This is a genomic window from Nocardia sp. NPDC055050, assembly GCF_053608345.1.
On sequence record NZ_JBSGVG010000010.1, the window covers coordinates 111,226 to 168,490 of the forward strand.

54 protein-coding genes (2 of these 54 running past the window's edge) are annotated in these 57,265 nt (G+C 67.7%); 29 read left to right on the plus strand and 25 right to left on the minus strand.

All coding sequences use genetic code 11. The annotated features are described in order from the left end of the window. Positions 1–277, plus strand: partial view of an NADP-dependent oxidoreductase gene (locus ACWGCN_RS13090; protein WP_452457734.1) — the 3' end only. The gene continues 752 nt to the left of window position 1, outside the view; 277 of the gene's 1,029 nt are visible here — the last part of the coding sequence; its start codon lies off the left edge, out of view; it ends in the stop codon at positions 275–277. Positions 278–348: 71 nt separating this feature from the next. Here the strand turns inward: ACWGCN_RS13090 and ACWGCN_RS13095 are convergent, their stop codons facing one another. After that, complete coding sequence (locus ACWGCN_RS13095; protein WP_452457733.1) at positions 349–1,323, minus strand: dipeptidase; 975 nt, start codon at positions 1,321–1,323, stop codon at positions 349–351. Between the two features lie 139 nt (positions 1,324–1,462). On the opposite strand from ACWGCN_RS13095, the gene ACWGCN_RS13100 reads away from it, so the two are divergent. Continuing rightward, entirely contained in the window at positions 1,463–1,993 is a 531-nt protein-coding gene (locus tag ACWGCN_RS13100; protein WP_452457732.1) for an AMIN-like domain-containing (lipo)protein, read from the plus strand. A gap of 1 nt (position 1,994) precedes the next feature. Here ACWGCN_RS13100 and narI read toward each other — a convergent pair whose 3' ends face one another. Genes narI through ACWGCN_RS13125 form a run of 5 tightly spaced genes read right to left on the minus strand, consistent with a single transcriptional unit; the run spans position 1,995 to position 9,992 of the window. Continuing rightward, positions 1,995–2,726, minus strand: coding sequence for a respiratory nitrate reductase subunit gamma (gene narI, locus ACWGCN_RS13105; RefSeq protein WP_387445881.1), 732 nt, complete (start codon positions 2,724–2,726; stop codon positions 1,995–1,997). A 16-nt stretch (positions 2,727–2,742) separates the two neighbouring features. Further along, on the minus strand, positions 2,743–3,423 hold the full coding sequence (gene narJ / locus ACWGCN_RS13110; RefSeq protein WP_452457731.1) for a nitrate reductase molybdenum cofactor assembly chaperone: 681 nt from the start codon (positions 3,421–3,423) through the stop codon (positions 2,743–2,745). After that, positions 3,420–5,069 (minus strand): nitrate reductase subunit beta, encoded by a 1,650-nt coding sequence (gene narH, locus ACWGCN_RS13115; RefSeq protein WP_387445583.1) that lies wholly within the window; start codon positions 5,067–5,069, stop codon positions 3,420–3,422. The genes narJ and narH overlap by 4 nt, the downstream gene beginning before the upstream one ends. Continuing rightward, the gene (locus tag ACWGCN_RS13120) at positions 5,069–8,749 is read right to left on the minus strand and encodes a nitrate reductase subunit alpha (protein WP_452457730.1); all 3,681 of its coding nucleotides are present in this window, start codon (positions 8,747–8,749) and stop codon (positions 5,069–5,071) included. Before ACWGCN_RS13120 ends, narH begins: the two co-directional genes overlap by 1 nt. 28 nt (positions 8,750–8,777) lie before the next feature. Beyond that, a complete protein-coding gene (locus tag ACWGCN_RS13125) occupies positions 8,778–9,992 on the minus strand; it encodes an MFS transporter (RefSeq protein ID WP_387445579.1) in 1,215 nt (404 codons plus the stop codon). Between the two features lie 182 nt (positions 9,993–10,174). Here ACWGCN_RS13125 and ACWGCN_RS13130 point away from each other — a divergent pair, with 182 nt between their 5' ends. After that, positions 10,175–12,235: a prolyl oligopeptidase family serine peptidase gene (locus ACWGCN_RS13130; protein WP_387445577.1), complete on the plus strand. Its 2,061-nt coding sequence runs from the start codon at positions 10,175–10,177 to the stop codon at positions 12,233–12,235. Positions 12,236–12,238: 3 nt separating this feature from the next. On the opposite strand, the gene ACWGCN_RS13135 is transcribed toward ACWGCN_RS13130, so the two are convergent. The 3 genes from ACWGCN_RS13135 to ACWGCN_RS13145 all read right to left on the minus strand — a co-directional run bounded on the left by ACWGCN_RS13135 (position 12,239) and on the right by ACWGCN_RS13145 (position 14,734). Continuing rightward, entirely contained in the window at positions 12,239–13,108 is an 870-nt protein-coding gene (locus ACWGCN_RS13135) for an alpha/beta hydrolase family protein (RefSeq protein ID WP_452457729.1), read from the minus strand. Continuing rightward, entirely contained in the window at positions 13,108–13,740 is a 633-nt protein-coding gene (locus ACWGCN_RS13140; protein ID WP_378916482.1) for a TetR/AcrR family transcriptional regulator, read from the minus strand. The genes ACWGCN_RS13135 and ACWGCN_RS13140 overlap by 1 nt, the downstream gene beginning before the upstream one ends. A gap of 784 nt (positions 13,741–14,524) precedes the next feature. Then, a complete protein-coding gene (locus tag ACWGCN_RS13145) occupies positions 14,525–14,734 on the minus strand; it encodes a hypothetical protein (RefSeq protein ID WP_452457728.1) in 210 nt (69 codons plus the stop codon). A 180-nt stretch (positions 14,735–14,914) separates the two neighbouring features. On the opposite strand from ACWGCN_RS13145, the gene ACWGCN_RS13150 reads away from it, so the two are divergent. Continuing rightward, positions 14,915–15,367, plus strand: a complete 453-nt coding sequence (locus ACWGCN_RS13150; RefSeq protein WP_378655707.1) for an SRPBCC family protein — start codon at positions 14,915–14,917, stop codon at positions 15,365–15,367. A 50-nt stretch (positions 15,368–15,417) separates the two neighbouring features. Here ACWGCN_RS13150 and ACWGCN_RS13155 read toward each other — a convergent pair whose 3' ends face one another. Beyond that, on the minus strand, positions 15,418–15,867 hold the full coding sequence (locus tag ACWGCN_RS13155) for a MarR family winged helix-turn-helix transcriptional regulator (RefSeq protein ID WP_378633870.1): 450 nt from the start codon (positions 15,865–15,867) through the stop codon (positions 15,418–15,420). A 114-nt stretch (positions 15,868–15,981) separates the two neighbouring features. Here ACWGCN_RS13155 and ACWGCN_RS13160 point away from each other — a divergent pair, with 114 nt between their 5' ends. Next, a complete protein-coding gene (locus tag ACWGCN_RS13160) occupies positions 15,982–16,926 on the plus strand; it encodes an SMP-30/gluconolactonase/LRE family protein (RefSeq protein WP_452457727.1) in 945 nt (314 codons plus the stop codon). Here ACWGCN_RS13160 and ACWGCN_RS13165 read toward each other — a convergent pair. Then, a complete protein-coding gene (locus ACWGCN_RS13165; protein WP_387445571.1) occupies positions 16,913–17,689 on the minus strand; it encodes an alpha/beta fold hydrolase in 777 nt (258 codons plus the stop codon). The genes ACWGCN_RS13160 and ACWGCN_RS13165 overlap by 14 nt on opposite strands. Positions 17,690–17,730: 41 nt before the next feature. Between ACWGCN_RS13165 and ACWGCN_RS13170 the strand changes: the two genes are divergently transcribed. The 3 genes from ACWGCN_RS13170 (at position 17,731) to ACWGCN_RS13180 (ending at position 19,838) form a co-directional block, all read left to right on the plus strand. Further along, the gene (locus ACWGCN_RS13170) at positions 17,731–18,417 is read left to right on the plus strand and encodes a ZIP family metal transporter (protein WP_378991182.1); all 687 of its coding nucleotides are present in this window, start codon (positions 17,731–17,733) and stop codon (positions 18,415–18,417) included. Between the two features lie 106 nt (positions 18,418–18,523). Then, on the plus strand, positions 18,524–19,324 hold the full coding sequence (locus tag ACWGCN_RS13175) for a DUF6585 family protein (protein ID WP_378991184.1): 801 nt from the start codon (positions 18,524–18,526) through the stop codon (positions 19,322–19,324). A gap of 55 nt (positions 19,325–19,379) precedes the next feature. Further along, positions 19,380–19,838 carry a suppressor of fused domain protein gene (locus tag ACWGCN_RS13180; protein WP_452457751.1) on the plus strand — a complete coding sequence of 153 codons (459 nt, stop codon included), beginning with the start codon at positions 19,380–19,382 and terminating at the stop codon, positions 19,836–19,838. A 9-nt stretch (positions 19,839–19,847) separates the two neighbouring features. Here ACWGCN_RS13180 and ACWGCN_RS13185 read toward each other — a convergent pair whose 3' ends face one another. From ACWGCN_RS13185 to ACWGCN_RS13195, 3 genes are all read right to left on the minus strand, one after another. Further along, on the minus strand, positions 19,848–20,189 hold the full coding sequence (locus ACWGCN_RS13185; protein WP_379318224.1) for a hypothetical protein: 342 nt from the start codon (positions 20,187–20,189) through the stop codon (positions 19,848–19,850). 87 nt (positions 20,190–20,276) lie between these two features. Further along, the gene (groL, locus tag ACWGCN_RS13190; RefSeq protein ID WP_266294031.1) at positions 20,277–21,902 is read right to left on the minus strand and encodes a chaperonin GroEL; all 1,626 of its coding nucleotides are present in this window, start codon (positions 21,900–21,902) and stop codon (positions 20,277–20,279) included. Between the two features lie 242 nt (positions 21,903–22,144). Beyond that, positions 22,145–22,876: a Clp protease N-terminal domain-containing protein gene (locus ACWGCN_RS13195; RefSeq protein WP_379315686.1), complete on the minus strand. Its 732-nt coding sequence runs from the start codon at positions 22,874–22,876 to the stop codon at positions 22,145–22,147. A 72-nt stretch (positions 22,877–22,948) separates the two neighbouring features. On the opposite strand from ACWGCN_RS13195, the gene ACWGCN_RS13200 reads away from it, so the two are divergent. Beyond that, a complete protein-coding gene (locus ACWGCN_RS13200) occupies positions 22,949–24,199 on the plus strand; it encodes a hypothetical protein (protein WP_452457726.1) in 1,251 nt (416 codons plus the stop codon). 99 nt (positions 24,200–24,298) lie between these two features. Here ACWGCN_RS13200 and ACWGCN_RS13205 read toward each other — a convergent pair whose 3' ends face one another. From ACWGCN_RS13205 to ACWGCN_RS13225, 5 genes are all read right to left on the minus strand, one after another. After that, positions 24,299–25,381: an NAD(P)/FAD-dependent oxidoreductase gene (locus ACWGCN_RS13205; RefSeq protein WP_378991194.1), complete on the minus strand. Its 1,083-nt coding sequence runs from the start codon at positions 25,379–25,381 to the stop codon at positions 24,299–24,301. Between the two features lie 84 nt (positions 25,382–25,465). Continuing rightward, a complete protein-coding gene (locus ACWGCN_RS13210; RefSeq protein ID WP_452457725.1) occupies positions 25,466–26,383 on the minus strand; it encodes an RNA polymerase sigma-70 factor in 918 nt (305 codons plus the stop codon). 35 nt (positions 26,384–26,418) lie between these two features. After that, positions 26,419–27,300 (minus strand): CDP-alcohol phosphatidyltransferase family protein, encoded by an 882-nt coding sequence (locus ACWGCN_RS13215; protein WP_378633841.1) that lies wholly within the window; start codon positions 27,298–27,300, stop codon positions 26,419–26,421. Further along, positions 27,297–28,010, minus strand: a complete 714-nt coding sequence (locus ACWGCN_RS13220; RefSeq protein WP_364403759.1) for a phosphatidylserine decarboxylase — start codon at positions 28,008–28,010, stop codon at positions 27,297–27,299. Before ACWGCN_RS13220 ends, ACWGCN_RS13215 begins: the two co-directional genes overlap by 4 nt. Before the next feature lie 70 nt (positions 28,011–28,080). Continuing rightward, positions 28,081–28,353, minus strand: a complete 273-nt coding sequence (locus ACWGCN_RS13225) for a GlsB/YeaQ/YmgE family stress response membrane protein (protein WP_101465422.1) — start codon at positions 28,351–28,353, stop codon at positions 28,081–28,083. A 233-nt stretch (positions 28,354–28,586) separates the two neighbouring features. Here ACWGCN_RS13225 and ACWGCN_RS13230 point away from each other — a divergent pair, with 233 nt between their 5' ends. From ACWGCN_RS13230 to ACWGCN_RS13250, 5 genes are all read left to right on the plus strand, one after another. Continuing rightward, positions 28,587–29,612 carry a beta-ketoacyl-ACP synthase III gene (locus ACWGCN_RS13230; protein WP_379318496.1) on the plus strand — a complete coding sequence of 342 codons (1,026 nt, stop codon included), beginning with the start codon at positions 28,587–28,589 and terminating at the stop codon, positions 29,610–29,612. A 190-nt stretch (positions 29,613–29,802) separates the two neighbouring features. Further along, positions 29,803–29,994, plus strand: a complete 192-nt coding sequence (locus ACWGCN_RS13235) for a hypothetical protein (protein WP_378633833.1) — start codon at positions 29,803–29,805, stop codon at positions 29,992–29,994. 33 nt (positions 29,995–30,027) lie between these two features. Beyond that, positions 30,028–31,695: an FAD-dependent oxidoreductase gene (locus ACWGCN_RS13240; RefSeq protein WP_378991198.1), complete on the plus strand. Its 1,668-nt coding sequence runs from the start codon at positions 30,028–30,030 to the stop codon at positions 31,693–31,695. A gap of 70 nt (positions 31,696–31,765) precedes the next feature. Next, positions 31,766–33,238, plus strand: coding sequence for an ATP-binding protein (locus ACWGCN_RS13245; protein ID WP_452457724.1), 1,473 nt, complete (start codon positions 31,766–31,768; stop codon positions 33,236–33,238). Continuing rightward, positions 33,231–33,578 carry a UBP-type zinc finger domain-containing protein gene (locus ACWGCN_RS13250; RefSeq protein WP_378633825.1) on the plus strand — a complete coding sequence of 116 codons (348 nt, stop codon included), beginning with the start codon at positions 33,231–33,233 and terminating at the stop codon, positions 33,576–33,578. The genes ACWGCN_RS13245 and ACWGCN_RS13250 overlap by 8 nt, the downstream gene beginning before the upstream one ends. Positions 33,579–33,585: 7 nt before the next feature. Here the strand turns inward: ACWGCN_RS13250 and ACWGCN_RS13255 are convergent, their stop codons facing one another. Beyond that, positions 33,586–34,050 (minus strand): hypothetical protein, encoded by a 465-nt coding sequence (locus tag ACWGCN_RS13255; protein WP_378991201.1) that lies wholly within the window; start codon positions 34,048–34,050, stop codon positions 33,586–33,588. 76 nt (positions 34,051–34,126) lie between these two features. Here ACWGCN_RS13255 and ACWGCN_RS13260 point away from each other — a divergent pair, with 76 nt between their 5' ends. The 8 genes from ACWGCN_RS13260 (at position 34,127) to mnhG (ending at position 43,703) form a co-directional block, all read left to right on the plus strand. Further along, positions 34,127–36,370 carry an AAA family ATPase gene (locus ACWGCN_RS13260; RefSeq protein WP_449967737.1) on the plus strand — a complete coding sequence of 748 codons (2,244 nt, stop codon included), beginning with the start codon at positions 34,127–34,129 and terminating at the stop codon, positions 36,368–36,370. Positions 36,371–36,442: 72 nt separating this feature from the next. Then, positions 36,443–37,720 carry a hypothetical protein gene (locus ACWGCN_RS13265; RefSeq protein WP_452457723.1) on the plus strand — a complete coding sequence of 426 codons (1,278 nt, stop codon included), beginning with the start codon at positions 36,443–36,445 and terminating at the stop codon, positions 37,718–37,720. Between the two features lie 114 nt (positions 37,721–37,834). After that, entirely contained in the window at positions 37,835–40,624 is a 2,790-nt protein-coding gene (locus ACWGCN_RS13270; protein ID WP_452457722.1) for a Na+/H+ antiporter subunit A, read from the plus strand. After that, a complete protein-coding gene (locus tag ACWGCN_RS13275; RefSeq protein WP_378991207.1) occupies positions 40,621–41,004 on the plus strand; it encodes a Na(+)/H(+) antiporter subunit C in 384 nt (127 codons plus the stop codon). Before ACWGCN_RS13270 ends, ACWGCN_RS13275 begins: the two co-directional genes overlap by 4 nt. Beyond that, positions 41,001–42,596 carry a Na+/H+ antiporter subunit D gene (locus tag ACWGCN_RS13280; RefSeq protein ID WP_452457721.1) on the plus strand — a complete coding sequence of 532 codons (1,596 nt, stop codon included), beginning with the start codon at positions 41,001–41,003 and terminating at the stop codon, positions 42,594–42,596. Before ACWGCN_RS13275 ends, ACWGCN_RS13280 begins: the two co-directional genes overlap by 4 nt. An 8-nt stretch (positions 42,597–42,604) precedes the next feature. Then, on the plus strand, positions 42,605–43,147 hold the full coding sequence (locus ACWGCN_RS13285; RefSeq protein WP_378991211.1) for a Na+/H+ antiporter subunit E: 543 nt from the start codon (positions 42,605–42,607) through the stop codon (positions 43,145–43,147). Next, the gene (locus ACWGCN_RS13290) at positions 43,144–43,404 is read left to right on the plus strand and encodes a monovalent cation/H+ antiporter complex subunit F (protein WP_067450173.1); all 261 of its coding nucleotides are present in this window, start codon (positions 43,144–43,146) and stop codon (positions 43,402–43,404) included. The genes ACWGCN_RS13285 and ACWGCN_RS13290 overlap by 4 nt, the downstream gene beginning before the upstream one ends. Then, positions 43,401–43,703, plus strand: a complete 303-nt coding sequence (gene mnhG / locus ACWGCN_RS13295) for a monovalent cation/H(+) antiporter subunit G (RefSeq protein ID WP_378991213.1) — start codon at positions 43,401–43,403, stop codon at positions 43,701–43,703. The genes ACWGCN_RS13290 and mnhG overlap by 4 nt, the downstream gene beginning before the upstream one ends. On the opposite strand, the gene ACWGCN_RS13300 is transcribed toward mnhG, so the two are convergent. From ACWGCN_RS13300 to ACWGCN_RS13320, 5 genes are all read right to left on the minus strand, one after another. Beyond that, positions 43,700–45,052, minus strand: a complete 1,353-nt coding sequence (locus ACWGCN_RS13300; protein WP_452457720.1) for a DUF5933 domain-containing protein — start codon at positions 45,050–45,052, stop codon at positions 43,700–43,702. The genes mnhG and ACWGCN_RS13300 overlap by 4 nt on opposite strands. Positions 45,053–45,102: 50 nt before the next feature. Next, positions 45,103–46,245 carry a glutamate--cysteine ligase gene (locus ACWGCN_RS13305; protein ID WP_378991215.1) on the minus strand — a complete coding sequence of 381 codons (1,143 nt, stop codon included), beginning with the start codon at positions 46,243–46,245 and terminating at the stop codon, positions 45,103–45,105. Between the two features lie 12 nt (positions 46,246–46,257). Next, positions 46,258–46,953 (minus strand): superoxide dismutase[Cu-Zn], encoded by a 696-nt coding sequence (sodC, locus tag ACWGCN_RS13310; RefSeq protein WP_378633796.1) that lies wholly within the window; start codon positions 46,951–46,953, stop codon positions 46,258–46,260. An 89-nt stretch (positions 46,954–47,042) separates the two neighbouring features. After that, positions 47,043–47,600, minus strand: a complete 558-nt coding sequence (locus ACWGCN_RS13315) for a LytR C-terminal domain-containing protein (protein WP_378991216.1) — start codon at positions 47,598–47,600, stop codon at positions 47,043–47,045. A 42-nt stretch (positions 47,601–47,642) separates the two neighbouring features. Beyond that, complete coding sequence (locus ACWGCN_RS13320) at positions 47,643–47,969, minus strand: DUF3263 domain-containing protein (RefSeq protein WP_378991218.1); 327 nt, start codon at positions 47,967–47,969, stop codon at positions 47,643–47,645. Positions 47,970–48,141: 172 nt separating this feature from the next. Here ACWGCN_RS13320 and ACWGCN_RS13325 point away from each other — a divergent pair, with 172 nt between their 5' ends. From ACWGCN_RS13325 to thiC, 7 genes are all read left to right on the plus strand, one after another. Continuing rightward, positions 48,142–48,732, plus strand: a complete 591-nt coding sequence (locus tag ACWGCN_RS13325) for a peptide deformylase (protein ID WP_378991220.1) — start codon at positions 48,142–48,144, stop codon at positions 48,730–48,732. Further along, on the plus strand, positions 48,722–49,681 hold the full coding sequence (locus tag ACWGCN_RS13330; RefSeq protein ID WP_378991221.1) for an N-acetylglutamate synthase, CG3035 family: 960 nt from the start codon (positions 48,722–48,724) through the stop codon (positions 49,679–49,681). The genes ACWGCN_RS13325 and ACWGCN_RS13330 overlap by 11 nt, the downstream gene beginning before the upstream one ends. Before the next feature lie 22 nt (positions 49,682–49,703). After that, complete coding sequence (locus tag ACWGCN_RS13335) at positions 49,704–50,513, plus strand: exodeoxyribonuclease III (protein WP_387445554.1); 810 nt, start codon at positions 49,704–49,706, stop codon at positions 50,511–50,513. Between the two features lie 73 nt (positions 50,514–50,586). Continuing rightward, the gene (locus tag ACWGCN_RS13340; protein ID WP_452457719.1) at positions 50,587–51,789 is read left to right on the plus strand and encodes a homogentisate 1,2-dioxygenase domain-containing protein; all 1,203 of its coding nucleotides are present in this window, start codon (positions 50,587–50,589) and stop codon (positions 51,787–51,789) included. 28 nt (positions 51,790–51,817) lie between these two features. Continuing rightward, positions 51,818–53,008 (plus strand): fumarylacetoacetase, encoded by a 1,191-nt coding sequence (gene fahA / locus ACWGCN_RS13345; RefSeq protein ID WP_452457718.1) that lies wholly within the window; start codon positions 51,818–51,820, stop codon positions 53,006–53,008. Positions 53,009–53,157: 149 nt separating this feature from the next. Next, the gene (locus ACWGCN_RS13350; RefSeq protein ID WP_452457717.1) at positions 53,158–55,419 is read left to right on the plus strand and encodes an MMPL family transporter; all 2,262 of its coding nucleotides are present in this window, start codon (positions 53,158–53,160) and stop codon (positions 55,417–55,419) included. A gap of 308 nt (positions 55,420–55,727) precedes the next feature. Continuing rightward, positions 55,728–57,265 carry the 5' portion of a phosphomethylpyrimidine synthase ThiC gene (gene thiC / locus ACWGCN_RS13355; protein WP_428396857.1) on the plus strand. 106 nt of this gene lie beyond the right edge of the window, so only the first 1,538 of its 1,644 coding nucleotides appear in the window; it begins with the start codon at positions 55,728–55,730; its stop codon lies beyond the right edge, outside the window.

Sequence of the window (57,265 nt, forward strand, 5' to 3'; positions counted from 1 at the left end):
CCTGGTCGGCGCGATCAGCGGCTACAACGGCGCCACCGCCCAGCAGACCCCGGACCTCTACCTCGCGGCGACGAAGGAGATCACGCTGCGCGGCATGCTGGTGACCAGCTACTTCCCTCTCTTCGGCGAGTACATCGCCAAGGCCGCGGGCTGGCTCGCCGACGGCACCCTCACCACCTCCGAAACCGTCTACGAGGGCCTCGACCAGGCCCCCGCCGCGTTCCTCGGCGTCCTCACCGGCGCCAACACCGGCAAGATGCTCGTCCGCCTCGCCTGAGCGAGACACGGAACGCCCCGCCGCGCACCGAACACGGTCCGGCGGGGTCGATCAACCGGCTTCGGCACAGGTCACGCCCGCCAGACGTGGCTCGCGGCCCGGGCGAAGTTGCCGCCGAAGATCGCCGCACGCTCGGTGGGCGTGAATCCGCGCGCGGCGAGGAGCTCGTCCAGGCCCGGCACCTCGGATTCGCCGAACAGGTCCTCGGGTGGAGTCCACTGGAGTGGGCCCCATTTCGTGTAGGACTCGGAGAACGCACCGGGGTTGTCGCGGATCTCGTCGTTGAACTCCTGGCCGTCGAACGAATAGTCCGATCCGATCCCGATGTGGTCGATCCCGACCAGATCGACGCCGTACCTGATGTGATCGGCGACCGCCGTGACCCGCTCGGCACGGGCGGCAGGCTCGTTGCGGCCGAGGAAGATGCCGACTCCGTTCACGCCGATCACCCCGCCCGTGGCGGCACACGCTCGCGCCTGCTCATCGCTGATGTTGCGCGGATGCTCCCACAGCGCGGCGAAATTGGAGTGACTGTAGATCATCGGGACGCTGGTGTGCGTGGCGATGTCGAGCCCGGTGCGGCGCGAGCAGTGCGAGCCGTCGGCGAACATCCCTACCTCGTTGAGCTTGCGCACCAAGTCTTTTCCGTACCCGGTGAGCCCGGTGTCCTCGGTGTCGAGACAACCGCAACCCGCCGCGTTCGCATGGTTGTAGGTGGGCAGCAGCGAACGCACGCCGAGGTCGTAGAACAGCTCCACATTGTCGAGATCGCCGTCGAGCGGCCCGGAATCCTCCAGATCGAACCCCAGCGAGATCACCTCCGGCGCGCCGATATCGCCGACCCGATCCACCAGCCGCAACCGCGGATCCGCTCCCGCGTCGTCGCGGAACCGGTGCAGCAGCGCCAGCGAATCGTCCTTGGTCTGCGCCGAATACCCCACGTTCACCGAAAGATACGACCCCAACGGATACCGAGCCAGCTCGGCGACCCGCGCCGTGTGCCGCAACGGCAGACAGCAGTGCTGCTCCCACAGGAACACATCCACCTCCGGTTGACTCGTGACCTGCGATCCTACGTTTCGCCGCGCACCCGACACCGGACCGACGCTAACGCGATGCCTGATCCGTTCGATAAATCGGTACTGCTCCGCTAGCCCGAAGGCCCCAGATCAAAGGCGGTGCGACATGCGTCGCTTCCTCGTCCTGTTCGCCACACTCACCGCCTGCGTCGGCCTCTCGATGCTGCCCGCGGCCGCTGCTCCGTCCGACTGCGGACTCACCTGGGGTTCACAGGACAAGACGTCGTCGAACTACTCCACCGCCACCGTCGCCGATGTGCGCGCGGGCCGCCACGAGTGCTTCGACCGACTCGTCATCGACCTGTCCGGCCCCGTCGCCGGTTACCTCGTCGGGTACGTAGGCACCGTCACGCAGGACGGCTCCGGCGCGACCGTCCCCCTCCGTGGCGGCGGGTTCCTCCAGATCGCGGTCTTCGCCCCCGCCTACGACGACGCGGGCAACAGCACATACAACCCCTCGAACCGCACCGACCTGCTCTCGACGAGCGGCTATCCGACCTTCCGCCAAGTCGCGTTCGCCGGCTCCTTCGAAGGCCGGACCACCTTCGGCCTCGGCGTCCGCGCCCGCCTCCCCTTCCGCGTGAGCACCTTCGACAACCCGACCCGCGTGGTCGTCGACGTCGCCCACTCCTGGTGACTCACCACCCCTGCCGCTCCGGGCGCGAGCCGATCAGCTCATCAGGCTTGGCGGTCGCCCGGGAGCGGTACACGATGTAAGGGCGGTAGAAGTAGCTCAACGGTGCGCTGAAGGCGTGCACGAGACGGGTGAACGGCCAGATCGCGAACAAGATCAACGCGATCGTCACGTGGATGTGGAACGACAGCGGCGCCTCGGCCATCAGGTCGCCGCGCGGCCGCAGGATCCAGATGGAGCGGAACCACGGCGACACCGTCTCCCGGTAGTTGTGCTCGGGACCGACGGCGCCGGAACCCAGCAGGGTGGTCGCCAGCCCGGTGATCAACGCGCAGACCAGGACCAGGTACATGAGCTTGTCGTTGAGCGTGGTCGCGGTGAAAACCGGGCCGTTGCGGCGGCGACGATAGATCAGCAACACGATGCCGGTGAGGGTGGCGACACCCGCGATACTGCCGAGCACGATCGCTTGGATGTGATAGACGTGCTGGCTCACGCCGATGGCGTCGGTCCAGGATTCCGGGATGACCAGCCCGATGATGTGGCCGACGATCACCACCATCATCCCGTAGTGGAACAGCGGACTGCCGATGCGAAGCAGCGTGGACTCGTACAGCTGGGAAGACCGGGTGGTCCAGCCGAATTTGTCGTACCGGTAGCGCCACCAGGTGCCCACGATCAGGATCGCCAGACTCACATAGGGGACGATGTCCCAGTAGATCTCGCCCGCCGACACCTCGTTGGCTGCCATGTCACCGATGTCCTTTCACTACAGCGGGTTCGCGCTCGTGCGCGCTTCGGCGCGGCGGCACGGTGAGAGTGAACGGCGCCAGTCCCACCGATTCGGCGGCCGGTCCCACCTCGACCAGCCTGCGGGCCCAGCCGAGATCCTGTTCGGTCGCCGGCGGCAGAGTCGCGACCACCGCGGCCAGGACCGGGGCATAGAGCGAATCCTCGTCCGACAGTGCGAGTCCGATCGCGTGGATCGCGCGCCGATACGCGGTGAGCAGGGCCGCGCCGGCGACGGGGTCGACGGTGGCCGCGAACTCCAGCACGACGGGAAGGTGGTCGGCGACCTCGCCGGTCGGCGGCTCCACACCGGCGCTGCGGTACGCCTCGGTGAAGGCGAGCATCGCCATGCCGCGATTGCGGGTATCGCCATCGGTCCAGTAGGTGAGCAGCAGCGTCGCCCGCCTGCGCAGGTCGAATGTCGCGGTGAACTGTTGTGCGGCAGCGACTTCGGAGAGCTCGCCCAGTTCTGTCACCACCCGCAGCAACGGTCGGGCCTGCTCGCGCGGCAGGTGGGCGCACAGTCGCGTGACGAGTTCGAGCCGCGTTCGGTGTTCGCTGTCGGGGTAGGCGAGCAGCAGCGAGGCCGCCTGCCACACCAGCCGCTGCTCGGCGGCGCGCCGGGCCGCGCGAGCGCGCATCATTTCCGGCCACCGGGGAACATGCCTTCCGGTGCGCCCTTGCCGTCCCAGTTCAGCAAGTTGACCCGGGAGCCGCCGGTCGAAGGGGCGGATTCACTGGTCTGGCGCTGTTTGAGCGCGTGGAAGGTCTCCACCGCGACCGGCACCGGCTTGCCACTGGTCTCGCCGAAGGGGCCCGAGACCTGTTCGTACATGCCGGGTCCGCCGTCGAAGTCGAGGGCGCAGTCGGCTACGGATTCCTCGAGCTGATGCCCCTGATCGGCGTAGGCCGAGGGAATCACGTAGCGGTCCTCGATTTTCGCCAGCGCCAGCAGCCGGTACATCTCGTACATCTTCTCCTCGGTCATCCCGACCGCCGCGGGAATCTCCGCTCGCGGTTCACGTCCGAGGTTGATGTCGCGCATATACGACCGCATCGCGGCCAGCTTGCGCAAAACCACCGCCACCGCGTCGGTGTCGCCGGCGGTGAACAGTCCGGCCAGGTATTCCAGGGGAATTCGCAACGATTCGAGCGCGCCGAACAGGTTGCCCACATCCTCGCCGTCGTGACCGTCCCGGCTGACGGCGTCGACCACCGGCGACAGCGGCGGGATGTACCACACCATCGGCATCGTCCGATATTCCGGATGCAGCGGAAGCGCGACCCGGAAGTCCTTGATCAGCGCGTGAATCGGGGATCTCCGCGCCGCCTCGATCCAGCTGTCCGGAATACCCGAGGCACGCGCTCCCGCGACAACGTCCGGATCGGCGGGATCGAGGAGTACATCCACCTGCGCCTCGTACAGATCGCGCTCATCGGCGACGGCGGCGGCGTCGAGCACCTTGTCCACGTCGTAGAAGATCAGCCCGATATAGCGCAACCGGCCCACACAGGTTTCCGCGCACACCGTCGGCAAGCCGACCTCCACGCGCGGATAGCAGAAGGTGCACTTCTCCGCTTTGCCCGTCTTGTGGTTGAAATACACCTTTTTGTACGGACATCCGGAGATGCACATCCGCCAGCCGCGGCACTTGTCCTGATCGACGAGCACGATCCCGTCCTCGGTGCGCTTGTACATCGCACCGGAGGGACAGGACGCGACGCACGCCGGGTTGAGGCAGTGCTCGCAGATGCGCGGCAGATAGAACATGAAGGTCTGTTCGAGATCGGCCTTGACCTTCTCGCTCACCTTCGCCAGCACCGGGTCGCCGGGGAGAATCTCGGGCGACCCGGCCAGATCGTCGTCCCAATTGGCCGAACCCTTGATCATCATCGGCTCACCGGTGAGCAGGCTGCGCGGCGCTGCCACCGGGATCTGATCGCTCAGTGGGGCATTGGTCAGGTTCTCGTAGTCGTAGGTCCACGGCTCGTAGTAGTCGCCGATCGCGGGCATCTTCGGATTCGCGAAGATATTGGCGAGCTTGCTGAACCGGTCGCCGCCGAGCAGACGCAACCGGCCCTTCTTCATGGTCCAGCCGCCCCGCCACTTCTCCTGATCCTCGTACGTGCGCGGATAACCCTGTCCCGGGCGGGTTTCCACATTGTTGAACCACACGTATTCGGTGCCGGTGCGGTTGGTCCACGCCTGTTTACAGGTCACCGAACAGGTGTGACAGCCGATGCACTTGTCCAGGTTCATCACCATCGCCAACTGCGCCATGACTTTCATCAGTACGTCACCTCCTGGCTACGGCGACGGACCACGGTGACTTCGTCGCGCTGGTTTCCGGTCGGGCCGAGATAGTTGAACGCGAACGAGGTCTGGGCGTACCCGCCCGCCAGGTGGGTGGGTTTGATGAGTAGCTGGGTGATCGAATTGTGGATACCGCCACGGGTTCCGGTCGTTTCCGAGAGCGGGACATCGATGGTGCGTTCCTGGGCGTGATACACGTAGACGACGCCCTCCGGCATCCGCTGCGACACCACCGAGCGGCACACCAGCACACCGTTGCGGTTGAGGGCCTCGACCCATTCGTTGTCGCGCACGCCGATCTTCGCGGCGTCGGCCGGGCTCATCCACATCGTCGGACCGCCGCGCGAGAGCGCCAGCATCAGCAGATTGTCCTGGTATTCGGAGTGGATGGACCACTTGGAGTGCGGTGTCAGATAGCGCACGCTCAACCCGATACCGTCGCGCTCGCCGATCGCCGGTTCGCCGTAGAGCTTGGCCATGTCCAGCGGCGGGCGGTAGATCGGCAACGCCTCGCCGAGCTCCTCCAGCCAGTCGTGGTCGACGTAGAAGTGCATGCGGCCGGTGAGCGTGTGGAACGGTTTGAGGTATTCGATGTTCTGGGTGAAGGGCGCGTAGCGGCGGCCACCGGTCTCACTGCCCGACCATTCCGGGCTGGTGATCACCGGCACGGGGCGAGCCTGGGTCTCCGCGAAGGTGATTCGTCGTTCCTCGCTGCCCTCCGCCAGCTCGACCATGTAACGCCCGGTGCGCCGGTCCAGCTCTTCGAACCCCGCGACCGAGAGTCTGCCGTTGGAGGTGCCCGACAGCATGAGGATGGTCTCGGCCGCCTTCTCCGCCGTCTCCATCGCCGGACGACCCACCGCCACACCGGAATCCATCACCCCGTGCAGGTGTCCCAGCTCGATGACCTCCTGATCGGGAAACACCGTGACGCCCTTGGTGGTCATGCCCTTCTGCTCCACCAGCGGTCCGAGCGCGGCCCACTTCTGGGCGATCGCCGCGTAGTCGCGTTCGACGACGGCCAGTGGACCCATCGTCTTGCCCGGTATCGGCACCTCGCCCGTGGTCTGCCAATTCGACTGGGTGCCATGGGGGTAGGCCATCGCGCCGGGTGTGTCGTGCTGAAGGGTGCCGAGCACGACATCGGTTCTCGTCCCCAGGTGCACGCGAGCCATCGCCGAGAAGGCGCGCGCGATCGCGGCGAAGGCGTCGAAGTCGGACTTGGTTTCCCACGGTGGGTCGATGGCCGGGGTGAAGGCGTTCATGAACGGGTGCATGTCTGTGCTGGACAGGTCGGCCTTCTCGTACCAGGTCGCCGCGGGCAGCACGATGTCGGAGAACAGGGTGGTCGAGGTCATCCGGAAGTCGATCGACATCAGCAGATCGAGCTTGCCCTCCGGCACCGGATCAGGCGAGACCACATCCACGGGACGGTGCCCGGGACCCGCGGGCGTGTTGCGCACGTTGGAACCGGTGCCGAGCAGATGTTTGAGGAAGTACTCGTTGCCCTTGGACGACGAGCCGAGCAGATTCGACCGCCACACACTCAGGACCCGGGGCCAGTTCTTCGGGCTGTCCGGATCCTGTATCGCGAAACGCAGTGTGCCGCTGTGTAATTGGTCGACGGTGTAGGACACCGGGTCTATGCCCGCGGCGGCCGCCTCGTCGGCCAGGTCCAGCGACGAACGGTCGAACTGGGGGTAGAACGGCGTCCAGCCCATGGCCACCGCCGAGCTCATCACGTCCATCGTGTGCTTGTCGCGGAACAGACCGCGACCGGTCGGCGCCGCGAGCACGTCGGCGCGGTACCCGTCGTAGCGCCACTGGTCGGTGTGCGCGTACCAGTAGGACGTGCCTGCCATCAGGCGCGGCGGGCGCGACCAGTCGGTGCCCATCGCGACGGTGGACCAGCCCGTCACCGGTCTGCATTTCTCCTGCCCGACATAGTGGGCCCAGCCGCCGCCGTTGCGGCCCATCGAGCCGGTGAGCAGCAGCATCGCCAGAATCGCGCGGTAGGTGGCGTCGCCGTGGAACCACTGGCAGATGCCCGCGCCCATGATGATCATGCTGCGTCCGCCGGAATCGACGGCGTTGGTGGCGAATTCGCGGGCGATCCGGATCACCTGCGCGCTCGAGACGCCGGTGATCGGCTCCTGCCAGGCGGGGGTGTACGGCGAACCGGGATCGTCGTAGCCGCTCGGCCATTCCCCCGGCAACCCCGGCCGTGCCACGCCGTACTGGGCGAGCATGAGGTCGAAGACGGTGCAGACCGGGCGGCCCGCGACGATCCGCACCGGCACACCACGATCGATCGTCTCGCCGTGGCCGTCGACGGTGTCGAAACGCGGCAACGTCACGATCACCGACCGCCCGTCGCCCGCGTCGGCGGTCAGCGCGGGCTGTAGGTCGCCGAGGTCGAGGTTCCATTTCCCGACGCCCTCCGGGCCGAATCGGAACCCCAGCGAGCCGTGCGGTACCGCGGGCTCACCGGTGACGCTGTCGATGAACACGGGCTTGAAGGCGGCGTTCTCCGCGCTGGAGCCGAGATCGGCGGCGGTGAGATTCTTGCCGGGAACCAGACGGCCGTCACGTTCGACCACGCTGATCAGGAAGGGCAGATCGGTGAACTGGCGCACATAGTCGACGAAGAACGGCTCCCGTTCGCGCACGAAGTAGTCGGTGAGGATGACGTGGCCCATCGCCATCGCCATCGCGCCGTCGGTACCCGCCGCGCACGGCATCCATTCGTCGGCGAATTTGGTGTTGTCGGCGTAGTCGGGGCTGACCGTGACGACCTTGGTACCGCGGTAGCGCACCTCGGCCATCCAGTGGGCGTCCGGCGTGCGTGTCACCGGCACATTGGAGCCCCACATCATCAGATACGAGGCGTCCCACCAGTCACCCGACTCCGGCACGTCGGTCTGGTCGCCGAAGACCTGCGGCGAGGCCACCGGCAGGTCGGCGTACCAGTCGTAGAACGAGGTCATGACCCCGCCGATCATCTCGACGAACCGGGACCCCGCTGCGAAGGAGACCATCGACATCGCCGGGATCGGCGAGAACCCGGCCACCCGGTCGGGACCGTATTCGTCGATGGTGTGCACGTGCGCCGCGGCGATCATCTCGACGGCCTCGTCCCAGCTCACCCGTACCAGACCACCCATCCCCCTGGCCTTTTGATACGCGCGGCGCCGCTCCGGGTCGGCTTGCAGGTCGGCCCAGGCCAGCACGGGATCGCCCAGCCGCCGCTTGGCCTCGCGATACATCTCGACCAGCACCCCGCGCGCGTAGGGGTAGCGCACCCGCGTCGGCGAGTAGGTGTACCAGGAGAAGGCGGCGCCACGGGGGCAGCCGCGCGGCTCGTAACCCGGCCGGTCGGGACCGGCCGAGGGGTAGTCGACGTCCTGGGTCTCCCAGGTGATGATGTCGTCTTTGACGTAGACCTTCCACGAACACGACCCGGTGCAGTTCACCCCGTGGGTCGATCGCACCACCTTGTCGTGGCTCCAACGGTTGCGATAGAAGATGTCGCCCTCACGACCGCCGATGCGGCTGACAGTGCGCAGATCCGCGGATTCGACACCGGGGGTGAAGAACCGGCCGCTGCGCACGAGCAGGTCTTCGACGGCACCGCCGATTCGCGCTGGGGATGGCACTGGATCTGTCTCCTTCGACGAGGTCGGATCAAGGTGCGGCGGGGCACTGTTCGACGGCGCGCAGTTTTACCGAGGTGTAGACAAGGGCGGCCAGCGCGGTAGCGGCGAGCAACAGCAGCCCGATGGTGTAGCTGTGGCCTGCCTCGTCGTAGGTGATACCCATGATCAGCGGCGGGAAGTAGCCACCGAGACCGCCTGCGGCCGAGACGATTCCGGTGACACTGCCGACACTGGAACTCGGCGAGCGCCTGGCCACCCAGGCGAAGACGCCGCCGGTGCCGATCCCGAGGAACAGCGCCATCGTGATGAACGTGGCCGCCGATGCCACGTCGGCCGGCGGTTTGAAAGCCGCGACCACCGCCATCACCGCCGTCCCGGCCAGCGAGGTGACCACGATGTACTTCGGCGCGATCCGGTCCGACAGCGCGCCGCCGATGGGCCGGGCGATCACCGCGGCGAGCGCGAAGGCGGCGGTGCGCGTGCCCGCGTCGACCGCGGAGAACCCGTACACATTCTTGATGTAGGTCGGCAGATACGAACTGAAGGCGACGAAGCCGCCGAACACCACCGCGTACAGGAACGACATCTCCCAGGTGACACCGAGCTTCATCGCGGCGCGCAGCTTGGGCAGCACCGGGTCGGTGTTCGGAGTGAAGTCCGGCGAGTTGCGCATGAACAGGATGCACAGCACCGCGGTCACCGCGAGCGCGGCCGCCACGATCAGATGGGTGGGCAGCAACCCGAACCAGCGGACGAACCGGGGTGTGAAGAACGCCGACACCGCCGTGCCGACCATGCCCGCACCGAACACTCCGGTCGCGAAGCCGCGCCGGGCGGGCACGTACCAGGAATTCGCGAACGGGATACCGACGGCGAACACCGTGCCCGGGATGCCGAGCAGGAAAGCCGACGCCAACATCATCGGGTAGGACTCGATGCTGCCCGCGATCCCGACCGCGACGACCGGCACGATCGAGGCCAGCGAGACCCCGATGAACATCATCCGGCCGCCGATCCGGTCGGTGAGCGCGCCCGACACGATCCGGCCCAGCGAGCCGACGAGAATCGGCATCGCCACCATGATCGAGGCCGCCATGCTGCTGAGCGCCATCTTGTCGGCGTAGTTCGGCGAGAGAGGACCGATGAGGTTCCACGCCCAGAAGTTGATGGCCGAAACCCAGGTGGCCAAGACAAGGTTGAGGGTCGGGGACCCGGTGCGTACCGCTGTCTGTAGCGAGGTCACCGAATCAGGAGAACACACTCCCCTACCCCGACCGGGGCAACACGCAACAGCACGGCAACCTCGACCACTACCCGTACCTACCAGGTATGGGGATTATGCGCGCAGGCCCGATGCCCCGGCGTGGCAAACCACAAACCAGCACGAGTGTGACCGCGATCGGCCGCATCGGCAACAATGTGGGGATGAGCGGCGTTGAAGAAAACGTGACCGATCCCTATCTCTGGCTCGAGGACGTGACCGACGAGGGCGCGCTGGACTGGGCGCGCGCCCGCAACGACGTGGTGGGGCGGCGGTTCGCGGCGACCGACCGATTCGCCGAGATGGAGCGTCGCGTACTGGCGATGCTCGACGACGACACCAAGATCGCCTATCCCGGCCGACGGGGGCCGTGGCTGTACAACTTCTGGCGTGATGCCGAGCATCAGCGCGGGTTGTGGCGGCGGACCACGTTCGAGTCCTACGCCACCGACGCCCCCGAGTGGGATGTGCTGATCGACGTCGACGCGCTGGCCGAGGCCGACGGGGAGAACTGGGTGTGGGCGGGCGCCGCGGTGCTGCGGCCGTCGCAGGAGCGCGCCATCATCCACCTGTCCCGTGGCGGCGCCGACGCGACCGTCGAGCGCGAATTCGACCTGACCACCAGGCACTTCGTCGCGCCCGAGGATGGTGGGTTCTTCGTCGCGGAGGCGAAGTCGCGGATCGGCTGGATCGATGCCGACACCGTCTACCTCGGCACCGATTTCGGGCCGGGATCACTCACCGATTCCGGATACCCGCGCATCGCCAAGCGCTGGCGGCGTGGCACCGAATTGTCCGCTGCCGAAACGGTGTTCGAGGGCAAGTCGAGCGACGTCTCGATCGGCGCCGGATACGACCGCCACCCCGGCTACGAACGGCACTATCTGCACCGGTCGACCGACTTCTTCAACAGCGAGGTATCGCTGCTCGACGACGGGGAGTGGCGGCTGATCGAGACCCCCACCGACGCGGACGTGGACTGGTACCGCGACTGGCTGCTGGTGCGCTTGAAGACCGAGTGGACACCGGGCGAGACCACCTTCGCTCCCGGCAGCCTGCTGGTCACCGATCTGAACGAATTCCTCTCCGGGGCTCGGGAATTCGAGGTTCTCTTCGCCCCGGATCCGCACACCTCACTGGAATCGTGGGGCTGGACCGAGAACCACCTGATCCTCACCACCCTGCGCGATGTACAGACCGGATTCCGCGTGCTCACCCCCGGCCCGGACGGCTGGGCGAGCAGCGAGCTCGCCGACTCCCCCGCCATGTCGTCCACCTCGGTGGCCAACCTCGACCCGCTCGAGGGCGGCGACGAGTTCATGCTCACCACAACCGGTTTCACCACGCCGACCACGTTGCTCAGCAGCGCGATCGGCGAAACCGCGGTGACGCTGAAGCAGGCCCCCGGCTACTTCGACGCCACCGGCATCGAGACCGAACAGTTCTTCGCGACCTCCGACGACGGAACCGCGGTGCCCTACTTCGTGATCCGTCATCGCGACCGGCGCGGCACGCCGGGCCCGACGATCATGAACGGCTACGGCGGCTTCGAAATCTCCAAGACTCCGGCCTATCTCGGCTCGGCGGGCATGAACTGGCTCGAACGCGGCGGCACCTACGTGATGACCAACATCCGCGGCGGCGGCGAGTACGGCCCCGAATGGCACACGGCCGCACTGAAGGAGCACCGCCACCGCGCCTACGAGGACTTCGCCGCCATCGCGCGCGACCTCGTGACCCGCGGCATCACCACCGCGGACCGGCTCGGCGCGATCGGCGGCAGCAACGGCGGCCTGCTGATGGGCGTGATGCTCACCCGGTACCCGGAACTGTTCGGCGCCATCGTCTGCCAGGTGCCGCTGCTGGACATGAAGCGCTACCACCTGCTGCTGGCGGGCGCGTCGTGGGTCGCCGAATACGGTGACCCGGACAAGCCGGAGGAATGGGCCTACATCAGCGAGTACTCGCCGTATCAGAACACCGACACCGGCAAGCAGTACCCGCCGATCCTGCTGGCCACCTCCACCCGCGACGACCGGGTCCATCCCGGCCATGCGCGAAAGATGGCCGCGCTCCTGGAGTCCCAGAATCGCACCGTCTGGTACTACGAGAACATCGAGGGTGGTCACGGCGGCGCCGCCGACAACAAGCAGTCGGCGTACCTGTCCGCGCTGGTCTACGAGTTCTTCATCCAGATGCTGATCGAGGGGCGCCGCTCGGCCTGAGGGTCAGCGGTCGCGCAACCACTTCTCCACCGCGTCGACGGTGGAGTCCGGATCGGCGATCCAGCCGTTGTGCCCGAGGGCCTCCGGCTGAAACCACCGGGTGACCTGTGTGCCGGGCAGCTTGCCCAGCAGGTGATCCGCCGAGGTCTGCGGGGCCATGTCGTCACCGGCGACGGTGATCGACAGCACCGGGAACTTCAGCCGCGACATCCGCTCGTCGTAGTCGATATCGGCGCCGACGGGCACGAAGCGCCCGGTACGCGCCAGCCTGGCCCAGTCCGACATGAGAACTTTGGACTGCCTGCCGTAGGCGCGCTTGCCGAGCAGGTCCCCCGGCCAGAACCCGGCCAGGTTCGACGCCACCGCCACCGCCGCGGTGCCCACCAGCACGCCCGGACCGAACACCCCGCGATACCCCCGGAAATACGGTGTGCCGGAGGCGATCAGGATCAGGCCACCGAGCCTGCCGCGCACCCTGGCCGCGTACATCGCCGCGAGTTGCCCGCCCATGCTGTGGCCGAGCAGGTACGGCGTGCTGGCGGGAAACCGGTTGCGCACCGCGGCCAGCATCGCCGGAAAGTCCACCGAGACCAATTCGTGGTAGCCGTAGGTACTCTCGCCATCGGGGCGGCGGGTGCTCTCGCCCTGACCACGCAATTCGCCGATGGCGACATCGAATCCGCACGCGGCCAGCCGGTGTCCGAAGTACTCGTAGAACTCGCCGGGCACGGCCAGACCGGGGACGATGACCACGACCGCGCGTGGTGCGTCCGGGGTGACCGGATGCCGGTGCGCACCGGTGGCCGGAATGAGACGCACCGGCAAGGTGCTGCCGTCGGGTACCTGGATCGGGACGATCTCGACCCGCGCCATCAAGCCCCGACCGCGCCCAGGATCACCCGGCTCAGCACCTTGATCACTTCGTCGAGCGGCGGGCGTGGGTCGCTGCCGCTCCAGCCGTCGACCACGTAGTTCACCGCGCCGATGATGGCGAGCACGCGCAGTTCGTAGTCGCCGGGCGGGATTTCGCCGTGCATGGCCGCGTCCTCGGCGGCGCTGGCCAGCAGCGAACCCCACACGCGGCGCAGTTCCAGGCGGAACTTCTCGACCTTGGGGCCTGCTCCGACCACCTCGACCAACGCGACCCGCGCCTTGCGGGGATCGTTGCCGATCGACTCGACGTAGGCCCGCACGGCCGCATCGATCTGCTCGAGTACGGTCGCCTCGGACTTGTCCTCGAGCGCGGTGGCCACCGCCTCGCGCGAATGTCGGTCGATCTGCTCGTACAGCTCCAGCAGCAGAGATTCGCGACCGGTGAACTCCTCGTAGAACTGCCGAGACGATAGTCCCGCGTCCTTACAGATCGCACCGACCGAACTGTTGGCATACCCGTCGCGCGCGAAGACCGTCAGGCCTGACTCCAGAAAACGCGCACGCCGCTGGCGTTGCCGGTCCTCTACGGGTTGCCCGGCATACATTCGTCCCGTATTCGCATCCTGTGACATTGTCGCTGACAATACCGAAGGGCCTGATCCCCTCGTCATGGATCAGGCCCTTCGGCTGCCCAATCGGCCAACCGCGCGTTAGCCGAAAGATGGCTACAGACGGCTCAGTTGCCCGAGCCCTGCACCGAACCGGTGCTCAGCGAGCTGGTGAGCAGGCCGAGCAGCAGGGTCAGGATGTTGCCGTCGCTGCTGTCGTCAGTGATGTTGTAAAGCATGTGTCACTCCAAGTCGATGTTTTGTGACTTCGTTGTCACTGGCCATTTGCCGTCTCGGACGATACCCAGTGACAATGTGAAGTGGGAGTGTTTTAAAGGAATTTTCTAGAATTTTTTGTCATGGGACACAAGACCAAGGAACTCGGGGCGCGCGCGGGCCCTACATGAGCCGATTCACTCATGAGAACGAAGCCGTCGACAGCACGGGATCGTGAATATCGGCATCGCCGACACGTCATCGACGCGCTGGGGCAACCGCGATGTGAAACGTGAGTGTACCGAAGCGCGGTACTCACATCCGTTGATCGCCGATACCCACGAGCAGACGGATCCGGTGACAACCGATGTGACTGCCGGACAGTCGAATACGGCGCAATCGGATCAGCGCAGGGTGCGACAAATCATTGCCGCCGAGCGCTGGGCGGGGTATTCCTGTTCCCATGACCACTCCGCTGAGCGCCGGGCCCGAGCCCATCGGCGACTACTGAAACGACGGACCGGGGGTGAGCGCCGACAGGCAGAACAGCCGCGACAATCTGTGCCGTAGGGATTCTCGTCGCCGGACAGCTCTACGTGGCGCTGCCGATGCTCGGCGACCCGACCGAGGCGCAGGACACCGCCCGCGGCGCGGCGACCTGGACAATCCCTGCTTTCAGGCTCGCCCACCGCGCCGGCCCTCCGGTCACCGGCCCGTCGTGGAACCGGTGGAGCCCGGTGATCGCCGGGAGTCCGACGGCCTTGTCCACCCCTGCGGTGATCGCGATGCGGAATTCGAGCACGGGTCCCGCCGTGAGGGGTTCGCCTCCGTGTTCCGCGCGCCGCGATTGGTTCTGCGCTGCCTCAGCCGCCGCGCCCGGGTTGCGATCAGCCTGCAAGAATCCACCTACGGGCGGAGGCCGGTCCCCATGGGGGTGCCTATGCTGAGCGTGACAGCCCGTCACGCATACCCGGAGGCACCGTTGCCGAACACTCTCGAAGCCAGCATCGACATCGCCGCACCGCCGGAGAAGGTCTGGTCGGTACTCGCCGATCTGCGCCGCATGTCCGAGCTCAGCCCGACAACCCTGAAGATGGTCGCGCTCGGTGGCGTTCGCGACGGCGCCTTCACCGTCAACGTCAACAAGGTGGGCTGGAAGGTCTACCCGACCACCTCGCGGATCGTGCGCTTCGAGCCGAACAAGGCGCTGGCGTTCCGGATGAACGAGAACCGCACGGTCTGGGCCTACGAGCTCGAGCCGACCGCCACCGGCACCCGTGTCGTCGAGACGCGCACCGTCGACGCCAAGGGCCTGCCGGGCTGGCTGCGGGGCACGATCAAGGTCGCCATGGGCGGCGAGGAGAAGTTCGAGGCCGACCTGGTCTCGGGGATGCACGAGACGCTGAGCAAGGTGAAGGTCGCCGCCGAGCGCTGACGCCGAGCTACGCCTGAGCCCGCCGGAACCTTCCGGCGGGCTCTTTTTCGTCACGGCAGGTTGTCGCGGATCTCGTCGAGTGCCTGCGCGCTGCGCGTGAGCAGTTCCTGCACCGCCGCCAGTTCCGCCGCGGTGAATCGATCGGCCAGTGTGCGCTCCACCGCGATCGCGCGGGTGTCGGCATCGGCCATCACCGACCGTCCCGCCTCGGTCAATCGGGTCTCCAGCACGTTCTTGTGCCACTCGTGCGGGGTCCGATCCACCAGGCCGCGCTCCTGGAGGTTGGTCAGGACGGTGTTCATCGTCGGCGGGGTGACGCCGGCCAGCCGGGCCAGGGCGGCCGCCGAGATGCCGGGGTTCTCCGCGAGGTGCAACAGCGCGCTGTACTGCGCGACGGTCAGCCCGGCCGGTTTCAGCGCGGCAGTCTTGGTCGCGATCAGGGCTTGCTCGGCGCGCTTGATATACGAGCCGAGCCTCTCGGCGGCGGGCATGGACGTCATGGGTGCATGATATCCGCCCATCACTTCATAACTCCCTTGACGATCATAACGACTCTAATTTACATTACTGCCTATCGCTTGATGTTCAGCATTACATCACTGAGAGGCTTCATCATGTTGCGAACCATTGCCGTCGCCACCGCATGCCTGGCCCTGACCGCGTGCGGGACCTCGCCTGCCACACCCACGCTGAGCACGGCCTACGAACTGCCGGGCAGCGCCGTATATCCCGAGGGCATCGGCTTGGACGCGCGCAACGGTGACACCTATGTCGGGTCGTTCGCGGACGGAGCCGTCTACCGGGCGACGGCCGACGCCGCGCGCGCGGAGGTGTTCCTGCCCGCGGGCGCCGACGGCAGGAAGACAGCGAACGGCGTGAAGGTCGATCGGAGCGGTCGGCTGTGGGTGATCGATTCCGGTGTGGGCGTGAGTGTGTACGACACCGGGTCACGCGCACTGCTCGCGAAGTTCGCAGTACCCGGTGACGCACCACGTTTCGTCAACGATCTGGATTTCGGGGCGGACGGGTCCGCCTACCTGACCGACAGCGTGCGCAATGTCGTCTACCGAGCGGTTGTCGGCTCCCGTGACGAATTGACCGTGGCCTACGACCTGACCGCCACCCTCGGACCGCGTGAGCCGAAGGTGTTCGAGCTCAACAGAATTGTCGCCGACCCGGCCGGGACGTATCTGATCGTCGTCGCCATGTCAGCGGCCGAGCTGTACCGCATCGACCTCACCGGCGGCCAGGAAACGATTCGCAAGGTGGCGCTGACCGGTGGCGATGCGCGCCACGGCGACGGCTTGGACCTGCGCGGGGACACCCTGTGGATCGTTCACAACCTCGACAACACCATCAGCCGCTGGAGCCTCGGCGACAACGGCGCCACCGCCACCCGCACCGGCGAATTCCACGATCCCGCGCTGAATGTTCCCACCACGATGGCGCATTCGGGCGAGCAGGCGCTGATCGTCTCCTCACAGTTCGACAAGGGCGGACCGCTGGGGGCGCAGGGCACACCGGGGACGTTCGTGGTCTCCGCCGTCAGTGGGATCTGATGAATTCGCCCAGCACGGAGACGAACTCGTCCGGTTGCTCGACCTGGGGCGAATGGCCCGCGTGCTCGACGAGGTGGGTGTCGGCGCCCGCCGCGGCGAAGCGGGCGAGGGTCTCGGTGCTGTCGTAGAGGTTGTCGTGACGGCCGTGGACGGCGAGGACGGGCTGGTCGAGGGCTTGCGCGCGGATGTCGAGCGGGGCGGCCGCGAAGTCGGCGGCACGGCCGCCCACCGCGTAGGCGAGGCCGCCGGGAAGGGCAGTGCGGAAATCGCGGACCAGCGCTTCGGCCAGGCCGGGCGCCGAGTCGTAACGGAATCGGGGCGCGAAGACCGAACGGTTCGCCAGGCGGATCACCGGTCCGGGTGTCCACCGTTGCGCCAAGCGCACCGACCACGGACGGACCACCCATCTCGCGGCGGTCGGGATGCTCGCGGCCCGGTAGTCCGGGGCCTGGCCGACGACCACGACGCGAGCCACCCGATGCGACGCGGCGGCGAGTTCCAGCGCGATCTCGGCGCCGAACGAGTGGCCGACCACCGTCACGTCGGTGAGGTCGAGGTCGTTCATGAGGGCGACGAGCGGAGCGGTGCGGGCCGCGGCGCTGAAGTCGCCGTCGGCGCCCAAGTCGTGCATGTCCACGCGGATCACCCGGAAGGTCGCGACCATCCGCTCGGCGACCGCGGCGAACCAGTCGACCGAGCCGGGGATGCCGTGCAGGAACACGATCGCCGGTGCCGTGGGTTCGCCTTCGTCCACAACCAACACGTCAACCACCCTAGTCGCGCACGGCCGAATAGGCTCTCGGCATGTCTACCGCCCTGCTGTACGGCCTCGGTACCGCGGTCCCGCTGCTGATCGGGGTGGCGGTGGGGCTGCGGTGGACGCTGCCGAAAGCCGTGCTCGCCGCGATGATGGCGTTCGGCGCGGGCACGATGATCGCGGCGATATCGGAGGAGCTCTTCGCGCCCGCCTTCCACCGCGACGGCGCGCTGCTCGCCGGCAGCGCGCTGTTCGCCGGTGCGGGGGTGTACGTGGTCGCCAACCATCTCATCGAGAACAAACTGGGGCCCGCCGCAATCGGCTGGGCGTTGCTGCTCGGGACGGTGCTCGACGGCGTGCCGGAGAACCTCGCACTGGGTGTATCCCTCAGTGGCGGAGGCGGATTGGTGTTGGTGGTCGCGATCGCGGCGGGCAATGTGCCCGAAGCGGTCAGCGGGGCGGTACTCATGCGCGAGCAGCACGGGTTCGAGGCGGGCCGGACCTTCGCGCTCTGGGCGGTGACCGCCGCGGTGCTCGTCGCGGTGACCGTGCTGGGAAACGCTTACGCCGACTCGGTTTCGACGACCGCGATCAGCGCGGTCCAAGCGTTCGCGGGCGGCGCCACGATCGCGGTGCTGGCCGACTCGCTCGTCCCCGAGGCCTATCGCGAAGGCGGCTGGTGGGTCGGAATGGCAACCGCGGCAGGATTCTTCGTCGCTTTCGCCATCGGCTGAGCCATTCCGCCCGGTCGCGGCCAGAATTTCATCTCCGTACCGGTGGCAATATTCCGCCGGTTCGCATACGCTTCGCCGCGGATGAAAACGCCTCTTGGAGGGACGAGTGATCACTCCGAACAGGCCGGAGGACGTAGCCGATGCTCGGCACGCGGTGCCGTTGACCCAACTGATACACCTGATGGCGGAGTATCAGCAGCTCGGCGCGCACCGTGACACCTTTCTCGCCACCCCCGCCGACGACACCTTCGTGCGCGGCTGTGGCATCGTCGCGGGCTGTATCGCCACCATCGGCATCATCGTCGCGGCCGTCGGCGGATGGCAGGGCGGTGTGGCACTGCTCGTGATCGCCGGCGCGCCCGTCCTGCTCGCACTGCGCCGCGGGGTGATCAACCGGCAGAACCGCGCCGCCCGCATCGACCTGTTCGACCAGGGCGTCACCGTCTACCGCTCGGGTCAGCGCGTGGCCGGATTCCGGTGGGACAGCACCGAAGTGCGTCAGCACGCGATCCCGTTCCACGACACCACCCCCGTCACCTACCTGCTGGAGCTGTCGGGCCCCGGCGGTGTCGAAGCGACCATCGACGAAGAGGGTTTCGCCCGCGCCCGTGAATGGGCCCGCGCCATCCAATCCGCCGTCACCGCAACCCAACTCCCCGCCGCGGTGGCCGCCATCGACAACGGCGAAACCGTCCCCTTCGGCGACCTCTCCCTCTCCCTCGACGCCCTCACCTTCCGCAGCGAAGCCCTGTCCTGGGAAGACATCCAGCTCATCGACGCCCGCAGCGGCCACATCCGCATCAAACTCTCCGGCGTGTGGATGTCGCTGGCCCCCGTCAGCACCATCCCCAACTTCTACATCTTCAACGAACTAGCCGAACGCCTCCGCCTCACACCGGTCGGCTGAGCTCGCACGAACCCGCCTGCTTGATCAGCTGCATACCGATCACTTTCATTAATACATAAGTTTCGGAATGACCGAGCTGGACGAGAAGGAATCCCAGAATCCCGACGAGTCCGGTTGGGGCTTCGAATTCACGTTCCGCCTCACCCGTCGGCCCGAAGAACACGAGGCGCCGGTGTGGCCGGTCGGCTTCCTTCAGAATCTGGCTCGCTACGTCTACTCCTCGGGCAACTGGTTCGAAGCTGGTGACCATGTCGATGCCTGCCCCGCAATCGCCGATGCCCTCGTCAATCGCCTCCCCCACGGCAGAACACTGACGATCTCCGGCGACGGACGCTCGATCACCTTCTCCCCCTCCGACTCCGATTCAGGGGGCGCCGCCCTCGACGAAGGCGTTCTTACGCTCGATCTTCTCCCCACCGAGCTGAGCGCGCTGGTAGCAGCGCTCCACAACACCAGCCCTGGCCCGCTCCCCATCCGCCCACAACTGGTCATCGCATTCGACCACGAGACGTGACTCACCCGACTACCCGTCCGACGGCGGTGCGAGATCCTTCTTCGCCAGGTCGTTCAGGCTCGAACAACCTATCCACAACATCGCCGCACCGATGATGACCCGCACCGAGTCCAGGACATTGTTGATCATCTTCACGTCCGCGTAGTTGGCGCCGGACTTCGACATCGCACACGAGTTATCGTCTGGGGCCATGTCGTAGCTGGTGAAATCCAGGACGAGGGGGCTCCAGTCGTGACATGTGACCGTGCCGTCGACCAGGTCGAGCAGACCCGACAGGATCGCCCAGCCGCAAATTATCCCCATCAGTACACAGAACAACCAGTACTTGCGGACCGTGTGGACGATCGCCACGTTCACTCCCCTATTTCATGCCGAAGACCGGCCCACCGAGTGGTGGACCGGTCTACGTGATTTGCGTTGGGCTAGCTGATCAGCGGATCAGAAGTCCATGCCGCCCATGCCGCCGGTGGGGTCGCCCGCGGGGGCGGACTTCTCCGGCTTGTCGGCGACTACGGCCTCGGTGGTGAGGAAGAGCGCGGCGATGGAGGCCGCGTTCTGCAGGGCCGAGCGGGTGACCTTGACCGGGTCGGCAACGCCGGCGGCCAGCAGGTTCTCGTAGACACCGGTGTCGGCGTTCAGGCCTTCGCCCTCGGGGAGGTTGGAGACCTTCTCGGCCACGACGCCGGGCTCGAGGCCCGCGTTGAAGGCGATCTGCTTGAGCGGGGCCGACAGCGCGACGCGCACGATGTTGACACCGGTCGCCTCGTCAGCGGTCAGGCCGCTGAAGCCGTCGAGCGCGGGGGCGGCCTGCAGCAGCGCGACGCCACCACCGGCAACGATGCCCTCTTCGACGGCGGCCTTGGCGTTGCGCACGGCATCTTCGATGCGGTGCTTGCGCTCCTTGAGCTCGACCTCGGTGGCGGCACCGGCCTTGATCACCGCGACGCCGCCGGCCAGCTTGGCCAGACGCTCCTGCAGCTTCTCACGGTCGTAGTCCGAATCCGAGGACTCGATCTCGGCGCGGATCTGCGCCACGCGGCCCTTGATGGCCTCCGCGTCGCCCGCACCCTCGACGATGGTGGTCTCGTCCTTGGTGATGACGACCTTGCGCGCGGTGCCGAGCAGCTCGATGCCTGCGGTCTCCAGGGAGAGGCCGACCTCTTCGCTGATGACCTCGCCACCGGTGAGGATGGCGATATCGGCCAGCTGGGCCTTGCGACGGTCACCGAAGCCGGGCGCCTTGACAGCGACGGACTTGAAGGTGCCACGGATCTTGTTCACGACCAGGGTCGACAGGGCTTCACCCTCGACGTCCTCGGCGATGATCAGCAGCGGCTTGCCGGCCTGGATGACCTTCTCCAGCAGCGGCAGCAGGTCCTTCACGGTCGAGATCTTCGACGACACCAGCAGGATGTACGGATCCTCGAGGACCGCTTCCTGACGCTCGGGGTCGGTCACGAAGTAACCGGAGATGTAGCCCTTGTCGAAGCGCATGCCCTCGGTGAGCTCCAGCTGGAGCCCGAAGGTGTTGCTCTCCTCGACGGTGATGACACCTTCCTTGCCGACCTTGTCCATCGCCTCGGCGATGAGCTGGCCGATGGCCGGGTCGCCCGCGGAGATACCAGCGGTAGCAGCGATCTGCTCCTTGGTGTCGATCTCCTTGGCGGTGTCGAGCAGCTTGGCGGTGACGGCCTCGACGGCCTTCTCGATGCCACGCTTCAGGCCGAGCGGGTTCGCGCCGGCCGCGACGTTGCGCAGACCTTCACGCACGAGCGCCTGGGCGAGCACGGTGGCGGTGGTCGTACCGTCGCCGGCGACGTCGTCCGTCTTCTTGGCGACTTCCTTGACCAGCTCGGCGCCGATCTTCTCGTACGGGTCCTCGAGGTCGATCTCCTTGGCGATGGACACACCATCGTTGGTGATCGTGGGGGCGCCCCACTTCTTCTCGAGTACGACGTTGCGACCCTTCGGGCCCAGCGTCACCTTGACAGCGTCGGCGAGGGCGTTCAGACCCCGCTCGAGACCGCGACGGGCCTCTTCGTCGTACGCAATTGTCTTGGCCATTGCGTTGAGATCCTCCACATGTCTATGGCTGACACACGAGACGACCACAGGTTGGATCGCCCCAAAGTACGCTGGCCAGGAGGTGCCCGCGACGGACGACCGAGGGTGTCGATGGAACCCGATCTCACCGTCCCGACCTGGCACTCAACAGTCACGAGTGCCAAGCCATTTTTAGCACTCAGGTGGTGAGAGTGCAAGGTCGCGCCCAGCGCGCAGGACACACCGGGCGCGCCCCCGCGTTCTCAGGCCTCGTCCTGCACCGAAGCCAGGAACTGATTCAGCAGCTCGACGAGCTCGGCCTCTACGACGGCCTTGTCAAGGCCCAGACCGCTGAGTACGCCCGCGCCGTTCTCCTGTTCCAGCAGAGCCAGCAGGATGTGCTCGGTGCCGATGTAGTTGTGACCGAGCCGCAGCGCCTCGCGAAAGGTGAGCTCGAGGACCTTCTTCGTGTCGCCGTCGAAGGGGATGAGCGCGGGCACGTCACCGTCGGCGGCGGGCAGCGAGGCGGTCGCGGCAGCGCGCACGGCGTCCAGTGCGACACCCCTGGCGATGATCTCCTTGGCGGCCAGACCTTCTGACTGGCCGATCAGGCCGAGGATCAGATGCCCGAGCGCGATCTGGCTACTCCCCGAGGCGCGGGCCGCTTCCTGCGAGCCGACGACCACCTGCCGGGCCCGGTCGGTGAACTTGGCGAAGCCCGCCTGCGGATCCATGGCGGCCGCGTCGCTCGGACCCTTGGGCACGAATCGTTTCTGCACGGCCTGCTTGCTGACGCCCATGCTGGCGCCGATATCGGTCCAGGAGGCGCCGGAACGGCGAGCCTGGTCGACGAAATGGCCGATCAGGTGGTCGGCGGTCTCGCCGAGGTGATTGGCGGCGACCACCGCGTCGGAGAGTTGGTCGAGGACGTTGTCGGGGCGGGCCTTCTTGATGCCGTCGATGAGGTCGTCGAGGCGAAAGTTCGGAGTGCTCATGCGTCAACCATAGGTTGACGATGCTGGATCGTCAACGATTGGTTGACGGCAAATTCCTGGCAGAGTGTCGCCATGGGGAGAATTCGGCGCTGGGCGCCGCGCGTGGTGGGGATCATCGTGACGGCGGCGTGCCTGATCGGAGCCGGGCGACTGCTGTGGCCGCAGCCGGGCCTGGACGGGCAGCCCGGGTCGACCGCGCGCCAGCTGGCCTTCGTGCGTGACGCGCTCGACGACGGCTCGGATACCGCTGCGCAGCAACTGTTTCCGGAGGGGTACGTCTTCTCGAACGTGCTCTACGGCCTCGCCTGGGTACAGGCCGCGCACACCGATCCAGGACTGCGTGACAACGCGCTCCGCGAAGCACGCTGGGCGCTGGCCAGAACCGAATCCGACGAGGGCCGTGCGGTTTTCAGCCCCGGGTTGCAGCCCGCGTACGGAGTGTTCTGGGCCGGGTGGACCAACTGGCTGCGGGGCGCGATCCTGTCGCTCGATCGCTCCGATACCACTGCGGTGCACCAGTTCTCCACGCACAGCGCCGAGATCGCACAGGCGTTCTCCGCGGCCGGCACACCGTTTCTCCAGGCCTATCGAGGTCAGGCGTGGCCGGTCGATTCGACCGTCGCGGTGGCTTCCCTTCGCCTGCACGACAAGCTGTTCGGGGCGCAGTACACGGCAGTGATAGATCGCTGGCTCGCGCAGGCCGAGACCCGCCTCGACCCCGCGACCGGCCTACTGCCGCATCAGGTTTCACCGACCGACGGATCGATGCTGACCGGCGCCCGGGCAACCTCACAGACAGTGATACTTCGATTCCTGCCCGAGATCGACCCAGCATTCGCGAAGAGCCACTACGCGCGGTACCGAGACCGATACCTGACCTATCCAGGCGGTTTCGGGCCCGCCATTCGCGAATATCCGAAGGGTGTCGACGGGAGCGGTGACGTCGACTCGGGACCGTTGGTCGCCGGAGTCAGCCTTTCCGCCACTGTCGTCGCCCAGGGCGCCGCCCGCGTGAACGGCGACAGCGACTTGGCGGCCGCGATCGGCTCCGCAGGTGAGCTGCTCGGACTGCCGATCGGCCTGCCCGGCTCCAAGCGGTACGCCTTCGGCCTGATGCCCATCGGGGACGCGTTCGTGGTGTGGTCGTCTACGGCACGTCTGCTGACCGAGCCGACGACGGCGCTCGAACGAGATGTGCGCTGGTGGTGGCGGCTTCCATGGCTCAGCGTGCTCCTCGCGATCGCGATCGCGCCCTGGGCACGGCCGCTGACCCGACACGCTCGACGCCGGTGGCCGCGCCGCAGACGAGACACCGCCACCTGACCACACCGGACGACCCCGGCGCGATCGCCCCACTTCGCGGCCCCCGGTCAGATCTGACCCAACGGCCGCGAAAAGGGCGATTACGCCAGTCCGGTCGGACTATCGCAGGCCGACCGTGAAGGCCGTACCGCGCACGATCAGTTCCTTGATCAGCGCCCCGACACGGCCCGTGAGCACCGTGCTCGTCGGGGTGTCATCGGCCTTGACCACCTGGAACACCGCGTCACGGCGGCCCAGGCTGATGCACTGCGCGACGTAGCGGCCCTTCATCGGCTCGGGTTCGCGGCCACGCGCCCGCGCCGTGATGGCCCCGACAACGTACTGGCCGGCGGGAATCGCTGTCGCGCAAGCCATCCGCAGCGGGCGGCCGTCCACGCCGACCATCAGCGCGGCGTCGCCGACGGCGTAGATGTCGGGGTGCGACACCGAGCGCAGCGTGTCGTCGGTGCGGATACGGCCGTCGTCGGCGACCTCCAGACCCGCGCGACGAGCCAGATCGGGGACGGTGAAACCGGTGGTCCAAACGGTGGTATCGGCGGGCACCAGGGTGCCGTCGGCGAGGCGAACCGCATCGGAGAGCACCTCGACAACCTTGACACCGGAACGGATTTCGACGCCGGCCCGCGTGAGCGCGTCCCGGATCAACTGGTGCGCGCGCGGCGAGAGCCAAGCGCCCGGGTCCTCGGTGCCGAGCAGGCTGATCCGCGAATCCGGCTGCGACTCAGCGAGTTCGGTGGCCAGTTCGATGCCGGTCGGGCCCGAGCCGACGATGACGATCTGACCCGACAGTTCCGTCAGGTCCTCGGCGGTGGCGACGAACTTCGCGTGCTCGGCCGCTCCGGGCACGGCGTCGCGGTCGGCCTGGCTGCCGAGCGCGTAGACGAGGGTGTCGTAGTGCAACGTCCACTCGCCGTCCAGGGCGACGATCTTGCGATCCGGGTCCAGGTCGGTGACCCGCGCCTGGAGGAATTCGATGCCCTTGCGTCCCAGCGACTTCCGCAGGTCGAGCCGCTTGACCGGCTGACCGGCGGCGGCCTGGTGCAGACGCACCCGCTGCACGAATTCGGCGCGGCCGTCCACGACAGTGATCTGGGAGTCGCGAGTCTTCTTCGCGAGGGCACGGGCCGCGGTGAGTCCCGCGTACCCGGCGCCGAGGACGACGATCCGATGCTGACCGGTCATGGTGTGGCTCCTTCTCTCGAAATGCCTACACACACCAGACCGATCAGCCCCCGAGTTCCTGACAGGTTCTCGAAGTGATCTGGATCACATTGTTATGGCGCCCAGTTTGATCGGGTTCACGACCGTGCGGACCGCCGCGATCGAGCCCGCTTCGTCGAAGTCGAACACGAGTACACCGGCCGGAATCTCGTCCTGGATCAGGATCAGGCCCACGTCGCCGTTGATCTCGGTGAATTCGAACCGCGACGTGGGGCTGAGGAAACGCCGCAGGTTGGACAGGTAGCGCGCGACCACATCGCCACCGACCACCGGGATCTTGGCCGCGACCACCCGGCCGCCGCCATCGGCGACCGACACCACGTCGTCGGCGAGCAGTTCGCGCAGACCGGCCACATCGCCGGTCGAGGCCGCTTGCAGAAACTTCTCGATCATCGTGCGCGCGTGCTCGGCCGACACCACGAAGCGCTGCTTACCGGTGCGCACCCGCTGACCGGCCCGATGGAATATCTGCTGGGTGTTGGCCACGGTGAGGTCGAGCATCTCCGCGATCTCGCCATGGGAGTAGCCGAACGCCTCACGCAGCACGAACACGGCGCGTTCGATCGGGCTGAGCCGTTCCATCGCGGTGAGCACCGCCAGGGACACCGATTCGCGTTCCTCGACGGTGCCCAGCGGACCGAGCGCGCCGCCGCCGGTCGGTACCGGCTCCGGCAGCCACTGCCCGACATAGGTCTCGCGCCGGGCGCGAGCCGAAACGAGCTGGGTACGACACAGATTCACGGTGACGGTCGTCAACCACGCTTCGGTATTGGCGATCTCGGCGTGGTCGGCCAGCGCCCACCGCAGGTATACCTCCTGCACGACGTCCTCGGCCTCACTCGCCGCACCGAACATCCGGTACGCAAGCGAGAACAGCCGCGACCGATGCTCCAGAAACTCAGTGATATCGGTGGCCGGCGCCGCGGGGTCCTCGGGTGGCGGAGGTGGCGTTGATTGCTCCATGTCGAAACGTCCAGTCGCGAGGGTCGGATGCCTGGTCAGTCGTCGTTGCGCGGGCGACGCAGGCGCAGGCGCGCCGAGCCACGGATCGCCGGTCGGCGGATCGCGGGCATCCGTCGCTGCGCCCGCCGTTGGGCCCGCCGCTCAGCCGGCTTGTGCTGCCAGGTCTCCGGCCGCGCGGCCACCCAGCGGGCCGACCGCCAGGCGAACGGGATGTGCGCGAGGTAGAGCGCGACCAAGATCAGCAGCAGCACGATCGGGTACGTGACCAGCAGCGCGGCGGCCAGCGCGGTGAGCACCAGCAGCCCGGCCGCGGCCTGCGGAGCGACCGACACCGACTTCATCGCCAGGGTCGGGATGGTGCTCACGCACAGCAGCGCGGCGAAGACCGTCCAGGCGGCGACGAAGGCGAAACCGTCCCACCAGCCGTCGCCGAACTGCACCTTCAGCGCGATCGGCACCAGCGCGATCAGCGCTCCGGCGGGCGCGGGGACACCGACGAAGTACTCACGCGCCCAGTTGGGCCGGGAATCGTCGTCGAGCAGGGTGTTGAAGCGGGCAAGGCGCAAGACCAGGCTCACCGCGAACAACAGCGCGACGATCCAGCCCGCGCTGTTGCCGTCGAGCAGGGTCACGTAGATGACCAGCGCGGGCGCGACGCCGAACGAGATCGCGTCCGAGAGCGAATCGAGTTCGGCGCCCATCTTGCTGGTGGCGTCGAGCATGCGCGCGAGCCGCCCGTCGAGCGTGTCCAGCACGGCGGCGGCACCGACCATCGCCAGCGCGATCCCGAGCTCACCGTCGAGCCCGAACTTCACTGCCGACAGGCCGGCGCACAGCGCGAGAATGGTGACGACGCTCGGCAGCAATCGCACCGAGCGGGGTCGTTTGCGAGGTGCTGTGCGAGCCTGCTCGATCATCCCAGCACAGCCAGGACTGTTTCGGCCCCGATCGTGCGCTGCCCGGGGGCCACCAGCAGTTCGGTGCCGATCGGGAAGTACGTGTCGACGCGAGACCCGAATCGGATCAGGCCGTAGGTGTCACCGATGGTGAGCAGGTCACCGACGCGGGCATCGCAGACGATGCGACGGGCCAGCAGTCCGGCGATCTGCACCACGACGACCTGCTTACCGTCGGCGGTGTCGATGACCATGCTGTTGCGCTCGTTGGCGTCGGAGGCCTCCGGCAGATCGGCCGAGAGGAACTTGCCCGGCTGATGCAGCACCTCGCGCACGGTTCCGGACACCGGAACGCGCTGCACGTGCACATCGAGCACCGACAGGAAGATGCTGACGCGCGGCAACGGCTGATCGCCGAGTCCGAGCTCGACGGGCGGCACCGCGGTGTCGACCAGCGCCACCTCACCGTCGGCGGGCGCGACCACGATGCCCGCCCGGTTCGGCGGCACGCGATGTGGGTGCCGGAAGAAAGCGGCGCAGGCGGCGGCCGAGGCCAGACCGGCCCTCCGCACCCATTTATTACGTCCGCCGATGACCGCCACTGCCAACGGCACCGCCACGAACGGCAGTCCGGCGGGATGTAGTGGGGGTACAGCGGCCCGCACCAAGTCGACGACATGTCCGACGCCGGTGGTATCGGGCGTGCCGGGCGGGGTGGGGCGGCGTGCCACGGGCTCCCTCTTTCGTGTGATGACTACAAGCGATCACACCTTACGGGAAGCCCGGGGCAAGCACCTGTGGTCAGTGGACCGATTTACGCCCGGTGAACAGCTTCACCAGGTACAACAACACGCAGGCGCCCACCAGACAGGTGATGAAGCTGAAGATCCAGCCCGCGCCTTCCACATCGACGCCGAACAGACTCAGCACGAAGCCGCCGAGTAGCCCGCCGATGATCCCGACCACGATATTGAGCAGGATGCCCTGCTGCGCGTCGGTCTTCATGAACTTGCTCGCGATCCAACCGGCCAGACCGCCGATGATGATCCAACTGATGATGCCGAGTCCGAGCATGCTGTCCTCGATCCCTCGAAGGGTCGGCGAGCAATCGCCTTGTCCCCAAGATACCCCCGGCTCCACTGTGACAATCGACACTCTGATCAAGAGGCGCTAATATGAGGAAGCCTCATGTCTGAGCGTTCACATGGTGTCCACGTACGGGTCACGGGCGATGAGGGACAGATTTCGATGCTTCGGGTACACCCAGCGGTACTGCCGCAGGTTGACAGGTACATAGGAGACGCACAATGGCTCGAATCGCCCAGACGACGGGTACTGAGCACACCGCCATCCTCGGATTGGGCGTCTACCGCCCGGCTCGGGTGGTCACCAACGACGAGGTAGCGGGGCCGATCGACTCCAGCGACGAGTGGATCCGCACCCGGTCCGGCATCCATACCAGGCGCTTCGCCTCGGACGAGGAAACCATCCAGTCCATGAGCGTCGCCGCCGCGCGCGACGCGATCGCCGCCGCCGGGGTGCAGGTCGACCAGATCGACTGCGTCATCGTGGCGACGTCGACCCATCTGATGCTCACCCCGGCCATCGGCCCACGCATCGCCACCGAGCTGGGCATGACCGGCGCGGCCGCCTTCGACATCTCGGCGGGCTGCGCCGGGTTCTGTCACGCGGTGGGTATGGCATCGGACCTGGTCCGGGCGGGCACCTCGAATCACGTGCTGGTGCTCGGCGTCGAAAAACTCACCCCCACCGTCGACTTCACCGACCGCGCGACGGCCTTCCTGTTCGCCGACGGCGCGGGCGCGGTGGTCGTCGGCCCGTCCACCGAACAGGGCATCGGCCCGACCGTGTGGGGTTCGGACGGTACTCAGCACCACGCCATCCGCCAGACCAAGGACTGGGTGGAGTTCTTCGACGAGATCGAGGAGAAGGGCACCGACGCGGTGCGCCCCTATCTCACGATGGAGGGCACCGCGGTGTTCCGCTGGGCCGCGCACTCGCTGGAGAAGGTGTGCCGCGACGCGATCGACCGCGCGGGCCTGACCACCGGCGACCTCGACGCGATGATTCCGCACCAGGCCAACGGCCGGATCATCGAGATCATGGCCAGGGTGCTCGAGCTACCGGAGCACTGCGCGCTCGCCAACGACATCGAGGATTCCGGCAACACCTCGGCAGCATCGGTCCCCCTCGCGATGGAGGCGCTGTTGCGCAAGGGCGAATCGAAGCCGGGCGACACCGCGCTGCTGATCGCCTTCGGCGCCGGGCTGTCCTATGCGGCACAGGTTGTCGCCATGCCCGCCTGGAAATAACCGATCAGCAAATTCTCACAAAACCGGGGTGGCCTGCGCCGAAGCAGGCCACCGACCGGTTGGCTCGCCGTGTCCACCTTGTCCCGCTTGCACCAACTCGGACATGCTGGCAAACTTTTCGCTACCGACGTTTGCTGATCGACGAAGCTCAGCCTCCAGCGTTCCCGTCGTCAACCCGAGGTGATCGGCCGTGAAACTGCGCTCACTCCTGCCACGCAGGCACATCAACGAGGTCCCGCTCCTGCCGAGCATCGGACCGGACGACGCCTTCGCGCTCCCCAGCGCGTTCGTGCCCCGCGGCACCCGTCTCAAACGCGAGGAACGCCTCGAACGATTGCTCACCCCCACCGAACTAGACCTCGTCCTCCACCACCAGCTCTGACGGCTACCTCACAGCAGGGGGATACTCGATCGGGTGAGCACTCCCTCGGTAACCAAACCGGCCATTCTGAGCGTTGACGACGATCCCGGCGTATCGCGCGCCGTGGTGCGGGACCTGCGCCGCCGCTACGGCGCCGACTACCGGATTCTGCGGGCCGAATCGGGACCGCAGGCACTCGAGGCGCTGCGCGAGATGAAACTGCGCGGGCAGCCCGTGGCGGTGCTGATCGCCGACTACCGGATGCCCGGCATGGACGGCATCGAATTCCTCGAACAGGCGATGGACCTGCACCCCTACGCACGCCGGGTGCTGCTCACCGCCTATGCCGACACCGACGCCGCGATCGACGCGATCAATGTCATCGATCTCGACCACTATCTGCTCAAGCCGTGGGACCCGCCGGAGGAGAAGCTCTACCCGGTGATCGACGGGTTGCTCGAGGTGTGGCGCAGCGCCGAGCAGCGGCCGGTGTACGAGACCAAGGTCGTCGGCGATCGCTGGTCGCCGCGGTCTTCGCAGGTGCGAGAGTTCTTGGCGCGCAATCAGTTGCCGTATCGGTGGTATCCGGTCGACGAGCCGGAGGGCACCCGGTTGCTGGAGGCGGCGGGCGCCGATCCGCTGACCTGTCCGGTGGTGATCACGGCCGCGGGCACCGCCCTGATCCAGCCGACCGACAGCGAGCTCGCCGAAAACGTCGGGCTCACCGTCGAACCCAGCGGGGACTTCTACGACCTGATCGTGGTCGGCGGCGGACCCGCCGGACTCGGCGCGGCGGTCTACGGTGCGTCGGAGGGCTTGCGCACGGTGCTGGTCGAGCGCACGGCCACCGGCGGACAGGCGGGGCAGAGCTCGCGGATCGAGAACTATCTCGGATTTCCCGACGGGGTCTCGGGGTCACAGCTGGCGGATCGGGCGCGGCGACAGGCGGCGAAATTCGGCGCGGAGATCATCACCACTCGCGATGTGGTCGCGCTCGAGATCAACGGGTCGGCGCGCACCGTGCGATTCGCCGACGGTGGAAAGCTGTGCGCGCATACGGTTCTGATCGCCACGGGCGTGGACTATCGACGCCATCCGGCACCGGGTGTGGACGAATTCACCGGGCGCGGTGTGTATTACGGTTCGGCGATGACCGAGGCGGCCGAGTGCGCCGAACAGGAGGTCTACATCGTCGGCGGGGCCAACTCGGCCGGACAGGCCGCGGTGTTCCTGTCCCGCAACGCGCGTCGCGTGCACCTGGTTGTCCGGGGCGACTCGCTGGACAAGTCGATGTCGCACTATCTCGTCCGGCAGATCGCGGCCATCCCCAACATCGTCGTACACACCGAGACCGAGGTCGTCGGCGTCGACGGTGACACACACCTGGAACGCATCGTTCTGCGCGACAACAGCACCGGCACCGAAGACAAGGTCGACGCGCAACGGCTGTTCCTGTTCATCGGCGCCGCGCCACAGACCGGCTGGCTCGACGGCGTTGTCACCCGAGACGCCGCCGGATACGTGCTGGCCGGGCCCGACCTGATGGTCGACGGCGCGCGACCGCCCGGCTGGGAACTGCCGCGCCCGCCGCAACACCTCGAGACCAGCGTCCCCGGCGTGTTCGTGGCGGGCGATGTGCACGCCGAATCCGCCAAGCGGGTCGCCTCGGCGGTCGGCGAGGGCGCGATGGCGGTCATGCTCGTCCACCGGTATCTGGCATGAGAGGTCAGCGGCCGGAGGCGGTAGCGGAGCGTAACCACGCAGGCCGCCCGATCATGCCCATTGAGACAGCATGAGTGAGGACTCTATGATCTGCGATCCGGAAGAACTGCGCACCCTGTTCCTGTTCGAGAAGCTCGACGACTCCCAGCTCGCCGAACTGTGCGCCATCGGGCGCATCGAGTACGTCGAACCGGGCCCGGTGTTTCGCGAGGGCGAACCCGCCACCTGCTTCTACGTGCTGATCGACGGCGAGGTCCGGCTCACCAAACTGTCCGGCGGGGTGGAGATCGAGATCAACCGCACCGACCATCGCGGGGTGTACGCGGGCGCCTGGATGGCCTACCTGGGCGATCGGGCGAACCAGGACTACAACGGCTCGATGTATGTGCTGCGCCGCTCCCGGTTCCTGGTCATGGACGCAGCCGATTTCTCCCGGATCATGCACGAGTGGTTCCCGATGGCCGTGCACCTGCTCGAGGGCGCGTTCTTCGGCGGGCAGAAGTCGAACCAGCGGATCGCCGAACGCGAACGGCTGCTCGCCCTGGGATCGCTGTCGGCCGGGCTCACCCACGAACTCAACAATCCCGCCGCCGCCGCGGTGCGCGCCACCTCCGGCCTGCGCGAACGCGTCGCCGGGATGCGGCACAAACTGAAGATGATGGCCGAGGGCAAGTTCCCCGCCGACGCGCTGGTCAAGCTCGTCGAGATGCAGGAGCAGGCCGCCGACCAGGTCGCCAAGGCACCCGACCTCAGCCCACTGGAAGCGGCCGATCGGGAGGACGCGCTGGCCGACTGGTTCGAAGAGCGCGGCATCGCCGACGGCTGGAATCTGGCGCCCACCTTCGTGCAGGCGGGCCTGGACACCGACTGGCTGGAGGGTGTGCACGCGACCTTGGAAGCCTGCCAGGCGCCGGTGTTCGAGGGCGCCGTGCGCTGGCTGAACTACACCATCGAGACCGAGTTGCTGATGAACGAGATCTTCGACTCGACCACCCGCATCTCCACTCTCGTCGGGGCGGCCAAACAGTATTCGCAGATGGATCGCGCGCCCTATCAGGTCGTCGACCTGCACGAACTGCTCGATTCCACTCTGGTGATGCTCAACCGCAAACTCGGTGACGGCATCCGCGTGGTGAAGGACTACGACCGCGCGCTGCCGCCGATCCCCTGCTTCGCCGCCGAACTCAACCAGGTGTGGACCAACCTGATCGACAACGCCGTCTACGCGATGGGCGGCGAGGGCACCCTGACGATCCGCACCTTCAAGGAGAACGACTGCGCCGCGATCGAAATCGGGGACACCGGGCCGGGCATTCCCCCCGAGGCGCGGGGCCGGATCTTCGAGCCGTTCTTCACCACCAAACCGGTCGGCGACGGTACCGGTCTCGGTCTCGACATCTCGTTCCGGATCGTGGCGAACAAGCACAACGGTGACATCCGGGTGGAATCGGAACCCGGCAACACGCGCTTCATCGTCCGCCTGCCGTTGCACCCGGCGGCGGAGGATGTCAGCACACCTACTACAGGAGGTCTAGATGGCTGAAGCGGGGATCGATCCGAGCGTGCCGCCCAGTGGCGCCGGGTGCGTCGAATGCGACGCGAGCGGCGGCTGGTGGGTGCATTTGCGCCGCTGTGCCGAGTGCGGGCATGTGGGCTGCTGCGACAGCTCTCCCAGCAAGCACGCGACGAAGCATTTCGAGGCCACCGCGCACCCGTTCATGCAGAGCTACGAACCGGGCGAGGACTGGTTCTACAACTTCGCCAGCGGCGAGATGTACAGCGATGGTCCCGAGCTCGCCGCGCCGACCAGCCATCCCACCGATCAGTCGGTCCCCGGACCGGCCGCGCGGGTCCCCGCGAACTGGCAATCGCTGCTGGGCTGAGCGATGGCTAGGGCTTCATCCCGGCGGCGTCGGCAACCGGCTTGTCGGCATTGGCCGGGACGAGGCAGACCAGCTTCACAGTGCTGAGCGCCACGTTGGGGCTGCCCTCGAACGGACCGCCGGGGTGTGCCGCGAGGATCTGATCGATGGCCTTCTTCTCGCCGTCCGGGTCGAGCGTCTTGAACTGTGTGCAAGTGATGTCGGTGCCCGCCGCGGCCGAGCTCGGCGCCGCGCTCGACGTGGGCGCCTTGGTGGCGGTGGCGGACGCGCTGGAGCTCGGCGTGCCCTTGCGCAGCCCGCTCGCATCAGCGGAGTCGTCGGACCCGCACCCGACCAAGGTCAGGGTCAGTGCCCCGGCGGCCAGAACGGCGAGGGAGATTCGGTTCATCTGCTGCTTTCCCCGGTAGATCGCGGCGCCGGCACCTCCGGCGCGTCCGGTGCAGCGTACCGACTGGCGGCGATAGTTCGTCATGTCAGCCAGAATGGCCGTCTGACCTTGCCGTCGGCCTATCGATTCCTGATCGCGGCGAGAAGGGCAGAATGGGGCGGTGGCTGAACTTTCGCTCACCGCCCGGCTCAATCCCTCCGCAGCCGACGCTCGTCGCGGGGTGGTGCGCCTGCACCCCGAGACGCTCACCGCGCTCGGCCTGCGCGAATGGGACGGCATCGCGCTGATCGGCGCGCGCCGGACCGCGGCGGTGGTGGCGAAGGCGCCCGCGGACAGTCCGCCGGGGGTGGCGCTGCTCGATGACGTGACGCTGTCGAATGTGGGACTGCGGGAGAACGCGGCGGTGACGGTCGCCCCGGTGACAGTCTTCGGCGCCAGACAGATCTCGCTGAGCGGCTCGGCGCACGCTGTGGCCAGCATCCCGGCGGCCACCCTGCGGCAGGCGCTGCTCGGCAAGGTGGTGACCGTCGGTGACACGGTGTCGCTGCTGCCGCGCGATCTCGGACCCGATATCAGTTCCTCGGCGGCCACCCAGGCGCTCTCGCGTGCCTTCGGGATCGCCTGGACCACCGAACTGCTCACCGTGACGGCGATCGAGCCCATGCCGGGACCGGTGAGCGTGCAACCGAATTCGGCCGTCGGCTGGGGTGCGGGTGCGGCAGCGATCCAGCACACGGTGGAACGTGACGGCGATGTGCGCCAGCCTTCGAGCACGCCGGGCCGGCAGTGGTTTTCGGAGCCGGATCAGCCGGGATCCGGCGCGGTGAAGGTGAGTTCGGGGAGCACGCCGGTCCAGATCGAGGATCTGGCGGGCGTGCAGAGCCAGGCGGCCAAGCTGGCCGAATGGCTGAGCCTGGCGCTCGATGAGCCGGAGTTGCTGAAGACGCTCGGCGCACCGGCGCATCTCGGTGTCCTCATCACCGGACCCGCCGGAGTCGGCAAGGCCACCTTCGCCAAAGCTGTTGTCGCACCGCGTCGTATCGTCGAGCTCGACGGCCCGAGCGTCGGCGCGACCGAGAGCGGAACCCGGCTGCGTGAGGTCGCCGAGGCGGTGGCCGATGTCGCCACCGGGCAGGGCGGCGTGCTGCTGATCACCGATATCGACGCGCTGCTTCCCGCCGAGGCCGAGCCCGTCGCCACTCTCGTTCTCGACCAGCTGCGGGCCGCGGTGCGCGCACCGTGCGTTGCCCTGCTGGCCACCACCGCCCATCCGACACAGGTGGATTCGCGTCTGCGCGCTCCGGATCTGTGCGATCGCGAACTGGCGTTGCCGCTGCCCACCGCGGCGATCCGGCGGGCACTGCTGGAACAGCTGCTGCGCAAGGTGCCGGCGGGAAAACTGGACCTCGACGTGATCGCCGCACGCACACCGGGTTTCGTGGTGGCCGACCTGACCGCGCTGTGCCGGGAAGCGGCCGTGCGCGCGGCAGGCCGGGCCAGCCGAGAGCACACCGAACCCGAACTCGTCCAAGACGATCTGATCGGCGCGCTCGACGTGATTCGCCCGCTGTCCCGTTCGGGCACAGAGGAATTGGCGATCGGCTCGCTCGACCTCGACGACGTCGGCGACATGATCGAAACCAAACAGGCACTCACCGAATCGGTGCTGTGGCCGCTGCGCCACCCCGACTCCTTCGCCCGCCTCGGCATCGAACCGCCGCGCGGAGTCCTGCTCTACGGACCACCCGGCTGCGGCAAGACGTTCCTGGTGCGGGCGCTGGCAGGGACCGGTCAGCTCAGCGTGCACGCGGTGAAAGGCGCTGAGCTGATGGACAAGTGGGTCGGCTCCTCCGAACGCGCGGTGCGCGAGTTGTTCCAGCGGGCCCGCGACTCGGCACCCTCGCTGATCTTCCTCGACGAGGTGGACGCGCTCGCCCCCCGACGCGGCCAGAGCAGCGACTCCGGGGTGTCGGACCGGGTGGTCGCCGCGCTGCTCACCGAACTCGACGGCGTCGAACCCCTGCGTGATGTGGTGGTGGTCGGCGCGACCAACCGCCCCGAACTGATCGACCCCGCACTGCTGCGGCCGGGTCGGCTCGACCGCCTCGTCTTCGTCCCGCCACCGGACGGCCCGGCCCGGCTCGAGATCCTGCGCACGGCGGGACGCTCGGTACCGCTGGCCCGGGATGTCGACCTGGCCGCGCTGGCAGAGGATCTCGACGGCTACTCGGCCGCCGACTGCGCCGCCCTGCTGCGCGAGGCCGCGCTCTCGGCACTGCGCCGCGATATGGCCGCCGCCGACGTCACGGCCGAGGACGTGGCCACCGCCCGCGCGAGCGTGCGGCCGTCCCTCGACCCCGCGCAGGTCGAATCGCTGCGTCGCTATGCCGAGAGCAGGGTTTGAGGCCGAACTCGCCACCCTGATCCGGCCGCGACATCCCCGGTGCGGGCATGTGTCGCCGGTAACGTCGGCACGGTGCCCAAGATCGGTGATGGTCTGGACGTGGTCACGGCGTTCGCCGGCGCCGCGGCCGCGGGGATGTCGCTGTTCCTGCCGTTCAGCTTCGGTGACGATTCGTCGATCGATTCGCCGTACCGCGTCACCAGTCTGATCAACAGCGTTCCCCGCGCGGCCGCACTCGGTCTCATCGTCGCTGTCGTCGTCGCCGTGCTGGCCAGGCCGATCACCCGGCCGGGGCTGATCTGGCTCACCGCGACGGGCGGGGCGGCGGCGCTGGCAATCAACTACTTCATCGGCGAGGCGATGACCTCCGCCGACGTACTCACCACCCAGAACTACATCGACTCGCTGTGCGGCGGTGTGCTGTTCGGGGCGCTGTGCATCTGCGCGTGGCGGATGCGCTGGTCCGCGGTCGGTTTCGGGCTCGGGGTCCTGGTCGTGTTCGTCTACGGCGAAGTCGTGGCGGTGTTCACCTCGAACGCCGCGGCGACGGCGGACAAGGCCGTGCACACCCCGTTCTGGCTGATCGGCTCCGCCGTCGTGCTGCTGGCGGTGAACACCGCGCGCCATCGGCACGGCATCATGCTGCCCGCGGTGCCGCGGATGGCGGCGGATCTGCCGATCGCCCCGATCATCGCCACCACCGTGCTGTCGCTGTCGCTGCTGATCGCCACCGAGTGGCTGGGCCGCGAGTTCGACGGCCGCCGCGGAAACTCCTGGCAAGTCGCGCTCGCCGTGATCGTCACCCTCGTGGCGGCGTTCGTGGCCGCCGCGCTCCTGCCGGGCCGCGACGGCACCGGTGTGCTGATCGCCGTGAGCGTCGCCGCCGCGGCCGATTCACTCAGTGACGCACCCCGCCTCGGCTGGCATCTCGTCCTCGTCCTGGTGGTCGGTGTGGTCGCCATCCTGGCGGGCCTGCGGTGGGCGACACCGTGGGGCGTGTTGCTCGGCATCGCCGTGATCTGCGGTTTCGCCATTGTGGCCGAGCGTCTTCCGTGGGCATTCGTGTGGACGGCCGGGGTGGTGCTGCTGACCTGTGTCACCGGTTTCGCGATCGGCTCGATCCGGGTCAGTTACCTGCCGAGCGCGATGCTGGCGCTCGGTGCGCTGTACCTGCCGTCGATCCTGTGGTCGATTCCCACCGGGCAGCGGCACTGGCCGACGGGCAGCACCGCCGTCGCCGATCGAGTGCCGGGGCAGGTGGCACTGGCCATCACCGTCGGCGCCGCGGCCGGACTCGCGGTGCTGTATCAGATCCGGCCACCCGCGCAGCCACGGGCGGCGCAGCCATAGCCGAACCGCTCGCGACATGGCCGACGCGACAACCTCGGTGCCGCCGAACATCCCGTCCGCGCCCGTAGGATCGGGACGCGCTACTCGACCGCTACCTACCCGACGGAGGGGGAGTTGCTAGCCGTACTGCTCGTTCACGCACTGGCCGCCCTCCTGGCCCCGCTGTGTGTACGAGTGCTCGGCCGCAACGCTTTCTACCTGCTCGCCCTGGTACCGCTGGTCAGCCTCGGCTGGGTGATCGCGCACTGGGGAACCACCGTGCGCACGCATGTGCAATGGGCGCCGCAGATCTCGATGGACATCGATCTGCGCTTCGATGCCCTGTCCGCGGTGATGTGCACGCTGGTGCTCGGCGTCGGCGCGCTGATCCTGGCGTACTGCGGGCGGTACTTCGAGCGTGACGAGGCCAGGCTCGGGGTGTTCGCGGCCGAGCTCACCGGGTTCGCCGGTGCCATGTTCGGGCTCGTCACCAGCGATAACATGCTGCTGCTGTACGTGTTCTGGGAAATCACGACGGTGCTGTCGTTCCTGCTCGTCGGCCACTACGCCGAACGCGCGGTCAGTCGAAGGGCCGCGATCCAGGCGCTGCTGGTGACCGGCGCGGGCGGGCTGGCGATGCTGGTCGGCATCGTTGTCCTCGGGCTGCGCTACGACAGTTTCCTGCTCTCGGACCTGCTCGCGGCGAGCTCGGTCCCGGCCGGGAGCGCGGTGCCGGTCGCGATCGGTTTGGTGCTGATCGGGGCGATCAGTAAATCGGCGATCGTGCCGCTGCACTTCTGGTTGCCCGGCGCGATGGCGGCGCCGACACCGGTGAGCGCGTACCTCCACGCCGCCGCGATGGTGAAAGCCGGTATCTACCTGGTGGCCCGGCTGGCGCCCGCGCTCGCGCAGACCCCGCCATGGCATCTGATGCTGCTGCCGCTCGGCATCGTCACCATGCTGCTGGCCGGGTGGCGGGCGATCCAGGTACACGATCTCAAGCTGGTACTGGCGTTCGGCACCGTCAGCCAGCTGGGGCTGATGATCATGATGATGGGCATCGGCACGCCCGACGCGGCGCTGGCCGGGCTCGCTCTCCTGGTGGCGCACGGACTGTTCAAGGCGTGCCTGTTCATGGTGGTCGGCATCATCGATCACGGCGCGGGGACCAGGGATCTGCGCAGACTGTCCGGGCTCGGCCGGCGCGCGCCGGTGCTGTGCGCGATCGCGGTACTCGCCACGCTCAGCATGGCCGGGCTGCCGCCGCTGCTCGGTTTCGTCGGCAAGGAGTCGGCGCTCGGCGCGCTGTGGTCGGCCGAGATACTGAGTCCGCCGGTGCGGTTCGCCCTGCTGGCCGGGGTCACCGTCGGGTCGGCGTTCACCGTGGCCTACAGCATCCGATTCGTCTGGGGCGCTTTCGGAGTAACCGCGAATCCCGAACGCGCGGTCACCTGGCACGCGCCCGGCCCATTGCTGCTCGGTCCGCCCGCGGTGCTCGCCGTGGCCGGGCTGGCGGGCGGTCTCGACACCCAGGCGGTCGATCGATGGTTGAGCCCCTACGCCGAGTCGCTGCCGGGCGTGCTCGACACCCATCTCGCCCTCTGGCACAGCTTCACCGGACCGCTCGCGCTGACGGTGGTCATCGTCGCGGCCGGTATCGCCCTGTTCCTGATCCGCGGCCGGATCGGCGAACCCGCGCACCCGCGTCTCGGCAACGCCGATCGCAACTACGACGCGGCCCTGCGCGCGATGGACCGACTGTCGTTGCGTATCACCGGAACTGTGCAGTCCGGTTCACTGCCCGCCAGCCAGGCCACCATCCTCGGCACGCTCATCGTGTTGCCGACGGTCATGCTCGCGATCGGCACGCGGACCGGAGTGCAACTGCGACTGTGGGATTCACCGTTGCAGGCGGCGATCGGCGCGATCATGATCGCGATGGCGCTGGCCGCCACCGTCTTGCGCAACAGGTTGGCCAGCGTGCTCGTCGTCGGGGTGACGGGCTACGGCTGCGGCGTGATCTTCGCGCTGCACGGCGCCCCCGATCTCGCACTGACCCAATTCCTGGTCGAGACACTGACTTTGGTCGTCTTCGTGCTCGTGTTGCGCGCCTTCCCGGCGGAGATCGCCGAAAGCCAGGGCACGGCGTTCAAGTTCCGCCGGGCACTGCTGGCCGTCGGCGTCGGCATCACCGTCCCCGTACTCGCCGCGTTCGCCATCGCCGCCAAGCACGGGAACCCGATCTGGGACGCCATCCCCGATGCCGCCTATCGGATCGGCGGCGGCAAGAACGCGGTCAACGTCTTGCTGGTCGACATCCGCGCCTGGGACACCCTCGGCGAGATCTCGGTGCTCGTCGTCGCCGCGACCGGCGTCGCGTCGCTGGTCTTCCGCAGCCGCCGCTTCGGCAGCGCACCCCGCGCCGCCGATTCCCCGAACTACGATCCCGACGCGGTGAGCTGGCTGCCCGCCGCCCGCCTCCTCGATCGCCGCGATCGCTCGATGGTCCTGCAGATCACCACCCGCCTGGTCTTCCCCACCATCATGGTGCTGTCGGTGTACTTCTTCTTCGCCGGCCACAACGCGCCCGGCGGCGGCTTCGCGGGTGGCCTGGTCGCCGGATTGGCCCTGACCCTGCGCTACCTGGCGGGTGGCCGATACGAACTGGGCGAAGCGCTCCCGGTCGACGCCGGGCACCTGCTCGGCGCCGGCCTCACCCTCGCGGCGGGCACCGCGACCGCGTCGTTGCTGCTCGGCGCACCGCCGCTGTCCTCGGCGATCATCGAGGTGACGCTGCCGCTGCTCGGTCACCTCAAACTGGTCACCGCCATGTTCTTCGACCTCGGCGTCTACCTGGTGATCGTCGGGCTGGTGCTGGACGTCCTGCGCAGCCTCGGCGCCCGCCTGGACAAGGAAATCCGATGAGTGCCGACCTCGTTCTCCTGATCACCATCGGCGTGCTCACCGCGTGCGGTGTCTACCTGCTGCTCGAGCGGGTGGTGTCGAAGATGCTGCTGGGGATGATCCTGCTCGGCAACGCGGTGAACCTGCTGATCCTCACGATGGGCGGCCCGGACGGGAAGCCACCGATCCTCGGCAGCGCCGACACCTCCCCCGACGGCATGGCCGATCCCCTCGCGCAGGCGATGGTGCTCACCGCGATCGTGATCACCATGGGCCTGGCGGCTTTCGTGCTCGCGCTGGCCTATCGCTCCTACATGCTGACCACCACCGAAGACGTGACCAACGACCCCGAGGACGCCCAGGTCGCCGCCCGCCGCGAACGGGAGGATCCCGAACAGTGACCCTGTCCCCGGAACTGTTGCCCGCCATCGCCCCACTACCCGTACTGGTTCCGCTGCTCGCCGCCGCGGCGACGCTGGTGTTCGGCCGCCGCCCACGGCTCCAGGCGATGATCACGCTGACGGCACTGTCGGTGGTGCTGCTGATCAGCGCTCTGCTGCTGTATCTCGCCGACCGCGACGGCACCACCGCGGTGCAGGTGGGTGGCTGGCCGACCCCGATCGGCATCACGCTGGTGGTGGATCGGCTCAGCGCCGCGATGCTGCTGGTCTCGGCCTTCGTGCTGCTCGTGGTGTCGATCTACGGTGCGGGACAGAACATCTCCGATGGTGGCGAACACCAGCCGACCTCGATCTACCGGCCCACCTATCTGGTCCTGACCGCGGGCGTGTCGACCGCGTTCCTTGCCGGTGACCTGTTCAACCTGTTCGTCGGGTTCGAGGTCCTGCTCGTCGCCTCGTTCGTGCTGCTCACCGTGGGCGCCACCGAGGAACGGATCCGCACCGGCATCGCCTATGTGATGGTGTCGATGGTGTCGTCGCTGATCTTCCTGATCGGCATCGGCCTCACCTACGCGGCGACGGGCACCCTGAATCTCGCGCAACTGGCCGTGCGCCTGGAAGCGACGCCCAGTGGCGTGCGCACCGCCTGCTACGCGGTGCTGCTGGTCGCGTTCGGGATCAAGGCGGCGGTGTTCCCGCTGTCGAGCTGGCTGCCCGACTCCTACCCCACCGCACCTGCCCCGGTCACCGCGGTGTTCGCGGGTCTGCTCACCAAAGTCGGTGTGTACGCGATCATCCGCACGCACACGCTCTGGTTCCCCGACGGCGCGTTCGACAACATCCTGCTGGTGTGCGGACTGGCGACGATGATCGTCGGCATCCTCGGCGCCATCGCGCAGACCGATATTCGGCGACTGCTCTCGTTCACACTGGTCAGCCATATCGGCTACATGGTGTTCGGTATCGGTCTCGCCACCACCGCCGGCCTCACCGGCGCGGTGTTCTACGTGGCCCACCACATCCTGGTGCAGACCGCGCTGTTCCTCGCTGTCGGACTGATCGAACGCCAGGCCGGTTCGGTGTCGTTGCGCCGGATCGGCGGACTGGCCACCGCCAGTCCGCTGCTGGGCGTGCTGTTCCTTGTCCCCGCCCTGAATCTCGGTGGTATCCCGCCCTTCTCGGGATTCATCGGCAAGGTCACACTCCTGGAAGCCGGTGCCGCCGAGGGCAGCGTCCTGGCGTGGGTGCTGGTCGCGGGTTCGGTGATCACGAGCCTGCTCACGCTGTACGCGGTGGCGCGGGTCTGGAGCAAAGCGTTCTGGCGACCACGTGAAGAGGCGCCGGAAGGTCATCTCACCGCGGCGAATCTACCGACACTGGTGGAGGATTCGACCGATGTGTACTACGAGGATCGCACCGATCCCGGCCGGATGCCGGTCCTGATGGTGCTGGCCACCATCGGGCTCGTCTCCGCGGGCCTCGCGCTCACGGTGTTCGCCGGGCCGGTCCTCGGCATCGCCGAGCGCGCCGCCCGCGACCTGAACGACCCGTCGGTCTACATCGACTCGGTCCTCGGCCCGGTGCTGCGATGAGCCGATTCGTGAATCGCGACAATATCCTTCGCGTCGCCGTGCTGATCTGGCTCACCGCCGTCTGGGTCGCGCTGTGGGGCGATCTGAGCCTGGCCAACACCCTCGCCGGGGCCGTTGTCGCACTGATCGTGGTCTTCGCCCTGCCCCTCCCGTTGGTCCCGGTGTCCGGGCGTTTCCATCCGCTGTCGTTTCTCGAATTGATCGCTGTCGGTACCTATTACGCGCTCGAATCGAGCTTGCAGGTGGCCTGGTTCGCGATTCGGCCCAGCGGCCCGCCGGTCTCCGGCGTGCTACGCGTACATCTGGGCATCCAGTCCGATCTGGTGCTGGTGATGTGCACCGATCTGCTCAACCTGATCCCCGGCACCATGGTCCTCGAACTCGACCGCGCGCGCTGCGTGGTCTACGTCCACGTGCTCGATGTGGGCAGCGACGAGGCGGTGGTGAAGTTCTACCGCACCACCCGGCGCCTGGAACACCTGATGATCAATGCCTTCGAACGACCGAGCGAACGCCGCCGCGTCGAAACACCACCGGAGGTGCAACCATGACTGTCGTCGCCGTCATCGCCGCCGTCCTGCTCACGGCCGCCGCGGTGATCACCAGCTACCGCGTCCTCGCGGGGCCGAGCACCCTCGATCGCGTCGTCGGCATCGATTCACTGATGGCCATCGCCGCGTCCGGGCTCGCGGTGTGGGCCGCCTACAGCGGCGACACCACGGTGATCCCGGCGATCGTGGCGCTCGCGCTGGTCGGTTTCCTCGGCTCGGCCGCGGTCACCCGATTCCGGGTCAGGGACGACCGATGAGCGTCTGGGAATGGGTGTCGGCGGTGCTGATCCTCACCGGCTGCGCACTCGCGTTCACGGCGTCGATCGGCATCGTCCGCTTCCCCGACACCCTCACTCGGATGCACGCGGCTACCAAACCACAGGTGGTCGGCCTCATGCTGGTTCTCGTCGGCACGGGCATCGACATCCGCGACGACGTCAATGTCTGGATGCTCGTGCTCACCGGCCTGTTCACGATCATCACCGCGCCGGTCATCGCCCATCTCATCGGCCGCACCGCCTACCGCGAACAGCGCCACCGCGACGGGTTGTTCTAGGTGGCGGGCGTCGCGATTCGCTCGAGGGCCGGTGCGGGCGCGGTGGCGAACCAGGTGTTGTGGAAGGCGATCGCGACCGCGGCCAGCAACCCGATGACGATCGCGCCCGCCGCCACCGGATACTCCGCCATCGGCACCGCCAGGTACCGGTAGGACAGCAGCAGCCCCGCGAACACCGCCGCCCCGAAGCCGACCAGCCGGATCCGGAAGCCGCCCCAACCCCGCTCGGGCGCGCGCAGCGCCGACTCGACGGTCAGGCACAGCACCGCGCCCGCCACGAGGTCGACGCCGTAGTGATACCCGAAACCCAGTGTGGCGGTGACCGTGGCAGCCAGCCAGAACGCCCCGCCCCAGCGCATCCAGACCGGGGCTCGCGACCCGTCGACATCGCGCCGGGTGTGGATGAACAGCGACAGTGCCCACGCGGTGTGCATGGAGGGCATGCAGTTGCGCGGGGTGAACTCGTCGAAGGTGAGCGCGGCCGGGTTCGAATCGAGCGGCGGCATCGCGGCGGGCCAGAAATTGCCCACCTGGAAGCCGTGCCCGTCGGCGCCGAACGCGAACATCGGCCCGACCACCGGGAACAGCACGTAGAACAGCGGCCCGACCAGACCGAGCACCAGGAAGGTGCGCACCAGGTAGTGGGTCGGCCACTGCCCGGTCGTGACCACAGTGCGCAACTGCCACACGGCCACCGCGATCGCGGCCACCGGCAATTCGATGTAGACCCAGTGCAGCACCGCGTACACCTCGGGCCCGAGCACATCCAGCACGCGCCCGACGACCCACGACGGATCACCGAGCGCGTGATCGGCGAGCAGCACGTATTCGTCGAGCACGGTGGGCCGCACCGCCGAAGTCAGGTGCAGCCACACATCGCCGACCTTGGTGGCCAGCACCAGCAGCGCACCGAGCGCGACCGCCGTCAACGCGTCGCGGCGTTCACGACCCCGCCATCGCACTGTCGCGACGACAGCCAGCGCGGCCAGCACGATCGTCGGCCCGTTGCCGACGGTGAACGGCTTGCCGTCGATGAGTCGCAGCGCGACCCACACCGCGTCGATCCCGATCGCGGCGGCCAGCACGAACACCCGGCGGCGCGTGGAGATCCCGACGAGCGCGAGCACCAGTCCCGCCCACGGCACCGACATCGACTTGGGTGTACCGACGAAGTCGCGAGCCAGGCTGGCCAGCGGTCCGTCGAAACCCATGATCCACGCGACGATCTGCAATCCGACCAGCAGCGCGAGCACTGCGGCCACTCCGACGACGGCGAGTGTGCGTGGTTCACGTAGACGCGAACCGAGGGTGGCACCCCCCGCAACGGCGCGCGGATGTTCGACAAGCATCCGACCATCGTAAACGGCGGGTGAACGCGATCTCCCCGGGCAGCTGAACGCTACTGGTCCAGCTCGCGCACCAGCGCGTCGACGACGGCGACCATGTCGCCCTGTGTCTGCGCGGCGACCCGGCGTTGCCGCTGGTAGGAGGCACCGTGACGGGGAATGTCGGCCACCGCGGCCAGCTCGGCGGCGCAGCCGAGACGCTTCGCGGTGGGCTCCAGCCGGGTGAGCAGATCCATCAGATCGTCGGTGACCAAACGCTCATTGCTGGCGTCGTCGACGATCACGATCGCGTCGAGCCCGTAGCGCGCGGCGCGCCATTTGTTCTCCTGCACATGCCATGGCGGCAGCGTCGGCAGTTGCTCGCCGTTCTCGAGGCGCTGATCCAGGTCGACGATCAGGCAGTGGATCAGCGCGGCCACCGAGGCCAGTTCGGTGCGGCTGGACAGCCCGTCGCACACGCGCACCTCGATGGTGCCCCACTTGGGCGCGGGCCGGATATCCCAGTGCATCCCACCGAGCTGTTCGAACACACCGGTTTTCATCTGGTCGTGCACGAAACCTTCGAACTGGCGCCAGTTCTCGAACTGGAACGGCAGCCCGGCGGTCGGCAACTGCTGGAACATCAGCGCCCGGTTGCTGGCGTAGCCGGTGTCGTCGCCGGACCACATCGGCGACGACGCCGACAGCGCGAGCAGATGCGGATACGACAGCAGCAGCGAGTTCAGGATCGGAAAGACCTTGTCCCGGTGCGACACTCCCACATGCACGTGGACGCCCCAGATGAGCATCTGGCGGCCCCACCACTGGGTGCGCTCGATCAGTTCGTCGTAATGCGGTGAGCGCGTGAGCTGTTGGGCCGACCACGCCGCGAACGGGTGGGTGCCCGCGCAGAACAGGTCGACACCGAGCGGATCGGCCGCGCGCCGCACCGCGTTCATGGTGCCGTGCAGGTCTTCGACCGCGCCGCCGACCGTGTCGTGCACGCCGGTCACCAATTCGACCGTGTTGCGCAGCAGTTCCTTGGTGACCTGCTGGGTGCCGTCGTGGGCGCGCAGGTCACCGACCGCGTCGAAGACCGCCGAAGCCGTGTTGGACAGATCCCGCGTCACCTTGTCGACGAGCGCGATCTCCCATTCGATGCCGATGGTCGGCCGGGGCGAACCGCGAAACGAAACCGACTCGAATGCCCCGGCCATGGGAGTGTCTCGCTAACCGACGACGCCGCACGCCACCCGGGCGCCCGCATCACCGGTGGTCAGCGTGGTTTCGTCCGGCCCGGTGCCACCCTCGCGGGTGTAGCGCGGCGGGATGTTGCCGAAGTTGTCGGCACCGCCGTGGATGATCAGCGCCTTGCCCTTGACGTTGTCGAGGGTGACCGAGTCGGTCCGGGTGACCAGCTTCGCGGAGCCGTCGGCGCCGACCTGCAGCGAGGTGAGGTCACCGCTGGCCGGGTGCGCGGTGGCACCGCCGACCTGCAGATGCCCACCGGCCGAGGCGAAGTCGCCCTCACAGGTGCCGTTCTGGTGGAAGTGCAGGCCGTGGAAGCCGGGCGTCAGACCGCGCGCCTCGACGGTGACGACCAGGTGGCCGCCCTCCTGGACGATGGTCGCGGTGCCGACCTCGGCGCCCGCACCGTTCTTGAGCGAGGTCTTCAGGCCGCCCGCCACGCCACCGTGGTCGTCGCCGTGGCCGGGAGCCGCGGTCTCCGACGGTGCGGCGTGACCGCCACCGTGACCGCCGCTTTCGCCCGCGGGTGCCGCCGAGCTGGTCCACACCGGCGGCGTGGTGCCCTTGACGTCACTCGACTCCTGGCTGTTGGTGCAGGCTGCGAGCCCGAACGCGGCGACCGCGAGCACCGGGGTCACAATGCGCCAGGACGGGCGACGAGTTGTCGACGTGGCCATCAGGGGACTCCTTATCGGACTGGGGCTATACCGCTCAAGATGATGCCACAGCGGCGACACGGCCTACGGCACCGCGTGCCGCGCCTGGTTCAGCGACCGGTCAGTACGACGACGACACCCGGCGAGGTGTCCCCCGACTTGGGCGCGACCGTCCCGCCGACCTGCTCGGCGATCTCGGTGGCCGCGGCCTTGTCGCGCGCGCCGCCGCCGTAATACACGGTGGTGGTGGTCAGGTTCTCACCGCTGTAGTTGCCGGTGCTCACGTTGGTCCAGCCCGCGGTGGTCAGTTCGCTCGCGGTGCGCGCGGCCAGGCCGGCGACCAGGCTGTTGTTCAGCACCCGCACCGATACCGTCTGATCCGTGCCGCCCGTAGCGGGTGCCGTGGTGGTGGTCGTCGGTGCGACGGAAGTCGTGGTGGTGGTCGGGGCGGCGGCCGCGCTGGTGGTCTTCGGCGCGGGCGTGGTGGCAGGCGCCTGCGCGACCGCGCTGGAGGTGGTGGTCTCGGTCTGCTCGGTATCCGATGCCACGGCATCGGAGTTCGACAGCGACATCGCACCCAGACCGGCGAAGACAATGGCCAGCGCGATCAACACCATCGCCAGCGCGCGCAACGGCGGGCCGCCGGGGGTGGGGTTCGGGTTGCTCACCCGCCCAACCCTAGTCGCAACGAAGGGTGTGTGGCCGTCATGTCAGACCTGGAAACCGAGTTTGCGGGCCGCACGCGATTTCTGCCTGCTCGCTCGCAGCCTGCGCAGCCGTTTGACCAGCATCGGGTCGGCGGCCAGCGCCGCGTCGGAGTCGACGACAGCGTTGAGGACCTGGTAGTACCGGGTGGCCGACATGGCGAACAGCTCGCGGATCGCGTCTTCCTTGGCGCCCGCGTATTTCCACCATTTGCGCTCGAAGTCCAGGATGTCGAGTTCACGACGACTCAGACCGGTGCTCTCGTCGGCGGCCGAATCCTGTTCGCCCGCAGTGTGGCCCTGCGCGATGTGCCGAGCTGCTGCGCCGTCCATCTTGCTCCCTCGCCGAGTATCACGAGATGGGTAGATACCGTCGTCATTCAACCACGGGTTCCCCCGATCCTTCGACCCATGTCACGGCGTGTTGACTGAAGGCCAGTAGGGGTGGCGCGGCCCACAGGGGTCCGCCGATCGTCCGCCCGCGCCAGCGGCGATAATGGCGACCATGGCAATTCTCCCGATCGTGATCGTCGGTGACCCCGTTCTCCACAACCCCACCGCGAAGGTGACGGAGACCCCCGCGGAGCTGGCCGAGCTCATCGCGGATATGTACGACACCCTCGAAGAGTCCAAGGGTGTCGGCCTGGCGGCCAATCAGGTCGGCGTCGGCAAGCGCCTGTTCGTCTACGACTGCCCCGACTTCGACGCCACCGGCAATCCCCTCCGCCGCAAGGGCGTGGTGGTGAACCCGGTGCTGGAGACCTCGGCGATCCCCGAGACCATGCCCGACCCCGATGACGACGAGGAAGGCTGCCTGTCGGTGCCCGGCGAGCAGTTCCCGACCGGTCGCGCGGACTGGGCGAAGGTCACCGGGACCGACGCGAACGGCGAGCCCGTGGAACTCGAGGGCACCGGCTTCTTCGCGCGCATGCTCCAGCACGAGGTCGGCCACCTCGACGGTTTCCTCTACGTCGACGTGCTGATCGGCCGCAATGCCCGCGCCGCCAAGAAGGCGATCAAGCGAAACGGTTGGGGCACACCGGGTTTGAGCTGGATCCCGGGAACGGTTCCTGATCCGTTCGGTCATGACGACTGATATCCCCCTCGGCCGCCGGGTGGTGATGCGGTACCAGCTGCCCGCGGGTTATCCCCAGCCACTCACCGACGTGATCGGCGAACTGGTGTCGCTCACGCCGCCGTCGGTGCGGACCGCCGAGGGTGAGCTGGTCTCGGTGTCCGCCGATCGCGTTGTGGCGTTGAAGGCGCTGGGGCCCAGGCCCATTCGGACCAAGGAGATCCGGTCGCTGGAGACCGCGGCGGCCATGGCCTGGCCGGGCAGCGCGCACCTGTGGATCGACGGCTGGCTGGTACGAGCGGGCAACGGCTACACCGGGCGCGCGAATTCGGCGGTGCCGCTGGGCGAGTCGGGTGTGCCCGCGGTGTTGTCGATCGACACCATGCGCAAGATCGCGGACTGGTACACGAGTCGGGGGTTGCCGCTGCTGCTGCAACTGCCCGACCGGCTCGCTCCCGTCCCGCCGACCTGGAACACCTGGAGCGAGACCGTGGTCCTCGGTCTCGACATCGCGAATTTCGTGCTGCCGCAGGGACCGTCGATGGTGCGCATCACCGACGAGCCAGAGGACGGTTGGTTGCGGACGCACCGCTACCGCGGCGAGATTCCCCTCGACCCCTCCGTGCGCGAACCGGACCGTGCCGTGCTCACCTCGGTCCTGGACGGCACTCTCGGTTTCGCGTCCCTCGGCCTGCCCGAACCCCTGTCCATCGGCCGCGGCGCGGTGACCACCGCCCCCGACGGCCGGCGCTGGGTCGGGCTCACCTGTGTGGCCGTGGCGACCGCGCACCGCCGCAACGGACTCGGCGCGCTGCTGTGCGCCGAACTGATCCGGTGGGGTGCCGAGCTGGGCGCGAGCCACGCCTACGTCCAGGTGGAGGTGGGCAATTCCGGCGCCCTCGCCCTCTACCGCGAACTCGGCTTCATGGAGCACCACGCCTATCGCTACGCCGCCCCGCAGAGTCATTAGCCTCGAAAGGACCGTCACAACCGTGCGTCTCGCCACCTGGAACGTCAACTCGATCCGCTCCCGCGTCGATCGGGCGATCGCTTTTCTGGACCGTCACGACATCGATGTGCTGGCGTTGCAGGAGACCAAGTGCCGTGACGATCAGTTCCCGTTCGAGCAGTTCGAGGCCGCGGGGTACGAGGTGGCGCACGTGGGGATCAATCAGTGGAACGGTGTCGCGATCGTGTCGCGCGTCGGGCTCACCGATGTCGAGCTCGCGTTCCCCGATCAGCCCGGCTTCGACAAGAACGCCGGCGATTCGCTGATCGAATCGCCGGTGGTCGAGTCGCGCGCGATCGGTGCGACCTGCGGCGGGGTGCGGGTGTGGAGCCTCTACGTTCCCAACGGGCGCACGCTCGCCGACCCGCACTACACCTACAAACTGAACTGGCTCTCGACCCTGCGCGCGCAGGCGGCAGGCTGGCTGGCCGACGACCCGCAGGCGAAGATCGCGCTGGTCGGCGACTGGAACATCGCCCCCACCGACGACGATGTCTGGGCGCCGGAACTGTTCGTCGGCAAGACCCACACGTCCGCGCCCGAACGCGAGGCGTTCCAGTCCATGCTCGACATCGGCTTCCGCGACGTGATGCGCCCGTTCGCCCCCGGCCCCGGCGTCTACACCTATTGGGACTACACCCAGCTGCGTTTCCCCCGCAAAGAGGGCATGCGCATCGACTTCATCCTCGCCTCCCCCGCCCTCGCCGACCAGATCAAGGACGCTTCGGTGGATCGCGAGGAACGCAAGGGCAAGGGCGCCAGCGACCACGCACCGGTGATCGCCGAATTCTGACGGATCCGCCACGCGTTCTCGGTTACGTTGGAGGTGGAAGTTTCAGCCTGCAACGTAGCGGGAGGCGCGCCTCATGTCGTTTTATCGCAGGGTCGGAACGGTGCCGCCGAAGCGGCATACGCAGCATCGGGATGCGCACGGCAACCTCTACTACGAAGAGTTGATGGGCGAGGAGGGGTTCTCCGGGGACTCCTCGCTGCTGTATCACCGCGCGCTGCCGCCCGCGATCGTCGACGCTACGGTCTGGGAGCTGCCCGACCAGACATTGACGCCGAATCATCCACTGCACCACCGGCATCTGCGGCTGCCGCTGCTGTTTCCCGGCGATACGGCAACGACGACCGACCCGGTGACCGGGCGCAGGTTGCTGCTGGCCAATGCCGATGTGCGGATCTCGTACGTGGTCGCCAAGGGCGCGTCCCCGCTGTACCGCAATGCCATCGGCGACGAGCTGGTGTACGTGGAATCCGGTGCGGCCGTGGTGGAGAGCGTGTTCGGGATCGTGCCGGTTCGCCAGGGCGATCAGGTGCTCATGCCGCGCGCCACGACCCACCGCTGGCTGCCGATGGGTGAGGAACCGTTGCGCGCGTATGTGATCGAGGCGTCGAGCCACATCACCCCGCCCAAGCGCTATCTCTCCAGATTCGGTCAGCTACTGGAGAGTTCGCCGTATTGCGAGCGGGATCTGCACGGGCCACTCGAATTGCTGCTCGTCGAGGACACCGAGGTGGAGGTGCTGGTCAAGCATCGGGCGGGCACCGAGGTGATCGGCACCAGAATGACCTACGCGACGCATCCGTTCGATGTGGTCGGCTGGGACGGCTGCCTGTACCCGTACACGTTCAACATCGCCGATTTCGAGCCGCTGACCGGCCGCGTTCATCAGCCGCCGCCGGTGCATCAGGCCTTCGAGGCCACCAATTTCGTCATCTGCAATTTCGTGCCGCGCAAGGTCGACTATCACCCCCTGTCGATTCCGGTGCCGTACTACCACTCGAATGTGGATTCCGACGAGATCATGTTCTATTGCGGCGGGAGCTATGAGGCGCGCAAGGGTTCCGGTATCGCCCAGGGTTCGGTGTCGGTGCATCCCGGTGGTTACGCGCACGGCCCACAGCCAGGTGCCTATGAACGCAGTATCGGGGCGGAGTTCTTCGACGAGCTGGCGGTGATGGTGGATACGTTCCGCCCGCTGCAACTCGGCGAAGGGGCGCTGGCCTGCGAAGATCCCGCGTACGCGTGGACCTGGTCCGGTCGCGGGCCGGGGCTCGCATGAGTGAGCGCAGCGGCGTGGACGGCGGCCGATGACGGGCGCGCAGGTGTTGCGCGTGGAGGTACCGGCAGACTCGCTGTTCGGGCCGGAGAATATGCCCTACGGCGTATTCGCACCCCCCGGCGGCACCCTCCGGATCGGTTGCCGCTTGGGCGATATGGTGCTCGACCTGGCTGTGCTGCTGGATGATCCGGTGTTCGCTCGCCCCGAGATGAACGCGTTCCTGGCACAGGGTTCCGGCCGCTGGCGTGAGGTCCGCGCGAGGTTGCGCGCGCTCGCGGACACGGCGCTGCCGATCGATGCCGTGTATCCCTTGTCCGCTGTGCGGATGGCACTGCCGGTACGGATCGGCGACTACGTCGATTTCTACGCCAGCATCGACCACGCCACCAACCTCGGCAGGCTCTTCCGTCCGGACAGTGCACCGCTGCTGCCGAATTGGCGGCACCTGCCGGTGGGGTACCACGGCCGGGCGGGCACCGTCGTCGTCTCGGACACCCCGGTCATCAGGCCGCGGGGACAACGCCGAACCGCTGCGGGCACAACTGATTTCGGACCGTCGCAGCGGCTGGACATCGAGGCCGAACTGGGCTTCGTCGTCGGCTCCGGATCCACGCTCGGCGCACCGGTCACCGTCGACGAGTTCACCGAGCACGTGTTCGGCGTCGCCCTGGTCAACGACTGGTCGGCCCGCGATATCCAGGCCTGGGAGTACCAGCCGCTCGGCCCCTTCCTCGGCAAGTCGTTCACCACGTCACTCTCGGCCTGGATCACCCCGCTGGCCGCGCTGACTCAGGCGCGGGTGCCGCTACCCGCACAGCACCCAGAACCTCTCCCCTACCTGCGCGGTACCGGCGACTTCGGCCTCGACATCGATCTGACCGTCGCCTGGAACGGCGAGGTCGTCGCGTATCCGCCCTACTCACGCATGTACTGGTCACCCGCGCAGATGCTTGCCCACCTCACCGCGAACGGCGCCTCGATCCGGCCCGGCGACCTCTACGCCTCCGGCACCATCTCCGGGCCGGAGCCGTCCCAGCGCGGGTCTTTCATCGAATTGTCCTGGGGTGGAACACAACCCATCACAGTGAAGGATCAGACCCGCACATTTCTGGCCGACGGCGACGAGGTGACGATCACCGCCACCGCGCCGGGCACCGCGGGCAGGCGGATCGGCCTCGGCGCGGTCGGCGGCCGAATCCTGCGGGCACGCGATACCTGAGACACCGCTAGCGGTTGTGGGCCGTCCTCCGCGTCCACCCAGGGGCGGAGATGGTACTCGGCCGACCTCCACCCCGAGGCGGTATCGGATATAATTCGACGCGGGATACGGTGACGGTTCGAACGTTTCCGAGCAGAGGGCACCCGACGATGTTGACGAGAATCGCCCGCACCGCCGTTGCCCGACCACGATGGGTGGTCGCGGTTGCGCTGGTGCTGATGGTGTTGTGCGGCGCGATCGGCGCCACCGTGCACTCGCACATGAAATCGGGCGGATTCGTCACCTCCGATCTCGATTCGGTCCAGGCCAGTCAATACCTGAGCGAACACTTCCCCGGCAGCGAGCCCAACTACGTCCTGACGATCACCGCCGAGGGTGTGGCCGACTCCGCCGCCGCGCGCGCCGCCGCCGACCGCGCGCTCGCCGTCCTCGGCGCACATCCCGAGATCGTCAGCGGTGTCCAGTCGTACTGGACCGCGCGCCCCGATCTCAAACAGGCGATGCTCAGCAAGGACCGCACCCACGCGCTCATCCTGGCCAGCATCGAGGGCGACGACGCCGAACTGCCCGTCCGGGCGGCCCAGCTGAGCGAAGAACTACAGGTCGAGAGCGGTCCGGTGACGGTCAAGGCCGGTGGGCTCGCCGCCTCCTTCGCCGATATCAACACCCAGATCAGCAAAGACCTGATCATCGCCGAGGCGATCGCGATCCCGATCACCGGCCTGCTGCTGGCGCTGGTGTTCGGCAGCCTCATGGCCGCCGCGCTGCCGGTCGCGATCGGGCTGTTCGCCATCGCGGCGTCGCTGGGCATTCTGCGGGTGCTGACCGCGCTCGCCGATGTGTCGATCTTCGCGCTGAACATGACCACGGCACTCGGACTGGCGTTGGCGATCGACTACAGCCTGTTCATCGTCAGTCGATATCGCGAAGAGCTGGCGGCGGGCCTTACCCCGACCGCGGCGGTGACCCGTGCGATCCAAACCGCCGGTCGTACGGTCGTGTACTCGGCGCTGGTCGTCGCGCTCTCGCTGTCGGCGCTGCTGGTGTTCCCGCAGTACTTCTTCAAGTCGTTCGCTTACGCGGGTATCGCCGTGGTCGCCGCCGCGGCGGCCGCCGCGGTGATCGTGCTGCCCGCCCTGCTCGTTCTGGTGGGTCACCGCATCGATTCGGGCGACCTGCGCGCACCGATGCGCCGGCTGTTCCGGCTGGCCCCGAGGACGGAAAAGGAACCGCGCCAGACCTTCTGGTATCGCCTGGTCAACGCGGTGATGAAGCGTCCGTTGCCGATCGCCCTGGCCACCACCGCGTTCCTGCTGCTGCTCGGCTCGCCGTTCCTGGGTGTCCAGTTCGGCTACCCCGACGACCGGTCGCTGCCCACCGATGTCGCCAGTCGCGAAGTGGGCGACATCCTGCGTACCGAATTCGATGCCGACCTGGCCTCGAGCGCGACCATCGTGCTACCCGAATTCCGGGGCAGCACAGCCGAACTCGACACCTACGCCCGCGACCTGTCCAAGGTGCCCGACGTACCGGCCGTGCTCAGCAGCGCGGCGGTGTACCGCAACGGGCTGCGGGTGGCCCCTGGCGTGCCCGAGATGACGGACCCGCAGCACGGCGCCTACCTGTCGGTCGCCACCACGGTCGACCCCTACTCCGACGCGGGCGGCGACCAACTCGACACCCTGCGCGCCGTTCCGGCGCCGTCGAAAGCCCTGATCACCGGCCCGGCCGCGCTGAACCAGGACTCGGTCAACGCGATCACCGGCAAACTGCCGCTGGCGGGCGCGCTGATCGCGCTCACCACGCTGGTGCTGCTGTTCCTGTTCACCGGCAGCGTGGTGCTGCCGGTGAAGGCACTGATCCTCAACATCCTGTCGCTGGCGGCGACGTTCGGCGCGATGGTGTGGATCTTCCAGGAAGGCCACCTGTCGGGCCTGCTCGGCTTCACCGCGACCGGCACCCTCAACCTGGCCATGCCCATCCTCATGTTCAGCCTGGCGTTCGGCGCGTCCATGGACTACGAGGTCTTCCTGCTGTCGCGGATCCGCGAGGAATGGCTGGCCGGGCCGAAGACCACCGAGGGCAATACCGAGGCGGTCGCGATGGGCGTGGCCCGCACGGGACGCATCTTCACCGCCGCCGCGCTGCTGATGAGCATCGTGTTCCTCGGCGTCGCCAGCTCCGGCGTATCGATGATGAAGCTGTTCGGCCTCGGCTGCGCACTCGCGGTGATCAGCGACGCGACCGTGATCCGCGGCCTGCTCGCCCCCGCGCTCATGCGAATGATGGGCACCTGGAACTGGTGGGCACCGAAGCCACTGGTGGCACTGCACAGCAAGTTCGGGCTGCAAGAAGCCGACAACACGCCGGCCTCGGTCGAGCGCCAGCTGACCGAATCCGGCACCCGATAGCGAACGCTCAGGCCGCCGCCTAGACTGCACACCAGCCACGCATGCCCCGACCTCGAGGAGGGGCTCGCCGCGAAGCGGCGGTTCGCGGCCGTCCCGCCGATGGGAGGCCGTTGCGTAGGCGACGAAGGAGCAAGCAACGGCCTCCCATCGGCAGGACACCAGGGGCCGCGAACTCGAGCGCGTCAGCGCTCAAAAAAGCACGGGGGCTCGCACCAGCGGGCTGAGAGGACGGCTAGCCCATCTCGGGCGTTCAGGGCCGTCGACCGTATGAACCTGACCGGGTAATGCCGGCGTAGGGAGGAAATATCGTGGGCTCGAACACGTCTTCTGACAGGACGGTCGACACCGTCACCACCGGTCCGATCCAGGGCAGCGTCAAGCACTACCAGGAGGTAGACGGCCTGCGCATCCCGGTGCGCCGGATCAACCTCACCAACGGCGACCACTTCGATGTCTTCGACACCTCGGGGCCGTACACCGACGACAACGCGGTGATCGACCTCGAGGCCGGGCTGCCGAAACTGCGCGACGAATGGGACTCCCCGACCGTCGACGGTCCGCCTACCCAGCTCGCCTGGGCTCGTCAGGGCATCATCACCCCCGAGATGCGGTTCATCGCCGCCCGCGAGGGGGTCTCGCCCGAACTGGTGCGCGACGAGGTCGCACTCGGTCGCGCGGTGATTCCGGCCAACCACAACCACCCGGAGCTGGAGCCGACCATCATCGGCAAGAAGTTCCTGGTCAAGATCAATGCCAATATCGGCAATTCGGCGGTGTCGTCGTCGATCGCCGAAGAGGTGGAGAAGATGGTGTGGGCCGCGCGCTGGGGCGCCGACACCATCATGGACTTGTCCACCGGCAAGAACATCCACGAGACCCGCGAGTGGATTCTGCGCAACTCCCCCGTCCCGATCGGCACCGTCCCGATCTATCAGGCGCTGGAGAAGGTGAACGGTGATCCCACCAAGCTCACCTGGGAGATGTACCGCGACACCGTGATCGAGCAGTGCGAGCAGGGCGTCGACTACATGACCGTGCACGCGGGCGTGCTGCTGCGCTACATCCCGCTCACCGCCAAGCGCGTCACCGGCATCGTCTCGCGCGGTGGCTCCATCATGGCCGCGTGGTGTTTGGCGCATCACCAGGAATCGTTCCTGTACACGCACTTCCGTGAGCTGTGCGAGATCCTGGCGCGCTACGACGTGACCTTCTCCCTCGGCGACGGCCTGCGTCCCGGCTCCATCGCCGACGCCAACGACGAGGCCCAATTCGCCGAACTCCGGACTCTCGGCGAGCTCACCAAGATCGCGAAATCCTATGGCGTGCAGGTGATGATCGAAGGCCCAGGCCACGTGCCGATGCACAAGATCGTCGAGAACGTGCGGCTCGAGGAAGAGCTCTGCGAAGAGGCGCCGTTCTACACCCTCGGCCCGCTGGCCACCGATATCGCACCCGCCTACGACCACATCACCTCGGCCATCGGCGCCGCGATCATCGCCCAGGCCGGCACCGCGATGCTCTGCTACGTCACGCCCAAGGAGCACCTCGGTCTGCCCAACCGCGACGACGTCAAGGTCGGGGTGATCACCTACAAGATCGCCGCCCACGCCGCCGACCTCGCCAAGGGTCACCCGCACGCCCAGGACCGGGACAACGAATTGTCCAAGGCCCGTTTCGAATTCCGCTGGCACGACCAGTTCGCGCTCTCGCTGGATCCCGACACCGCCCGCGAGTACCACGACGAGACCATGCCCGCCGAGCCCGCCAAGACCGCCCACTTCTGCTCGATGTGCGGTCCGAAGTTCTGCTCGATGCGCATCTCCGCCGACGTGCGCGAATACGCGGA

What these genes read in the sequence shown, in the direction of transcription:
- ACWGCN_RS13130 (WP_387445577.1), top strand. Translation starts at nt 10,175, where the DNA reads ATGAGCGGCGTTGAAGAAAACGTGACCGATCCCTATCTCTGGCTCGAG.
- ACWGCN_RS13340 (WP_452457719.1), top strand. Translation starts at nt 50,587, where the DNA reads ATGTCGTTTTATCGCAGGGTCGGAACGGTGCCGCCGAAGCGGCATACG.
- ACWGCN_RS13250 (WP_378633825.1), top strand. Translation starts at nt 33,231, where the DNA reads ATGGCTGAAGCGGGGATCGATCCGAGCGTGCCGCCCAGTGGCGCCGGG.
- ACWGCN_RS13300 (WP_452457720.1), bottom strand. Translation starts at nt 45,052, where the DNA reads ATGCTTGTCGAACATCCGCGCGCCGTTGCGGGGGGTGCCACCCTCGGT.
- ACWGCN_RS13325 (WP_378991220.1), top strand. Translation starts at nt 48,142, where the DNA reads ATGGCAATTCTCCCGATCGTGATCGTCGGTGACCCCGTTCTCCACAAC.
- ACWGCN_RS13225 (WP_101465422.1), bottom strand. Translation starts at nt 28,353, where the DNA reads ATGCTCGGACTCGGCATCATCAGTTGGATCATCATCGGCGGTCTGGCC.
- narJ (WP_452457731.1), bottom strand. Translation starts at nt 3,423, where the DNA reads ATGATGCGCGCTCGCGCGGCCCGGCGCGCCGCCGAGCAGCGGCTGGTG.
- narH (WP_387445583.1), bottom strand. Translation starts at nt 5,069, where the DNA reads ATGAAAGTCATGGCGCAGTTGGCGATGGTGATGAACCTGGACAAGTGC.
- ACWGCN_RS13135 (WP_452457729.1), bottom strand. Translation starts at nt 13,108, where the DNA reads ATGGCGCGGGTCGAGATCGTCCCGATCCAGGTACCCGACGGCAGCACC.
- ACWGCN_RS13255 (WP_378991201.1), bottom strand. Translation starts at nt 34,050, where the DNA reads ATGACGAACTATCGCCGCCAGTCGGTACGCTGCACCGGACGCGCCGGA.
- ACWGCN_RS13320 (WP_378991218.1), bottom strand. Translation starts at nt 47,969, where the DNA reads ATGGACGGCGCAGCAGCTCGGCACATCGCGCAGGGCCACACTGCGGGC.
- ACWGCN_RS13305 (WP_378991215.1), bottom strand. Translation starts at nt 46,245, where the DNA reads ATGGCCGGGGCATTCGAGTCGGTTTCGTTTCGCGGTTCGCCCCGGCCG.
- fahA (WP_452457718.1), top strand. Translation starts at nt 51,818, where the DNA reads ATGACGGGCGCGCAGGTGTTGCGCGTGGAGGTACCGGCAGACTCGCTG.
- mnhG (WP_378991213.1), top strand. Translation starts at nt 43,401, where the DNA reads ATGAGCGTCTGGGAATGGGTGTCGGCGGTGCTGATCCTCACCGGCTGC.
- ACWGCN_RS13155 (WP_378633870.1), bottom strand. Translation starts at nt 15,867, where the DNA reads ATGACGTCCATGCCCGCCGCCGAGAGGCTCGGCTCGTATATCAAGCGC.
- ACWGCN_RS13210 (WP_452457725.1), bottom strand. Translation starts at nt 26,383, where the DNA reads ATGGAGCAATCAACGCCACCTCCGCCACCCGAGGACCCCGCGGCGCCG.
- ACWGCN_RS13195 (WP_379315686.1), bottom strand. Translation starts at nt 22,876, where the DNA reads ATGAGCACTCCGAACTTTCGCCTCGACGACCTCATCGACGGCATCAAG.
- ACWGCN_RS13140 (WP_378916482.1), bottom strand. Translation starts at nt 13,740, where the DNA reads ATGTCACAGGATGCGAATACGGGACGAATGTATGCCGGGCAACCCGTA.
- ACWGCN_RS13205 (WP_378991194.1), bottom strand. Translation starts at nt 25,381, where the DNA reads ATGACCGGTCAGCATCGGATCGTCGTCCTCGGCGCCGGGTACGCGGGA.
- ACWGCN_RS13100 (WP_452457732.1), top strand. Translation starts at nt 1,463, where the DNA reads ATGCGTCGCTTCCTCGTCCTGTTCGCCACACTCACCGCCTGCGTCGGC.
- ACWGCN_RS13275 (WP_378991207.1), top strand. Translation starts at nt 40,621, where the DNA reads ATGAGTGCCGACCTCGTTCTCCTGATCACCATCGGCGTGCTCACCGCG.
- ACWGCN_RS13200 (WP_452457726.1), top strand. Translation starts at nt 22,949, where the DNA reads ATGGGGAGAATTCGGCGCTGGGCGCCGCGCGTGGTGGGGATCATCGTG.
- ACWGCN_RS13230 (WP_379318496.1), top strand. Translation starts at nt 28,587, where the DNA reads ATGGCTCGAATCGCCCAGACGACGGGTACTGAGCACACCGCCATCCTC.
- ACWGCN_RS13215 (WP_378633841.1), bottom strand. Translation starts at nt 27,300, where the DNA reads ATGATCGAGCAGGCTCGCACAGCACCTCGCAAACGACCCCGCTCGGTG.
- sodC (WP_378633796.1), bottom strand. Translation starts at nt 46,953, where the DNA reads ATGGCCACGTCGACAACTCGTCGCCCGTCCTGGCGCATTGTGACCCCG.
- ACWGCN_RS13245 (WP_452457724.1), top strand. Translation starts at nt 31,766, where the DNA reads ATGAGTGAGGACTCTATGATCTGCGATCCGGAAGAACTGCGCACCCTG.
- groL (WP_266294031.1), bottom strand. Translation starts at nt 21,902, where the DNA reads ATGGCCAAGACAATTGCGTACGACGAAGAGGCCCGTCGCGGTCTCGAG.
- ACWGCN_RS13170 (WP_378991182.1), top strand. Translation starts at nt 17,731, where the DNA reads ATGTCTACCGCCCTGCTGTACGGCCTCGGTACCGCGGTCCCGCTGCTG.
- ACWGCN_RS13330 (WP_378991221.1), top strand. Translation starts at nt 48,722, where the DNA reads ATGACGACTGATATCCCCCTCGGCCGCCGGGTGGTGATGCGGTACCAG.
- ACWGCN_RS13350 (WP_452457717.1), top strand. Translation starts at nt 53,158, where the DNA reads ATGTTGACGAGAATCGCCCGCACCGCCGTTGCCCGACCACGATGGGTG.
- ACWGCN_RS13290 (WP_067450173.1), top strand. Translation starts at nt 43,144, where the DNA reads ATGACTGTCGTCGCCGTCATCGCCGCCGTCCTGCTCACGGCCGCCGCG.
- ACWGCN_RS13160 (WP_452457727.1), top strand. Translation starts at nt 15,982, where the DNA reads ATGTTGCGAACCATTGCCGTCGCCACCGCATGCCTGGCCCTGACCGCG.